The 57,671-nt window shown below is 71.7% G+C and carries 55 protein-coding genes and 1 riboswitch (2 of these 56 only partly in view); of the genes, 46 read left to right on the forward strand and 9 right to left on the reverse strand.

Annotated features, from left to right (window positions below):
• The 3 genes from ACIBI9_RS02525 to ACIBI9_RS02535 all read left to right on the forward strand — a co-directional run.
• On the forward strand, positions 1-150 hold the 3' portion of the coding sequence (locus ACIBI9_RS02525; protein WP_397220157.1) for a cytochrome P450. 1,044 nt of this gene lie to the left of the window's left edge; the window shows 150 of its 1,194 coding nt (coding positions 1,045-1,194); its start codon lies off the left edge, out of view; its stop codon occupies positions 148-150.
• Between the two features lie 6 nt (positions 151-156).
• Entirely contained in the window at positions 157-348 is a 192-nt protein-coding gene (locus ACIBI9_RS02530; RefSeq protein ID WP_185072964.1) for a ferredoxin, read from the forward strand.
• 473 nt (positions 349-821) lie between these two features.
• Positions 822-1,208, forward strand: a complete 387-nt coding sequence (locus ACIBI9_RS02535) for an SAV_6107 family HEPN domain-containing protein (RefSeq protein ID WP_397220158.1) — start codon at positions 822-824, stop codon at positions 1,206-1,208.
• 783 nt (positions 1,209-1,991) lie between these two features.
• Here ACIBI9_RS02535 and ACIBI9_RS02540 read toward each other — a convergent pair.
• The 5 genes from ACIBI9_RS02540 to ACIBI9_RS02560 form a co-directional block, all read right to left on the reverse strand.
• Positions 1,992-2,486 (reverse strand): transcriptional regulator, encoded by a 495-nt coding sequence (locus ACIBI9_RS02540; protein WP_026214021.1) that lies wholly within the window; start codon positions 2,484-2,486, stop codon positions 1,992-1,994.
• A gap of 301 nt (positions 2,487-2,787) precedes the next feature.
• A complete protein-coding gene (locus ACIBI9_RS02545; protein WP_397220159.1) occupies positions 2,788-3,645 on the reverse strand; it encodes a universal stress protein in 858 nt (285 codons plus the stop codon).
• Positions 3,646-5,067: an amino acid permease gene (locus tag ACIBI9_RS02550; protein WP_397220160.1), complete on the reverse strand. Its 1,422-nt coding sequence runs from the start codon at positions 5,065-5,067 to the stop codon at positions 3,646-3,648. It abuts the gene before it with no gap.
• A gap of 10 nt (positions 5,068-5,077) precedes the next feature.
• Positions 5,078-6,013, reverse strand: a complete 936-nt coding sequence (gene arcC / locus ACIBI9_RS02555; RefSeq protein WP_397220161.1) for a carbamate kinase — start codon at positions 6,011-6,013, stop codon at positions 5,078-5,080.
• An 11-nt stretch (positions 6,014-6,024) separates the two neighbouring features.
• Positions 6,025-7,269: an arginine deiminase gene (locus ACIBI9_RS02560; RefSeq protein ID WP_397220162.1), complete on the reverse strand. Its 1,245-nt coding sequence runs from the start codon at positions 7,267-7,269 to the stop codon at positions 6,025-6,027.
• Between the two features lie 206 nt (positions 7,270-7,475).
• Between ACIBI9_RS02560 and pyrR the strand changes: the two genes are divergently transcribed.
• From pyrR to ACIBI9_RS02720, 32 genes are all read left to right on the forward strand, one after another.
• Positions 7,476-8,021, forward strand: a complete 546-nt coding sequence (gene pyrR / locus ACIBI9_RS02565) for a bifunctional pyr operon transcriptional regulator/uracil phosphoribosyltransferase PyrR (protein WP_397220163.1) — start codon at positions 7,476-7,478, stop codon at positions 8,019-8,021.
• The gene (locus ACIBI9_RS02570; RefSeq protein WP_350729083.1) at positions 8,018-8,935 is read left to right on the forward strand and encodes an aspartate carbamoyltransferase catalytic subunit; all 918 of its coding nucleotides are present in this window, start codon (positions 8,018-8,020) and stop codon (positions 8,933-8,935) included. The genes pyrR and ACIBI9_RS02570 overlap by 4 nt, the downstream gene beginning before the upstream one ends.
• Positions 8,932-10,218 carry a dihydroorotase gene (locus ACIBI9_RS02575; protein WP_397220164.1) on the forward strand — a complete coding sequence of 429 codons (1,287 nt, stop codon included), beginning with the start codon at positions 8,932-8,934 and terminating at the stop codon, positions 10,216-10,218. Before ACIBI9_RS02570 ends, ACIBI9_RS02575 begins: the two co-directional genes overlap by 4 nt.
• Positions 10,215-11,321, forward strand: a complete 1,107-nt coding sequence (gene carA / locus ACIBI9_RS02580) for a glutamine-hydrolyzing carbamoyl-phosphate synthase small subunit (RefSeq protein WP_397220165.1) — start codon at positions 10,215-10,217, stop codon at positions 11,319-11,321. The genes ACIBI9_RS02575 and carA overlap by 4 nt, the downstream gene beginning before the upstream one ends.
• Positions 11,308-14,595, forward strand: a complete 3,288-nt coding sequence (gene carB, locus ACIBI9_RS02585) for a carbamoyl-phosphate synthase large subunit (protein ID WP_397220166.1) — start codon at positions 11,308-11,310, stop codon at positions 14,593-14,595. The genes carA and carB overlap by 14 nt, the downstream gene beginning before the upstream one ends.
• 38 nt (positions 14,596-14,633) lie before the next feature.
• A complete protein-coding gene (locus tag ACIBI9_RS02590) occupies positions 14,634-15,485 on the forward strand; it encodes a dihydroorotate dehydrogenase electron transfer subunit (protein WP_397220167.1) in 852 nt (283 codons plus the stop codon).
• On the forward strand, positions 15,475-16,452 hold the full coding sequence (locus ACIBI9_RS02595; RefSeq protein WP_397220168.1) for a dihydroorotate dehydrogenase: 978 nt from the start codon (positions 15,475-15,477) through the stop codon (positions 16,450-16,452). The genes ACIBI9_RS02590 and ACIBI9_RS02595 overlap by 11 nt, the downstream gene beginning before the upstream one ends.
• 49 nt (positions 16,453-16,501) lie before the next feature.
• On the forward strand, positions 16,502-17,197 hold the full coding sequence (gene pyrF, locus ACIBI9_RS02600; RefSeq protein WP_192794306.1) for an orotidine-5'-phosphate decarboxylase: 696 nt from the start codon (positions 16,502-16,504) through the stop codon (positions 17,195-17,197).
• 740 nt (positions 17,198-17,937) lie between these two features.
• On the forward strand, positions 17,938-18,261 hold the full coding sequence (gene mihF / locus ACIBI9_RS02605) for an integration host factor, actinobacterial type (protein WP_020541698.1): 324 nt from the start codon (positions 17,938-17,940) through the stop codon (positions 18,259-18,261).
• Between the two features lie 116 nt (positions 18,262-18,377).
• On the forward strand, positions 18,378-18,971 hold the full coding sequence (gene gmk, locus ACIBI9_RS02610; RefSeq protein WP_397220169.1) for a guanylate kinase: 594 nt from the start codon (positions 18,378-18,380) through the stop codon (positions 18,969-18,971).
• A 5-nt stretch (positions 18,972-18,976) separates the two neighbouring features.
• Positions 18,977-19,246, forward strand: coding sequence for a DNA-directed RNA polymerase subunit omega (gene rpoZ, locus ACIBI9_RS02615; RefSeq protein ID WP_043638590.1), 270 nt, complete (start codon positions 18,977-18,979; stop codon positions 19,244-19,246).
• 8 nt (positions 19,247-19,254) lie between these two features.
• Positions 19,255-20,532, forward strand: coding sequence for a bifunctional phosphopantothenoylcysteine decarboxylase/phosphopantothenate--cysteine ligase CoaBC (coaBC, locus tag ACIBI9_RS02620; RefSeq protein WP_397220170.1), 1,278 nt, complete (start codon positions 19,255-19,257; stop codon positions 20,530-20,532).
• 141 nt (positions 20,533-20,673) lie between these two features.
• The gene (locus tag ACIBI9_RS02625) at positions 20,674-21,036 is read left to right on the forward strand and encodes a hypothetical protein (protein ID WP_397220171.1); all 363 of its coding nucleotides are present in this window, start codon (positions 20,674-20,676) and stop codon (positions 21,034-21,036) included.
• A 128-nt stretch (positions 21,037-21,164) separates the two neighbouring features.
• Positions 21,165-22,352, forward strand: coding sequence for a methionine adenosyltransferase (metK, locus tag ACIBI9_RS02630; RefSeq protein ID WP_397220172.1), 1,188 nt, complete (start codon positions 21,165-21,167; stop codon positions 22,350-22,352).
• Positions 22,353-22,672: 320 nt separating this feature from the next.
• Positions 22,673-24,784 (forward strand): primosomal protein N', encoded by a 2,112-nt coding sequence (locus tag ACIBI9_RS02635; protein ID WP_397220173.1) that lies wholly within the window; start codon positions 22,673-22,675, stop codon positions 24,782-24,784.
• A 50-nt stretch (positions 24,785-24,834) separates the two neighbouring features.
• On the forward strand, positions 24,835-26,268 hold the full coding sequence (locus ACIBI9_RS02640) for a hypothetical protein (RefSeq protein WP_397220174.1): 1,434 nt from the start codon (positions 24,835-24,837) through the stop codon (positions 26,266-26,268).
• 37 nt (positions 26,269-26,305) lie between these two features.
• Entirely contained in the window at positions 26,306-27,640 is a 1,335-nt protein-coding gene (locus ACIBI9_RS02645) for a hypothetical protein (RefSeq protein ID WP_397220175.1), read from the forward strand.
• 28 nt (positions 27,641-27,668) lie between these two features.
• Positions 27,669-28,217: a peptide deformylase gene (gene def, locus ACIBI9_RS02650; RefSeq protein WP_350729109.1), complete on the forward strand. Its 549-nt coding sequence runs from the start codon at positions 27,669-27,671 to the stop codon at positions 28,215-28,217.
• Positions 28,218-28,221: 4 nt separating this feature from the next.
• A complete protein-coding gene (gene fmt / locus ACIBI9_RS02655; RefSeq protein ID WP_397220176.1) occupies positions 28,222-29,148 on the forward strand; it encodes a methionyl-tRNA formyltransferase in 927 nt (308 codons plus the stop codon).
• 41 nt (positions 29,149-29,189) lie between these two features.
• Positions 29,190-30,674, forward strand: a complete 1,485-nt coding sequence (locus ACIBI9_RS02660) for an RsmB/NOP family class I SAM-dependent RNA methyltransferase (protein WP_397220177.1) — start codon at positions 29,190-29,192, stop codon at positions 30,672-30,674.
• Positions 30,675-30,760: 86 nt separating this feature from the next.
• On the forward strand, positions 30,761-31,423 hold the full coding sequence (gene rpe / locus ACIBI9_RS02665; RefSeq protein WP_397220178.1) for a ribulose-phosphate 3-epimerase: 663 nt from the start codon (positions 30,761-30,763) through the stop codon (positions 31,421-31,423).
• A gap of 30 nt (positions 31,424-31,453) precedes the next feature.
• Positions 31,454-32,263 (forward strand): oxygenase MpaB family protein, encoded by an 810-nt coding sequence (locus tag ACIBI9_RS02670; protein ID WP_397220179.1) that lies wholly within the window; start codon positions 31,454-31,456, stop codon positions 32,261-32,263.
• Positions 32,264-32,338: 75 nt separating this feature from the next.
• Positions 32,339-32,469, forward strand: a riboswitch (FMN riboswitch).
• Between the two features lie 109 nt (positions 32,470-32,578).
• On the forward strand, positions 32,579-34,117 hold the full coding sequence (ribD, locus tag ACIBI9_RS02675) for a bifunctional diaminohydroxyphosphoribosylaminopyrimidine deaminase/5-amino-6-(5-phosphoribosylamino)uracil reductase RibD (protein ID WP_397220180.1): 1,539 nt from the start codon (positions 32,579-32,581) through the stop codon (positions 34,115-34,117).
• Entirely contained in the window at positions 34,117-34,707 is a 591-nt protein-coding gene (locus ACIBI9_RS02680) for a riboflavin synthase (RefSeq protein WP_397220181.1), read from the forward strand. Before ribD ends, ACIBI9_RS02680 begins: the two co-directional genes overlap by 1 nt.
• Positions 34,704-35,363, forward strand: a complete 660-nt coding sequence (locus ACIBI9_RS02685; protein ID WP_397220182.1) for a nicotinamide riboside transporter PnuC — start codon at positions 34,704-34,706, stop codon at positions 35,361-35,363. Before ACIBI9_RS02680 ends, ACIBI9_RS02685 begins: the two co-directional genes overlap by 4 nt.
• Positions 35,360-36,577 (forward strand): bifunctional 3,4-dihydroxy-2-butanone-4-phosphate synthase/GTP cyclohydrolase II, encoded by a 1,218-nt coding sequence (locus ACIBI9_RS02690; RefSeq protein ID WP_397220183.1) that lies wholly within the window; start codon positions 35,360-35,362, stop codon positions 36,575-36,577. The genes ACIBI9_RS02685 and ACIBI9_RS02690 overlap by 4 nt, the downstream gene beginning before the upstream one ends.
• Complete coding sequence (gene ribH / locus ACIBI9_RS02695) at positions 36,574-37,041, forward strand: 6,7-dimethyl-8-ribityllumazine synthase (RefSeq protein WP_364832496.1); 468 nt, start codon at positions 36,574-36,576, stop codon at positions 37,039-37,041. Before ACIBI9_RS02690 ends, ribH begins: the two co-directional genes overlap by 4 nt.
• A 19-nt stretch (positions 37,042-37,060) precedes the next feature.
• On the forward strand, positions 37,061-37,513 hold the full coding sequence (locus ACIBI9_RS02700; RefSeq protein ID WP_397220184.1) for a PH domain-containing protein: 453 nt from the start codon (positions 37,061-37,063) through the stop codon (positions 37,511-37,513).
• 95 nt (positions 37,514-37,608) lie between these two features.
• Positions 37,609-38,475, forward strand: a complete 867-nt coding sequence (locus ACIBI9_RS02705) for an AAA family ATPase (protein ID WP_397220185.1) — start codon at positions 37,609-37,611, stop codon at positions 38,473-38,475.
• The gene (locus ACIBI9_RS02710; protein ID WP_397220186.1) at positions 38,468-39,544 is read left to right on the forward strand and encodes a VWA domain-containing protein; all 1,077 of its coding nucleotides are present in this window, start codon (positions 38,468-38,470) and stop codon (positions 39,542-39,544) included. The genes ACIBI9_RS02705 and ACIBI9_RS02710 overlap by 8 nt, the downstream gene beginning before the upstream one ends.
• Complete coding sequence (locus ACIBI9_RS02715) at positions 39,537-40,640, forward strand: XdhC family protein (protein ID WP_397220187.1); 1,104 nt, start codon at positions 39,537-39,539, stop codon at positions 40,638-40,640. Before ACIBI9_RS02710 ends, ACIBI9_RS02715 begins: the two co-directional genes overlap by 8 nt.
• Positions 40,637-41,203, forward strand: coding sequence for an NTP transferase domain-containing protein (locus tag ACIBI9_RS02720; protein ID WP_397220188.1), 567 nt, complete (start codon positions 40,637-40,639; stop codon positions 41,201-41,203). The genes ACIBI9_RS02715 and ACIBI9_RS02720 overlap by 4 nt, the downstream gene beginning before the upstream one ends.
• Here ACIBI9_RS02720 and ACIBI9_RS02725 read toward each other — a convergent pair.
• The gene (locus tag ACIBI9_RS02725) at positions 41,189-42,076 is read right to left on the reverse strand and encodes an endonuclease/exonuclease/phosphatase family protein (protein WP_397220189.1); all 888 of its coding nucleotides are present in this window, start codon (positions 42,074-42,076) and stop codon (positions 41,189-41,191) included. The genes ACIBI9_RS02720 and ACIBI9_RS02725 overlap by 15 nt on opposite strands.
• Before the next feature lie 94 nt (positions 42,077-42,170).
• Between ACIBI9_RS02725 and ACIBI9_RS02730 the strand changes: the two genes are divergently transcribed.
• The 10 genes from ACIBI9_RS02730 (at position 42,171) to ACIBI9_RS02775 (ending at position 52,158) form a co-directional block, all read left to right on the forward strand.
• Positions 42,171-43,211: an LLM class F420-dependent oxidoreductase gene (locus ACIBI9_RS02730; protein WP_397220190.1), complete on the forward strand. Its 1,041-nt coding sequence runs from the start codon at positions 42,171-42,173 to the stop codon at positions 43,209-43,211.
• A 227-nt stretch (positions 43,212-43,438) separates the two neighbouring features.
• A complete protein-coding gene (locus tag ACIBI9_RS02735) occupies positions 43,439-44,728 on the forward strand; it encodes a dicarboxylate/amino acid:cation symporter (protein ID WP_397220191.1) in 1,290 nt (429 codons plus the stop codon).
• Positions 44,729-44,816: 88 nt separating this feature from the next.
• Positions 44,817-46,526, forward strand: a complete 1,710-nt coding sequence (locus ACIBI9_RS02740; protein WP_397220192.1) for a serine/threonine-protein kinase — start codon at positions 44,817-44,819, stop codon at positions 46,524-46,526.
• A gap of 70 nt (positions 46,527-46,596) precedes the next feature.
• Positions 46,597-47,634, forward strand: a complete 1,038-nt coding sequence (locus ACIBI9_RS02745; RefSeq protein WP_397220193.1) for a M24 family metallopeptidase — start codon at positions 46,597-46,599, stop codon at positions 47,632-47,634.
• A gap of 26 nt (positions 47,635-47,660) precedes the next feature.
• Positions 47,661-48,221: an elongation factor P gene (gene efp / locus ACIBI9_RS02750; RefSeq protein ID WP_397220194.1), complete on the forward strand. Its 561-nt coding sequence runs from the start codon at positions 47,661-47,663 to the stop codon at positions 48,219-48,221.
• 1 nt (position 48,222) lies between these two features.
• Complete coding sequence (nusB, locus tag ACIBI9_RS02755; protein WP_080041071.1) at positions 48,223-48,633, forward strand: transcription antitermination factor NusB; 411 nt, start codon at positions 48,223-48,225, stop codon at positions 48,631-48,633.
• Between the two features lie 227 nt (positions 48,634-48,860).
• Complete coding sequence (locus ACIBI9_RS02760; protein WP_397220195.1) at positions 48,861-49,199, forward strand: MmcQ/YjbR family DNA-binding protein; 339 nt, start codon at positions 48,861-48,863, stop codon at positions 49,197-49,199.
• Between the two features lie 313 nt (positions 49,200-49,512).
• Positions 49,513-50,232 (forward strand): methyltransferase domain-containing protein, encoded by a 720-nt coding sequence (locus tag ACIBI9_RS02765; RefSeq protein ID WP_397220196.1) that lies wholly within the window; start codon positions 49,513-49,515, stop codon positions 50,230-50,232.
• Positions 50,233-50,279: 47 nt separating this feature from the next.
• Positions 50,280-51,521 (forward strand): DNA polymerase IV, encoded by a 1,242-nt coding sequence (gene dinB, locus ACIBI9_RS02770; RefSeq protein ID WP_397220197.1) that lies wholly within the window; start codon positions 50,280-50,282, stop codon positions 51,519-51,521.
• 229 nt (positions 51,522-51,750) lie between these two features.
• Positions 51,751-52,158, forward strand: coding sequence for a DUF3040 domain-containing protein (locus ACIBI9_RS02775; protein ID WP_397220198.1), 408 nt, complete (start codon positions 51,751-51,753; stop codon positions 52,156-52,158).
• A 233-nt stretch (positions 52,159-52,391) separates the two neighbouring features.
• Here ACIBI9_RS02775 and ACIBI9_RS02780 read toward each other — a convergent pair whose 3' ends face one another.
• From ACIBI9_RS02780 to ACIBI9_RS02790, 3 genes are read right to left on the reverse strand one after another with little or no spacing between them, the layout of a single operon-like run.
• Positions 52,392-54,821 (reverse strand): transglutaminaseTgpA domain-containing protein, encoded by a 2,430-nt coding sequence (locus tag ACIBI9_RS02780; protein ID WP_397220199.1) that lies wholly within the window; start codon positions 54,819-54,821, stop codon positions 52,392-52,394.
• Positions 54,818-56,080, reverse strand: coding sequence for a DUF58 domain-containing protein (locus ACIBI9_RS02785; protein ID WP_397220200.1), 1,263 nt, complete (start codon positions 56,078-56,080; stop codon positions 54,818-54,820). Before ACIBI9_RS02785 ends, ACIBI9_RS02780 begins: the two co-directional genes overlap by 4 nt.
• Positions 56,081-56,120: 40 nt before the next feature.
• The gene (locus tag ACIBI9_RS02790) at positions 56,121-57,161 is read right to left on the reverse strand and encodes an AAA family ATPase (RefSeq protein ID WP_397220201.1); all 1,041 of its coding nucleotides are present in this window, start codon (positions 57,159-57,161) and stop codon (positions 56,121-56,123) included.
• Between the two features lie 408 nt (positions 57,162-57,569).
• On the opposite strand from ACIBI9_RS02790, the gene mraZ reads away from it, so the two are divergent.
• A protein-coding gene (gene mraZ, locus ACIBI9_RS02795) for a division/cell wall cluster transcriptional repressor MraZ (protein WP_090930667.1) crosses the window boundary here: on the forward strand, positions 57,570-57,671 show its 5' end (the start). 330 nt of this gene lie beyond the right edge of the window; 102 of the gene's 432 nt are visible here — the first part of the coding sequence; the start codon lies at positions 57,570-57,572; the stop codon falls past the right edge of the window.

Raw genomic sequence — 57,671 nt, forward strand, 5'->3', positions numbered from 1 at the left:
CAGCAGCTCGCCCGCATCGAAATGCGCATCGGGTACCCTGCGCTGCTGCGCCGCTTCCCAGGTCTACGCTTGGCCGTAACACCCGAGGAGGTGCCGATGCGCTCGGACATGAGCATCTATGGAGTGCACCGCCTCCCAGTCACTTGGTAGGTCACCATGGAAATCAAGGCAGATACGACGGTGTGCATCGGGGCGGGCATGTGCGCGCTGACGGTGCCGGAAGTGTTCGACCAGAGCGAGGACGAGGGCACGGTGGTGCTCCTGCAGAAGGTGCCTCCCGCGGAGCTGGAGGACGGCGTGCGCCGCGCTGTGACCCTCTGCCCGTCGGGGGCCATCTCGGTCGTCTGACGACCGTCTTGTCGTCCTCCTGAACCACCCGGCCGTCGCCGCAAGCTCCCCGCGGCGACGGCTTTTTCGCGCCTTCCGACTCATGCTCGTCGAACCTGTGTTCGTGGAATCGGTTGACACCGAGCGTGATCGAAATTATGTTCGACGTAGTGACGGTGGGGCTCGCGGCTCAACGTCACCAGGACCTGGTCGCGGGCCGTTCGCTTCCCCAAGCGTTCCCCCGCGGCCAGGCTCCATGGGCGAAGGGCACGTCCTCGTCGTCGGCGGAGACGAGTGGGCGTGTCCTGGCCGGACGGGGAGTGGGGAAGCTCCACGTCCGGCCAGCCCGGTGGAAATGTCGGTGGGGTCTGCAAGTGTTGGCACCACCGGCGGAGACGCCGGCGGCCGCCCACGACTCCAAGGAGGCGCGCAAGATGGCACCACGGCCTAGAGAAACGCCCGGGCCCCGGCTGTCGCCTGCGGTTCGGGCACACTTGACCGATTCTCGTTCCTGCCTGGCGGAGGCGACCGGCGCTCGCACTCCGGCATCCCGATATGTGGCCGCCCACCTGGCAGCTCTTCGAGCGGCGGCGGCGATCCTGGCCGCCCGTCCCCGTCCCATGGAAGGCCGCAGGCGCCGCCTGCGCAGCGCCTGGGAGCTGCTGCCCGAGGCCGAGCCGCGCCTGGCCGAGTGGGCCGCCTACTTCTCGGTGAGCGCCGCAAAGCGCGCCGCCGCTGAGGCGGGCATGGTCAGCCGGGTCAGCGCGGCCGACGCCGACGAGCTCCTGGCCGAGGCGGAGACGTTCGTCTCCACGGTGGAGGACCTGCTCGGCGTGCCGGCCCAGCCCCAGCTGCCGGTCGACGTCCAGCTGGCAGGCTGACCCACCCACACGTCCCGAGCGGACGCTCCCTCCACCGGGCCGACCGCAGTCTCACGCCCGCGTGGGGCGTTCCCGTCGCCGGGCCGACCACGGCCTCGCGCCCGTGTGAGATGTTCCGTCGCCGGGCTGACCCACCCTCATGTCCGGGTGTTCCCGTCGACGGGCTGATCCGGCTCTGGATGCGCCGGGTTCCGAGGCCGCTGCACCGCGCCCGAACGCGGCCCTCGCGCGGCCGAGCGCCGACGTCACGGCCCCGGGTGGATGTCCCCTCGGCGGCCCACCGGCTCTTGCCGCGCCGTAACGCGGCCGAACGCCGACGAGCTCCCGGCCGAAGCGGAGACGCGCGCCTACTCGGCATGCGCCCAACCCAGCCCCGGCGGGCGCCCCTTGAGGGGCTGGCCTCGGTTCTCCCGTCCAGCCCAGCTCCGGTGGGCGCCCCTCGACGGGCTGACCTCAGTCGGCCCGCCCCGCCCTGGCGGCCGGGCGCCGATATGACGGCCCTGGCGGGCACCACCGATCCCGTTCACTCGGTGGTGCTCCAAGCGAGACCCGTGCGCCCAGTAAGCGCTTTCCGGGATGGCAGCCAGCTTGGGATGCGTCCAGGGTGGCGCGGCGCCAGGCCTCATGCCGTGCGGAAAGCGTGGCGGACCAGGGAGGGGCGCTCGATGCCGGGTGGCTCGCCGACCGTGTGGCGGTGGCGAGCCCTCAGGCGGGTGAGGCGGCCTCAGAGCGGGGTGAGACGGCCTCGGAGGGAGGGGGCGACCTCAGGGGAGAGGGACGGCCTCAGAACGACTCGACGGCGCGACGCGCCTCGGCGTCGAGGACGCCCCAGCTGATCAGCTCCTCGGTGAGCTCGCTGGGCGACTTGTCGTAGATCACGGCAAGCGAGCGCAGGTCCTCCTGGCGGATCGACAGCACCTTGCCGTTGTAGTCACCGCGCTGGCTCTGGATCGTGGCGGCGTAGCGGGCGAGTGCCCCCGCCTTCTCCTTCGGCAGCGTGGCCAGGCGCTCCAGGTCGATCACAAGCTTGGGCGTCGGTCCGAGCGGGCTGGGCGCGGCTCCGCCCGGCAGCAGCTCGGATACGGGCACCCCGTAGAAGTCGGCAAGCTCGGCAAGCTTCTGCACGGTCACCGCACGGTCGCCACGCTCGTACGAGCCCACGACCACGGCTTTCCACCTGCCACGCGACTTTTCCTCGACTCCATGCAGGGACAGGCCCTGCTGGGTGCGTATGGCGCGGAGTCGTGCACCCAGCGACTTTGCGTACTCAGACGGCATTTGTGTGGCCCCCGGCTCTCGTATGTATCGCTCTCAGTAGATTGTGCTCCCTTGCGGCGTATGCCCTAGCCACCGGGGGGTCTGGTGCCAAGCTCGGCACCATCGGTAGCCATGGCCCCAGGTTTACCCCAGAACGCCGCGAGGTGTGGTTACGCACAGTGACGGTAAAGGGGCGGACGCCTGAGGTCAAGCTGATTGGAAAAAAGATGCCGAATCCGATCCGGTAGGGATCGCCGCAATCGCCCCTCATGTCCCACTGGTAACAGTACTTCGTCAGAGTTTGACGAGAAATTTCCCTGCCCTAGGTCTGCCGCGTGAGAATCATGACAGGGCAGGTCGCGGCCCGTACGATCTTGATCGAGGTGTCTCCGAGGAAGACCCGCCTGAGTGGCCCGGTGGCGCTGGAAGCGCATATGATCATCTCGCCGGGGAGCCACGAGGTCGTGCCGAGTGCCTGGGCGACGTTGCGGCCCTCCAGCACCTCCACCTCCACGCGTGGCCGTCCGCGGGCCGCCGCCCGCAGGTTGGAGGCCGCCTCGTCGCGCAGGCGGACGAGCATCTCCTCCTCGATCCTGGCGCGCCTGCCGGTGCTGATCACCAGCGTGACCAGCCGCAGGGGCACGTCCAGCGACGCGGCTGCCGCGACCGCGTCCTTGACCGCCGCGTCGCAGCCCGGGCCGCGGCGGTAGGCGACGGTGAGGCGTTCGAAGGCGGCGGGGGGCTTGTCGCCGTAGCCGCGCGGGGCGAGCAGCACGGGAACGGAGGACGAGTGCAGGAGCTGGTCGGCGGTGCTGCCGACGGCGATGCGGCCCTTGCCGCCGCCGGGGGCCGAGCCGATCACCACGACGTCCGCGCCGCGCTTGCGCGCCAGCTCCACCAGCCCGCGCCCGCTGCCCTTGTGGGTGTGGACCACATAGTCGGCGTCGTCGCCGGCCAGCTCGCGCGCCTGCCAGAGCGTCGCGTCGGCCTGCTCCATCAGGTACGCGCGCCACGCGCTCTCCTCGGCCCTGGCCGGTCCTGGCGCGGACCACGCGGGCGGCTGCACGTAGGCCACGGTCAGATGCCCGCGGACCTGTTCCTTGACCAGCGCCGCCAGCGCCAGCCCGTCCCTGCCCCTGGGCTCCGGGATGCAGCCGGCCAGCACGTTCTGGAGCTTCATCTAGGGCACCTCGGCATTCAGCCGCGAATGACCGTAGCCGTACAGGAAGTAGCAGATCAGCCCCACCGCCATCCACAGCGCGAACGCCAGCCAGGTGACCCCGGCCAGGCCCGCCATCACGATGACGCAGAAGACGGCGCCGAGCACCGGCGTGGCGGGGAACAGCGGGGTGCGGAAGCTGCGCGGCAGCTCGGGGCTGCGGTAGCGCAGGACGAGCACGCCGATGTTCACGATGGCGAAGGCGAACAGGGTGCCGATGCTGGTCGCCTCGGCGAGCTGGCCGAGCGGCACCAGGCCGGCCAGCACGGAGATGAACGCGGCGACGATGAGGGTGTTCGCCACGGGGACCTGGTGGCGCATGTCGACCCGCTGGAAGACGCGCGGGATCAGCCCGTCGCGGGACATGGCGAACAGGATGCGGGTCTGGCCGAAGATGACGGTGAGCACGACGCTGGCGATGGCGATGACCGCCCCGAACGAGACGATGAGGCCCGGCCAGGTGGCGCCGACGGCCAGGTCGGCGATGTAGGACAGGCTCGCCTCGGTGTGCTTCGGGTCGAACTGCGTCCACGGCATCGCGCCGACGGCGGCCATCGCGACGAGCACGTAGACGGCCGTCACGATGGCCAGTGACAGGATGATCGCCAGGGGCAGGTCGCGTTTGGGGTTCTTGGCCTCCTCGCCCGCGGTGGAGGCGGCGTCGAAGCCGATGTAGGAGAAGAACACCTGCGAGGCCGCCGCCGTGATGCCGGCGATCCCCAGCGGGGCGAAGGGCGTGAAGTTCTTGGCCTGGAAGGCGGTGAACGCCACCACGCAGAAGAAGAGCAGCACCGCGACCTTGATCATCACGAAGATCGCGTTCGCCGTGGCGCTCTCGGAGGCCCCGTACAGCAGCAGCCACGTGGCGAGCAGGACGATGACGATCGCGGTGACGTTGATCACGCCGCCGTCCTGGCCGGGGGAGCGGGTGATCGCCGCGGGCAGTGTGAAGCCGAACAGGGAGCGCAGGAACGAGTTGAGGTATTCGCCCCAGCCCACGGCCACCGCCGCCACGGACACGGCGTACTCCAGCATGAGGCACCAGCCGCAGATCCACGCCACGAGCTCGCCCAGCGTCGCGTACGCGTAGGAATAGGACGAGCCGGACACCGGGATCGTCCCGGCCAGCTCGGCGTACGACAGGGCCGAGAACAGCGCCGTGATCGCCGCCAGCACGAACGACACCACCACCGCCGGCCCCGCCTTGGGCACCGCCTGCCCCAGGATGACGAAGATGCCGGTGCCGAGCGTGGCGCCCACGCTGAACAGCGTCAGCTGCCAGAGCGACATGGTGCGCCGCAGCTCGCCCCCCTCGCCGTGACCGCCCTCCGCGATGATGCGCTCCGTGGGCTTGGTGCGGAAGAGCCGTTGGGCCAGTGTCACAGGACACCCCCTACAGCGTGCTCGTCAGCGGCCACCTGCCGTTGGGTGTCACGATCGTTCCCGCTGAGCCGTCGAGTATGCGCTCGGCCTCGTCGAGCTTTCCGATCGCGGCCATGTCTCCGGTCGTCTCCACGAACCGGCACACCGCCTCCACCTTCGGCCCCATCGACCCGGCGGGGAACTCCAGGGCGCGCAGCTCGTGCGGCGTGGTGTGGGCGATCTCCGTCTGGTGCGGCGTGCCGAAGCCCCGCATGACGCGCGGCACGTCGGTGAGGATGAGGAACGCGTCGCACTCCAGGGCCTCGGCCAGCATCGAGGCGGTGAGGTCCTTGTCGACCACCGCCTCCACGCCGGTCAGCCGGCCGCGCTCGTCCCGGACGACCGGGATGCCGCCCCCGCCCGCGCACACCACGATGACGCCCTCGCGGATCATCTGGCGGATCAGCCGGGTCTCGACGATGCGGCGCGGGGTCGGCGACGGGACGACGCGCCGCCAGTGCTCGCCGTCGCGCCGGACCGTCCAGCCGTACTCGGCGGCCAGCTTCTCGGCCTCCTCCCGCTCGTAGACCTGGCCGACGAACTTGGTCGGTTGCTCGAACGCGGGGTCGACGGCCGTCACCAGCGTCTGCGTGACCATGGCCTGGACCTGCCTGCCGGGCAGGGCGTTCTGCAGGGCCTGCTGCATCCAGTAGCCGATCATGCCCTGCGTCTGCGCGCCGAGCGTGTCGAACGGGTACGGCCTCGTCAGGTTGGGGTCCGCGGCGCTCTCCAGGGCCAGCAGGCCGACCTGCGGGCCGTTCCCGTGGGTGATGACCAGCTCGTGCCGGTCGGCGAGCCGGGCGAGCGTCCTGACGGCCGCGCGGACGTTGGCCCGCTGGACGTCCGCGTCCGGCGCCTGGCCGCGCTTGAGCACCGCGTTGCCGCCCAGGGCGACGATGACCCGCATCCGGCCCCTCCTCAGACTCCGTCGCGTTCGAGCGGGCAGCTCATGCAGCGGGGGCCGCCGCGCCCCCGGCCGAGCTCGCTGCCCCTGATCGTGATGACCTCGATGCCGTGGTCGCGCAGGTAGGCGTTCGTGGTGGTGTTGCGCTCGTAGGCGACGACCACGCCGGGCTCCAGCGCCAGCCCGTTGCAGCCGTCGTCCCACTGCTCCCGCTCGGCGGCGTGGAGGTCCTGCTTGGGCGTCAGGACCGTGATGGAGGGCAGGTCGATGGCGTGGGCGATGGCCTGGTGCATGTCCTGCGGCGGGTGGTCGGTGACCTTGAGCTCCTTGCGGGTCTCGCCGGGCTCGATCGTGTACGCGGGCAGCATCCCGAGACCCGCGTACTGGGTGAACACGCCCACGTCCAGCATCGTCATCACGGTGTCGAGGTGCATGAACGCCCGCGCCTTCGGCATGTCGAGCGCCACGATCCTGCGCGCGGAGCCCGCCGCGAACAGCCGCTGCGCCAGCATCTCCACTGCCTGCGGCTGGGTGCGCTCGCTCATGCCGACCAGCACCGCGCCCCTGCCGATGACCAGCACGTCGCCGCCCTCGATGGTCGCCGGCGCGGCCGGCTGGCCCGGCATCCAGCAGTGGAAGCCGCCCTGCCCGGGCCGGTTGAAGCCGTCGGCGAACGTCGGGTGGTACATGTAGACGGCCTCCATGTTGACCGTCTCGCGCATGCGGGCCTTCTTCTTCATCGCGTTGATCGACACGCCGTCGTAGATCCAGCAGGACGTGTCGCGGGTGAAGAGGTGGTTGGGCAGCGGCGGCAGGATGAAGTCGTCGTCGCCCATGGTGTGGAAGGTCACGGAGCCGGGGTCGCAGCCCATCTCGAGCAGCTCGCCCTTGGTGATGCCGCCGGTCAGGTAGACCTGCAGCGTCGCGGAGTCCATCCCGTCGAGGATGTTGCGGACGTCGTCGATGGCGCCGGGGCCGAGCCAGCGCTCGTCGATGACGGCGTCGAGGATGTGCTTGCGCGCCTCGGGGATGTCGACGGTCTCCCTGAGCAGGTCGGCCAGCAGGTGGACCTTGATGCCGCGGCCGGTCAGCACCCGCCGGAACTCCTCGTGCTCCTCCATCGCGCGCTGGACCCACAGCACGTCGTCGAAGAGGAACGCGTCCTTGTTGGACGGGGTCAGCCGTCTGAGCGCCAGGTCCGGTCCGTGCAGGAGCACCTGGCGCAGGCGCCCGACCTCGGAATCGACGTGAAAGGCCATCTTCGCTGAATCCCCTCCTGGCGGCTTCCCCGGGCAGTATCAGCGTCTCCCCGGGGAAGCCGGTACGCCATCCGTACCCCGATGAAGCTTCGTGACGCCATGGGAGGCCACTCGCGTTGTTCCTGGTAGCCCCTGGTACTGTGTGTGCCGACCCAGCACCCTTTTAAGACCCGTCCCGTGAGGCGGGAAAGGTGGTGAGATTCGCCATGTCCGATTCCAGGGCTGTCCTAGAGGCCCCGGACATCCACCGGGCCCTTACCCGGATAGCGCACGAGATCCTCGAGCGCACCAAGGGCGCCGACGACGTCGTTCTCCTCGGCATCCCCACCCGCGGCGCCACGCTGGCCCGCAGGCTCGGCGAGCGCATCGAGCAGTTCGAAGGCGTCAAGATCCCCGTCGGCTCCATCGACATCACGATGTACCGCGACGACCTGCGGCTCAAGCCCGCCAGGCCGCTCGGCCGCACCGAGCTGCCGCCGGACGGCATCGACGGCAGGGTCGTCGTGCTCGTGGACGACGTCCTCTATTCCGGCCGCACCGTGCGCGCCGCGCTCGACGCGCTCAACGACCTGGGCCGGCCCACCGCGGTGCAGCTGGCCACGCTGGTCGACCGCGGCCACCGCGAGCTGCCCATCCGCGCCGACTACGTCGGCAAGAACCTCCCGACGGCCAAGAGCGAGAAGGTCAAGGTCTACCTGCAGGAGATCGACGGCCGCGACGCCGTGCTCCTCATGAAGGGGGACGCCAAGTGAACCGCCACCTGATCTCCGCGGGCGACCTCACCAAGGACGACGCCCTCCTCATCCTCGACACCGCCGAGGAGCTGGCGAGAGTCTCGGAACGTTCCATCAAGAAGCTGCCCACGCTGCGCGGGCGCACCGTGGTCAACCTGTTCTTCGAGGACTCCACCCGCACGCGCATCTCGTTCGAGGCGGCCGCCAAGCGGCTGTCCGCCGACGTGATCAACTTCTCGGCCAAGGGGTCGAGCGTGTCCAAGGGCGAGTCGCTCAAGGACACCGCGCTCACCCTCGAGGCCATGGGCGCCGACGCGGTCGTCATCCGCCACGGCGCCTCCGGCGCGCCGCACCGCCTGGCCAACTGGGTGCGCGGCAGCGTCGTCAACGCCGGCGACGGCACCCACGAGCACCCCACGCAGGCGCTGCTCGACGCCTTCTCGATGCGCCGCCGCCTGGGCAGCCTCGAAGGGCGCAAGGTCACGATCGTCGGCGACGTGCTGCACAGCCGGGTCGCCCGCTCCAACGTGCTGCTGCTCGACACGCTCGGCGCCGACGTCACGCTGGTGGCGCCGCCGACCCTGCTGCCCGTCTCCGTCGGCTCCTGGCCGTGCGAGGTCTCCTACGACCTGGACGCGGTGCTGCCGAAGTCGGACGTGGTGATGATGCTGCGGGTGCAGAAGGAGCGGATGAACGCCGCCTACTTCCCCAGCGAGCGGGAGTACTCACGCCGGTACGGCCTGGACCGTGACCGGTTCGCCAAGATGCCCGAGGACGCCATCGTGATGCATCCCGGGCCGATGAACCGGGGCATGGAGATCGCCGCGGAGGTGGCCGACTCGGCGCGCTCCACGATCGTGGAGCAGGTCGCCAACGGCGTGACCATTCGCATGGCGGTGCTGTACCTGCTGCTGGGGGGAGAGAGCGCGTGATTATCCGTAATGTCAGGATTCTGGGCGGGGAGCCCGTCGACATCCGCGTCGCCGACGGGGTGATCGCCGAGATCGGGCCGGGCCTGGAGGGGCCCGAGACCGTCGACGGCGGCGGCGCGATCGCGCTGCCCGGCCTCGTCGACCTGCACACCCACCTGCGCGAGCCCGGCCGCGAGGACGCCGAGACCGTGCAGACCGGCACCCAGTCGGCCGCCCGGGGCGGCTACACCGCCGTGCACGCCATGGCCAACACCTCGCCGGTCGCCGACACCGCGGGGGTCGTCGAGCAGGTGTGGCGGCTCGGGCGCGAGTTCGCGCACTGCGACGTCCACCCCGTCGGCGCCGTCACCGTCGGCCTGGAGGGCAAGCAGCTCGCCGAGCTGGGCGCGATGGCCGACTCGGCCGCCCGCGTGCGGGTCTTCTCCGACGACGGCAAGTGCGTGGACGACGCCGTGCTGATGCGCCGCGCCCTGGAATACGTCAAGGCGTTCGACGGCGTCATCGCCCAGCACGCCCAGGAGCCCAGGCTCACCGCCGGGGCCCAGATGAACGAGGGCGTCATCTCCGGCAGGCTCGGCCTGACCGGCTGGCCCGCGGTCGCCGAGGAGGCGATCATCGCCCGCGACTGCCTCCTGGCCGCCCACGTCGGCTCCAGGCTGCACATCTGCCACGTCTCCACGGCCGGCTCGGTCGAGATCATCCGCTGGGCCAAGTCCAAGGGCTGGAACGTCACCTGCGAGGTCACCCCGCACCACCTCCTGCTCACCGACGACCTGGTCGAGGAGTCCCCGGTGGGCGCGTACAACCCGATCTACAAGGTCAACCCGCCGCTGCGCACCCGCGCCGACGTCGAGGCGCTGCGGGCCGCGCTGGCCGACGGCACGATCGACATCGTCGCCACCGACCACGCCCCCCACCCGGTCGAGGACAAGGAGACCGAGTGGTCGGCCGCGGCCATGGGCATGGTGGGCCTGGAGACGGCGCTCAGCGTGGTCCAGGAGGCCATGGTCGAGACCGGGCTGCTCGACTGGGCGGGCGTCGCCGAGCGCATGTCCGTCGTCCCTGCCCGCATCGGCCGTCTCGGCGGCCAGGGTCAGCCGCTGGAGGCGGGCGCCCCGGCCAACATCACGCTGTACGACCCGTCCGCGCGCACCGAGGTGGATCCGTCCGCATTCGCGTCGAAGAGCAGGAACACCCCCTACGAGGGGATGACGCTGCCCGGCCGGGTGGTGGCCACGTTCCTGCGCGGCAGGGCGACCGTTCTCGAAGGGAAGCTGGTTTGAACACATCGGTGCTCGTCCTGGAAGACGGCCGCGTCTTCCAGGGACGTCCGTACGGCGCCGAGGGCGAGACGTTCGGCGAGATGGTCTTCAACACCGGCATGACCGGCTACCAGGAGACCCTCACGGACCCGTCCTACCATCGGCAGATCGTCGCCATGACGGCGCCCCACATCGGCAACACCGGCGTCAACGACGAGGACCCGGAGTCCAAGCGCGTCTGGGTCGCCGGCTACGTCGTGCGCGAGCCGTCCAGGATCGTCTCCAACTGGCGGGCCAACCGCTCGCTCGACGACTACCTCAAGGAGCAGGGCGTCGTCGGGATCGCCATCTCCGGCACCCGCGCGCTCACCCGCCACCTGCGCGAGCGCGGCGCCATGCGCGCCGGCATCTTCACCGCGCCCACCGTTCCGGTCGAGGAGCTGGTCGAGCGCGTACGCCGGTCGCCCCGCATGGAGGGCGCCGACCTGGCCGCCGAGGTGGCCACCACCGAGCCCTACGTCGTGCCCGCGATCGGTGCGAAGAGGTTCACGGTCGCGGCCGTCGACCTCGGCATCAAGGGCATGACGCCGCACCGGATGGCCGAGCGCGGCTGCGAGGTGCACGTGCTGCCCGCGACGGCCACGTACGAGCAGATCATGGCGGTCGAGCCGGACGGGGTCTTCTTCTCCAACGGGCCCGGCGACCCCGCCACGGCCGACGTGAGCGCGCTGCGGGGGGTCCTGGAGGCCAGGGTCCCGTTCTTCGGGATCTGCTTCGGCAACCAGCTCTTCGGGCGGGCCCTGGGCCTTTCCACCTACAAGCTGCGCTACGGGCACCGGGGCGTCAACCAGCCCGTCCAGGACGTGCGCACCGGCAAGGTCGAGATCTCGGCGCACAACCACGGGTTCGCCGTGCGGGCGCCGCTCGACGGGCCGTTCGAGACCCCGTACGGTCAGGCCGAGGTCAGCCACGTCAACCTCAACGACCGCTGCGTGGAGGGGCTGCGCCTGCTCGACGGGCGGGCCTTCAGCGTCCAGTACCACCCGGAGGCCGCCGCGGGGCCCCACGACGCCGCCTACCTTTTCGACGAGTTCAGTGAGGTCATGAGCCGTGCCCAAGCGTGAGGACATCAGGTCCGTCCTGGTGATCGGCTCGGGGCCGATCGTGATCGGCCAGGCGTGCGAGTTCGACTACTCCGGCACCCAGGCGTGCCGCGTGCTGCGGGCCGAGGGCTTCCGCGTCGTCCTGGTCAACAGCAACCCGGCGACGATCATGACGGACCCCGAGTTCGCCGACGCCACGTACGTCGAGCCGATCACCCCCGAGTTCGTCGAGAAGATCATCGCCAAGGAGCGCCCCGACGCGCTGCTGCCGACCCTGGGCGGGCAGACCGCGCTCAACACCGCGGTCGCGCTGCACGAGTCGGGCGTGCTGGACAAGTACGGCGTCGAGCTGATCGGCGCCGACTTCGACGCGATCCAGGCGGGGGAGAACCGCGAGCGGTTCAAGGAGATCGTCGCCAAGGTCGCCCGCGAGCGCGGGCTCAACGCCGAGTCGGCCAGGTCGGCCATCTGCCACACGATGGAGGAGTGCCTGGCCGCCGCGGGCGAGCTGGGCTACCCGGTCGTGGTCAGGCCGTCGTTCACCATGGGCGGGGCCGGCTCCGGGTTCGCCTACGACGAGGACGACCTGCGCCGCATCGGCGGCGCCGGGCTCGACGCCTCTCCGACCACCGAGGTGCTCCTGGAGGAGTCGATCCTCGGCTGGAAGGAGTACGAGCTGGAGGTCATGCGCGACAAGCACGACAACGTCGTCATCGTCTGCTCCATCGAGAACATCGACCCGATGGGCGTCCACACCGGCGACAGCGTCACCGTCGCGCCCGCGCTGACCCTGACCGACCGCGAATACCAGAACATGCGCGACGTCGCCATCGCCGTCATCCGCGAGGTCGGCGTCGACACCGGCGGCTGCAACATCCAGTTCGCGGTCGACCCGCGCACCGGTCGCATGATCGTCATCGAGATGAACCCGCGCGTGTCGCGCTCCTCGGCGCTGGCCTCCAAGGCCACCGGGTTCCCGATCGCGAAGATCGCGGCCAAGCTGGCCATCGGCTACACCCTCGACGAGATCCCCAACGACATCACCAAGGAGACCCCGGCCTCCTTCGAGCCGACGCTCGACTACATCGTGGTGAAGGTGCCGAGGTTCGCGTTCGAGAAGTTCAGGGGCGCCGACCAGACGCTCACCACGCACATGAAGTCCGTGGGCGAGGCCATGGCCATCGGCCGCTCCTTCCCCGAGGCGCTGCAGAAGGCGCTGCGGTCGCTGGAGAAGAAGGAGTCCTCCTTCACCTGGGCGGGCACGCCCGGCGACAAGGCCGAGCTGCTCGAGCGGTGCCGCACCCCGCACGACGGGCGGCTGCGCACGATGCAGCAGGCCATCAGGGCGGGCGCCACGCCCGAGGAGCTGTTCGAGGCGACCAGCGTCGACCCGTGGTTCGTCGACCAGCTCTTCCTGCTCCACGAGGAGGCCGAGGAGGTCGCCGCCGCCAACGAGCTGACCGCCGAGGTGCTCGAGCGGGCCAAGCGGCACGGGTTCAGCGACGCGCAGATCGGCGAGATCCGCGGCATCGACGAGGCCCGGGTGCGCGACCTGCGCCACGCGCTGGGGCTGCGCCCGGTCTACAACACCGTCGACACCTGCGCCGCCGAGTTCGCCGCGAAGACGCCGTACCTCTACTCGACCTACGACGAGGAGAACGAGGTCCCCTACGGCGAGCGCGAGAAGGTCATCATCCTGGGCTCCGGGCCCAACCGCATCGGGCAGGGCATCGAGTTCGACTACGCGTGCGTGCACGCCTCGTTCGAGCTGTCCAGGGCCGGGTTCGAGACCGTCATGGTCAACTGCAACCCGGAGACCGTCTCGACCGACTACGACACCTCCGACCGGCTCTACTTCGAGCCGCTCACGCTGGAGGACGTGCTGGAGGTCGTCTACGCCGAGCAGCAGACAGGCCCGGTCGCGGGCGTGATCGTGCAGCTCGGCGGCCAGACGCCGCTGGGGCTGGCGCAGGCGCTCAAGGACGCGGGCGTGCCCGTGGTGGGCACCTCGCCGGAGTCGATCCACCTGGCCGAGGAGCGCGGCGCGTTCGGGCGGGTGCTGGCCGAGGCGGGGCTGCCCGCGCCCAAGCACGGCACGGCGCTCACCGTGGCCGAGGCCCGGGAGATCGCCGATGAGATCGGCTACCCCGTGCTCGTCCGGCCGTCCTACGTGCTCGGCGGCGCCGGCATGGCCATCGTCTACGACGACGACACGCTGACGACGTACATGGCGGCCCAGGAGGGCGGCCACCCGGTGCTGGTGGACAAGTTCCTGGACGAGGCCATCGAGATCGACGTCGACGCCCTCTACGACGGGTCGGAGCTCTATCTCGGCGGCGTCATGGAGCACATCGAGGAGGCCGGGATCCACTCCGGCGACTCGGCGTGCGCGCTGCCGCCCATCACGCTCGGCAGCCACGACATCAAGCGCATCCGCGCCGCCACCGAGGCCATCGCCGCCGGGGTGGGCGTGCGCGGCCTGCTGAACGTCCAGTACGCGATGTCGGCCGGCGTCCTCTACGTCCTGGAGGCCAACCCGCGGGCCAGCCGTACCGTGCCGTTCGTGTCCAAGGCCACGGCGGTGCCGCTGGCCAAGGCGGCGGCCCGGGTGATGCTCGGCACGTCGATCGCCTCGCTGCGCGAGGAGGGCATGCTGCCCGCGACCGGCGACGGCGGGACGCTGCCGATGGACGCCTCGATCGCGGTCAAGGAGGCGGTGCTGCCGTTCAACCGGTTCCGGGGCGTGGACACCGTGCTGGGGCCCGAGATGCGCTCCACGGGCGAGGTCATGGGCATCGACGAGTTCTTCGGGATCGCCTACGCCAAGTCCCAGGCGGCCGCCTACGGCGAGCTGCCGACCAAGGGACGCGCGTTCGTGTCCGTGGCCAACCGGGACAAGCGTGCCATGATCTTCCCTGTGAAGGCGCTCGCGGATCTCGGATTCGAGATCCTGGCCACCGAGGGGACCGCCGAGGTGCTGCGCCGCAACGGCGTCCATGCCAAGATCGTGCGAAAGCACAGCGAGGGTCCTGGTCCCGGAGGTGAGCCCACGAGCGTGCAGGCCATTCTCGACGGCGAGGTCGACCTGATCGTCAACACGCCCTTCGGCAGCCCCGGGCAGTCGGGGCCGCGGCTCGACGGCTACGACATCCGCACCGCCGCGGTGCTGCGCGGCATCCCGTGCATCACCACGGTCTCAGGGCTCGCCGCGGCGGCGGCGGGCATCCAGGCGAACGTACGCGGCGACGTCGGCGTACGGTCGCTCCAGGAGCACGCACAGGCACTCCGGGGCTGACCCCGCACGGGAGGTGAAGACGACTGGCCGGCACTCCGGTGCAGGTGACGGGCACGGTGCTGACCACGCGCCGGGTCGACGCCTACCATGCGCTGACGGTGGTGGCGCCCGGCATAGCCGAGCGCTACCGCCCCGGTCACTTCGTCTCCGTCGCGGTCGGCGGCGCCCAGACGTCGATGGTGACGCGCCGCGCGCTGTCCATCCATGACGTCAAGTCCGACTACGGCGGCACGGTCGAGCTGGTCTTCACCGCCCGGGGCCCCGGCACGGCCTGGCTGGCCGAGCGGCGCGCCCGCGACACGCTCGACCTGGTCGGGCCGCTCGGCCGGCCCTTTCCGCTGCCGCGCGACCCGGTGCACTGCGTGCTGGTCGGCTCCGAGTACGGCTCCGCGTTGCTGTTCCCGCTCGCCGACGCGCTGCTGGCGCGGGGCTGCCGGGTCGACTTCGTGCTGGGCGGCACCGGGGCCGAGCGGGTGTTCGGGGCCATGCGGGCCCGCCGGATCGCCCAGACCACCACGCTGACCACCGAGGACGGCTCGCTCGGGCTTCGTGGCAAGGTCACCGACGCGCTACCCTCGGTGATCACCGACACGCGGGCCGACGCGGTCTACGCCTGCGCGCCGATGGAGACGCTGCGGGCCGTGACGGCGGTGGGGATGGAGTTCGACATCCCGGTGCAGGTGGCCGTCGAGGAGTCGATGGCCTGCGGCATCGGGGTGTGCATGACGTGCGTGCTGCCCGTCATCGGGGACGACGGGGTGACCAGGATGGTGCGGGCGTGCGCGGAAGGGCCGGTGTTCCGGGGGGAGCGGGTGCGCTTCGAGGACGTGGGAACGATCCCGTTCGACGCGCTCGGTGCCCCCGGAGGCGGTGCGCGACATGTCAGTTGATATGCGGACATTTCTGGCGCATGTGGAGCTCGCGAACCCGATCACCACGGCCGCCGGATGCGCCTCGTCCGGGCGGGAGCTGGCCCAGTTCTTCGACCTGCACCGGCTCGGGGCGCTGACCACCCGCTCGATCACCATGGCCCCGCGCGCCGGGCGGCCCACGCCGCGCATGGCCGAGACGCCCTCGGGCATGCTCAACGCCGTCGGCCTGCAGGGGCCCGGCATCGACGCGTTCCTGGAGCGCGAGCTGCCCTGGCTCGCGCAGCGGGGCATCAAGACCATCGTCTCGATCGGCGGCGGCACCGTCGCCGAATACTCCGAGCTGGCCCGCAGGCTCGCCGACGCGCCCGGGGTCACCGCGCTGGAGGTCAACCTCTCCTGCCCGAACATCGAGGACCGCGGCCGCGTCTTCGCCCGCGAGGGCAGCGCCGCGGCCGAGGTGATCGCCTCGGTCCGCTCCATCATGCGCTACGACGTGCCGGTCGTGGCCAAGCTGGCCCCCGACGTGGCCGACATCGTGTCGGTCGCGCGGGCCTGCGTGGACGCGGGGGCCGACGCGCTGTCCATGATCAACAACCCGCTGGGCATGGCCATCGACACCGAGGCGCTGCGGCCCTCGCTCGCCGCCGTGACCGGAGGGCTGTCGGGGCCCGCGATACTGCCGCTCGCCGTACGGTGCGTGTGGCAGGTCCACGCCGCCCTGCCCGGGGTGCCCCTCATCGGCATCGGCGGCGTGATGAGCGGCAGGGACGCCTTCCAGCTGGTCCTGGCGGGCGCCTGCGTGGTCGGAGTGGGTACGGCGCTGTTCCACGACCCCTACGCCTGCCTGCGCATCGAACGCGAGCTGGAGGACCTTCTGAGGGCCCGCGGCTTCCAGCGCCTGGCCGACGCCGTCGGCCTCGCCCACCGTCCGCCGGGGAGCGCCCCCCGCCACCTGCTCGTCGACTCCGAAGAGAGCACACCATGATCATCAGTCGCCGTATCGAGGAGAGTTCGTCTTGACTCCCGCCCCGCTCCTGACCCCCGCGCCCATCGCCGTCGCCCTGGACGCCCCGGACCTGGAGACCGCCGCCCAGTGGGCGGCCCTGGTGACGCCGCACGTCAGCACGGTCAAGGTGGGCCTGGAGCTCTACCTGCGCTACGGCCCCGACGTGATCGCCTCGGTGCGGGGGGCCAGCGGCGTGCAGGTGTTCCTCGACCTCAAGCTCCACGACATCCCCAACACCGTCGCCGGCGCCTCCCGCGCCGTCTCCCGGCTGCGCCCGGCCATCCTCACCGTGCACGCCGCCGGGGGCCCCGCCATGATCCGCGCCGCCGTGGAGGCCGCGGACCCGCAGACCAAGATCGCCGCGGTGACGATCCTGACCTCGCTGTCGGAGGCCGACCTGGCGCGCATCGGGCTCGTGGGGCCCGCCGACGACGCCGTGCGCCGCCTGGCCGCCCTGTCGGTGGAGTCGGGCGCCAAGGGGCTGGTGTGCTCGCCCAACGAGGTCTCCGCGGTGCGGGCGGAGGTGGGGGAGGGGATCACGCTCATCACGCCGGGGGTGCGGCCCGCGGGGGCCGACACGCAGGACCAGGCGCGGGTCGCCACGCCCGAACAGGCCCTCGCCGACGGCGCCGACCTCCTCGTCATCGGCCGCCCCATCACCGCCTCCCCCGACCCGGGCGCAGCCGCCGCCGCCATCGCCTCCTCCCTCCGGCGCGCGTCATGATCTCCCTCTGACCCGCCGTCTCTCTTCCCATCGCTCTTTCGCGGCCGCCCGTGGACTGCGCGCCGCTCAAGCCGCCTATCCTTTACGGCTGCGCACGGTGGGCCGCACGCGCCGACGTCCGTTGCCGTCTGTCATGGCCGGTCGTGAAGGCTCACGGGCCGGTCGCCGTGACGACGCGCACTCTTGACCGGCTCCATGGCGAATCGCCGGCCCATCGCGCCCGCATCCTACGGCGCCTGCCGTTCCGCCCCCGAGCGATCGTCCCGGCCGGGTAGTCGATCATCCTTCGGCGGCGGGGCCGATTGCGCGACGCGGGCCGTGCGTCGGGCGGTGGGTGATCCGCGGGCTCGGATCGGGGTGGTGGGTCCCTTGGCGCGGAGTGAGCGGCGGGGGTTGTGGATCATGCCGTGCCAGGGTGCCTCGCAAGATCGTAATGCATGCGCGGGGGCCTGCGCACGCGATCTTCGGAATGGGTTTCGGCCCTGGTCTGGGCAGTATTTCGGACATCGGCGGATGACTGGAATGCGATCATCGTTGCGTTTCGCGACACCGTCGCGGGCCGACGCGCGAACCGGGAAGTGAGGGCGATTTGATCAGCACAATGTGATTTTACGCTCACGCAGAGTGATGAAGTGGATTTTGTGAGGAGAGAAACGGCGCTTGACGTTGCTTAGGGGGCGATGACCAGCTAGTTTCCCTTCCCGTCCGAGTACATCGACAGAAATTCGAGGTGACCCGGCGTGGCTCTTCCTCCACTGACCCCCGAGCAGCGCGCCGCAGCCCTGGAGAAGGCTGCCAAGGCCCGTAAAGAGCGTGCCGAGGTCAAGAACCGGCTCAAGCATGGCGCGGTTTCTCTGGCTGAGGTGCTCAAGGATGGGCAGACCGACGACGTCATCGGCAAGATGAAGGTGTCGGCTCTGTTGGAATCGCTCCCCGGCGTCGGCAAGGTCCGCGCCAAGCAGCTCATGGAGCGGCTTGCCATCGCCGAGTCCCGCCGCGTGCGGGGTCTCGGCGCGAACCAGAGGGCCTCCCTCGAGCGCGAGTTCGGTGGCAACGAGAGCTAATCTCTGTTCCACAAGAAAGCGCAGGTTCAACGGGGGGTAGGAAAGTGACCGACAGGTCCTGGTCCGGCGAAGTCAGTGCCTACGAGGCATTCGGGCCGGGAACGGAGGTCGGATTCTTGCCCTTGAGTGAACGGCGGCTGACGGTCCTTTCAGGGCCGTCGGGCGTCGGCAAGTCCACGGTCGTCGCCGAGCTCCGGCGGGCACACCCCGCGGTGTGGCTGTCGGTCTCGGTGACCACCAGGAGGCCCCGTCCCGGTGAGGTCAACGGGGTCCACTACTACTTCGTCGACGGCGAGGAGTTCGACCGGCTGGTGACGGCCGGGGAGCTGCTCGAGTGGGCGGAGTTCGCGGGAAACCGCTACGGCACGCCGCGCGAGCCGGTGCTGAAGAAGCTCGCCGACGGGGTCCCCACCCTGCTCGAGATCGACCTCGAAGGCGCCAGGCAGGTGCGCAGGAGCATGCCCGAGGCCCTGTTGGTGTTCCTGGCCCCGCCCACCTGGGAGGAACTGGAGAAGCGGCTGCGTGGCCGCGGCACCGAGCCCGAGGACGTCATCGCGCGCCGCCTGGAGGCGGGGCGGGTGGAGATGGCCGCGGAGCAGGAGTTCGACTTGACACTCGTGAACACAAGCGTCCAAGACGTGTGCCTCCGGCTGATAGCCTTGATGACTGACCCTCAGGGGGTCACGACAACCACCAACCGAGAGGTCTGACAATCGTGGCAGGCACCACCCCGGCCGCGGAGGGCATCACCAACCCGCCGATCGACGCGCTGCTCGACATCGTCGACAGCAAGTACTCCCTGGTGATCATGGGCGCCAAGCGCGCTCGCCAGATCAACGCTTACTACTCCCAGCTCGGCGAGGGCCTGCTGGAATACGTCGGCCCGCTGGTCGAGACGCACGCGCAGGAGAAGCCGCTGTCCATCGCGCTGCGCGAGGTCTCCGAGGGCCTGCTCAACGCCGAGCCCATCGAAGGCGCGGTCTGACGCCTTCGATGAAGGTCGTCCTGGGCGTCAGCGGCGGCATCGCCGCGTACAAGGCTTGCGAGCTGCTGCGCCTGTTCACCGAGTCGGGGCACGAGGTGCGGGTCGTGCCGACCCGCGAGGCGCTGAAGTTCGTGGGCGCGCCCACCTGGGCCGCCCTGTCCGGCAACCCCGTGTCCGCCGAGGTCTGGGACGACGTTCACGAGGTGCCCCACGTGCGGATCGGCAAGCAGGCCGATCTCGTCGTGGTGGCGCCCGCGACCGCCGACGTGCTCGCCAGGGCGGCCCACGGGCTGGCCGGCGACCTGCTCACCAACACGCTGCTGACGGCCACCTGCCCGGTCGTGTTCGCGCCCGCGATGCACACCGAGATGTGGCAGCACCCCGCCACCCGCGCCAACGTCGAGACGCTGCGCGAGCGGGGCGCCGTCGTGATCGACCCCGCCGTCGGTCGCCTCACCGGCGCCGACACCGGCCCCGGGCGCCTGCCCGACCCCGCCGAGATCTTCGAGGTCTGCCTGCGGGTGCTGCGTGGCCGGCCCCGTGACCTGGCCGGGCGCAAGGTCGTCGTCTCCGCCGGAGGCACGCGGGAGGCGATCGACCCGGTCCGCTACCTCGGCAACCGCTCGTCGGGACGGCAGGGCTACGCGCTGGCGCGCACGGCGGCCGCCCGGGGGGCCGAGGTGACCTTGGTGGCGGCCAACGTCGCGCTGCCCGACCCCGCCGGGGCCAAGGTCGTGCGGGTGGAGTCGGCGTACGAGCTGCGCGAGGCGGTGCTCGCCGCCGCGGGCGACGCCGACGCGGTGGTCATGGCCGCCGCGGTGGCCGACTTCCGGCCCGCCACGCGGCACGAGGCGAAGATCAAGAAGACGGACGGCGAGCCGGAGCCGATCTTCCTGGCCAAGAATCCCGACATCCTCGCCGAGCTCGGCACCCTCCGCCGCGAGGCCCAAGCCGCGGAGGCGCGGTCCGGAGGCGCGGCGCGACCCCTCGCGGGCCCGGAGCCGGGTGACGTCATGCGGCGCCGGGAGCGCGGGGCGTACCCGGAGGTGATCGTCGGGTTCGCCGCCGAGACGCACGACGTGCTCGCCAACGGCCAGGCCAAGCTCGCCCGCAAGGGTTGCGACCTGCTGGTCGTCAACCAGGTGGGGGAGGGGCTGGCGTTCGGCACGCCCGACAACGCGGCCACCGTGCTGGTGGCGGGCGGCGACCCGGTCGAGGTGCCGTTCGGGCCCAAGGAGGCCCTCGCCGACGTCGTGTGGGACCTCGTGGCGGCCCGCCTCCCCTAGCGTGGCCCCGGACTTCCGGAACGTGCGTATCGGGGTTTGGTACCCCGCGTTGGACCGTTCGAATCGTGCAAGAGCGATTACCCGATCACCTATTGCTACACCCCTATACGCCTGCGGATACTTGGGGCGAAGGGGGATGGAATGCCGGTGGGTTCTGCTGTCAGAGACCGTTGTAGAACATTGCTCGGCGACCAGGGGGAGATCCGCTATGTCTTTCCGGCGGTGTCCGCGGGACCGGCGGGGACGGGGAACTTCCTGATCGTGGTCACCGCTTCCTCCATATCGGTGCTGGCCACCAGGACGCTCAGGAGCGATCGGCCGGTCGCGGTGTTCGCGGAGTTCCCGCGGCACACCAGGCTCGGCCCCATCCTGCCTGGACCGGTCATCGAGCTGGACTCGATCGTGTTCGAGTTCGATGAGGAGTACGCCGCGGTGGTGGCGGCCGCCGACGCGGAGATCTTCGCGCCGGAGACCCTGCCGCCCGACCCCCTGCCCGAGCTGTGACGGAATCCGGATCGCGGACGGTTTCGCGCCCCGGCGCCGGGTGGGGCTAGACTTCGGCGAGGCCCAGGCATGCCCATGCGTCCCGGGCCTTAAATCCGTCAGCAGCCGCTGCATGAGGAGCCACTGAGTTGTCACGTCGCCTGTTCACCTCCGAGTCGGTCACCGAAGGCCACCCGGACAAGATCGCTGACCAGATCAGTGACGCGATTCTCGACGCCATGCTCAAGGACGACCCCAAGAGCCGGGTCGCGGTCGAGACGCTGATCACTACCGGCCAGGTCCATGTCGCAGGCGAGGTCACCACCGAGACCTACGTCGACATCCCGGCCCTCATCCGGGAGAAGATCCTCGAGATCGGCTACGACGCCTCCCACAAGGGCTTCGACGGCGCTTCCTGTGGCGTGTCGGTGTCCATCGGCGCCCAGTCCCCCGACATCGCCCAGGGCGTCAACGACGCCTACGAGAGCCGGGTCGACCAGGCCGAGGACGAGCTGGACCGCCAGGGCGCGGGCGACCAGGGGCTCATGTTCGGCTATGCCTGCCGCGAGACCCCCGAGCTGATGCCGCTGCCGATCACCCTGGCCCACCGGCTGGCGCAGCGGCTGTCGGAGGTGCGCAAGAGCGGCACGGTGCCCTACCTCCGTCCCGACGGCAAGACGCAGGTGACGATCGAGTACGACGGCGACACGCCCGTCCGCCTCGACACCGTGGTGGTCTCCACGCAGCACGCGGCGGAGATCGACCTGAAGGAGATGCTGACGCCGGACATCAAGGAGCACGTGGTCGACCCCGTGCTGGCCGGCCTCGACCTCGACACCGAGGGCTACCGCCTGCTGGTCAACCCGACCGGCCGCTTCGAGATCGGCGGCCCCATGGGCGACGCCGGCCTGACCGGCCGCAAGATCATCATCGACACCTACGGCGGCATGGCCCGCCACGGTGGCGGCGCCTTCTCCGGCAAGGACCCGTCCAAGGTCGACCGCTCGGCGGCCTACGCCATGCGCTGGGTGGCCAAGAACGTCGTCGCCGCCGGCCTGGCCGACCGGTGCGAGGTCCAGGTCGCGTACGCGATCGGCAAGGCGCAGCCGGTGGGTCTGTTCGTGGAGTGCTTCGGCACCGAGAAGCTGCCGGTCGAGAAGATCCAGGACGCCGTCCTCCAGGTCTTCGACCTGCGCCCGGCCGCCATCATCCGCGACCTCGACCTGCTGCGCCCGATCTACTCGGAGACCGCCGCCTACGGCCACTTCGGCCGTGAGGGCTTCTCCTGGGAGTCCACGGACCGCGCCGAGGCCCTGCGCACCGCCGCCGGCCTCTGACCCACGCCGGCTGAGCTCAAGGGGCGCTGCCTTGGTGTGCGGCGCCCCTGGGCGTGCCCTGCGCGCCCCGAGCCGGTGAAGTTCCGACGCGCGGCACTCGCGGCCGCCGTCCCGCCGTTGAGGTCTGGCGACGCACGGCCCGCCAGGCGACGGCACAGCCGCCGCGCCGTATGGGCTCCGGCGGAGCATCCCTGAGGTCCGGGCCCGGTCCACCTGGGCGGACGCGCCTGTCGGCGTGCCCGCAACCGCCTGGGCCGCGTGGCCCCGGCAACAGCTCCGCTCTCGCTCGGTCACGGCGAACGGTCTGGTAGACGTAATGCGTGACCGACTCCGACGACGCCCTTCTGCCGCTCGACGCCGTGCGGCCCCCAGCGTCGTCGAAGGACACCAAAGGGGCCCCCGCGCCCGCCCCTGAACGCCCTGTGGCGAGGGTCGTGGTGGACAGCCCGCTGCCGCACCTCGACCGCCCCTTCGACTACCTGGTGCCCGACTCCATGCATGAGACGGCCGAGCCGGGCGTGCGGGTGCGGGTGCGGTTCGCGGGCAAGCTGGTCGACGGGTTCCTGCTGGAACGGGCGGACGAGAGCGAGCACGACGGCAGGCTCACGCCGCTCGAACGCGTGGTGTCCCCAGAGCGCGTGCTCACCCCGGAGATCGCCGGGCTGGCCAGGGCGGTCGCCGACCGTTACGCGGGCACCCTGACCGACGTGCTCCGCCTGGCCGTCCCGCCCCGCCACGCCAAGGCCGAGTCGGAGGAGCCCGCCAAGCAGGACCTGCCGCCCGCGGAGCCGTCCCAGACCGAAAGCGCATGGGACGCGTACCCGACCGGTCCCTCCTTCCTCGGCGCGCTGCGCGACGGGCGCGCGCCCCGGGCCGTGTGGTCCGCCCTGCCGGGCGCCAGGGGATGGGCGGGGGCGACGGCCGAGGCGGTGCGGGCGACGCTGGACGGCGGCAGGGGAGCGGTCGTCGTGGTGCCCGACGGGAAGGACGTCGCGCTGGCCGACGGCGAGTTCGCCCGGGTGCTGGGGCCGGGCAGGCACGTGGCGCTCACCGCCGACCTGGGCCCGGCCGAGCGCTACCGCCGGTGGCTGAAGGTGCTGAGAGGCCAGGTGCGGGCCGTCGTCGGCACCAGGGCCGCCATGTTCGCCCCCGTCGCCGATCTCGGCCTGGTGGCCATCTGGGACGACGGAGACGACCTCCACGCCGAGCGCCTGGCGCCGTATCCGCACGCCCGCGAGGTTCTGGGCCTGCGCGCCCACAGGAGCGGCGCCGCGATGCTCATCGGCGGATACGCGCGCACCGCCGAGGCCACCCAGCTCGTCGCCTCCGGCTGGGCCAGGCCGATCGTGGCCGCCCGCACGACGATCAGGGGCCTCGCGCCCCGGGTGCGCCCCGCGGGTGAGGACGCCGAGCTGGCCAAGGACCAGGCGGCCCGCCAGGCCAGGCTGCCCAGCCTCGCCTGGCGGGCCCTGCGCCACGGCCTGGAGAGCGGGCCCGTGCTGGTGCAGGTGCCCAGACGCGGCTACCTGCCCGCCCTGGCCTGCCGGCACTGCCGCGTTCCCGCCCGTTGCGCCCTGCCCCCCACGCGGCGGGCGGCGTTGCCGCCGGACCCGCACGCCGGTACGGCCTTCCCGATCCCGGAGGCGCCCGCGGAGCCCGGCCACCTGTGCCACGGGCCGCTCGCCCTCCGAGGCGGCCACGCGGCCCCCTACTGCCGTTGGTGCGGCCGGGTGGACGCCGACTGGCGCTGCTCGTCCTGCGGCAGCCCCAGGCTCCGCGCCGTGGTCACCGGCGCCAGGCGCACCGCGGAGGAACTCGGCAGGGCCTTCCCCTCCGTGCAGGTGCGCACGTCGGGTCGCGACGGCGTCCTGGCCACCGTTCCCGCCACCCGCGCGCTGGTCGTCGCCACCCCGGGCGCCGAGCCCGTGGCGGAGGGCGGCTACGCGGCGGCCGTGCTGCTCGACGGCTGGGCGCTCCTGGGCAGGGCCGACCTGAGGGCGGCCGAGGAGGCGGTGCGCAGGTGGATGAACGCCGCCGCCCTGCTCCGTCCCGCCGCCGAGCTGGTGGTGCTCGGCGACGCCGCGCTGCCCGCCGTTCAGGCCCTGCTGAGGTGGGACCCCGTCACCCACGCCGAGCGCGAGCTGGGCGACCGCGCCGAGCTGGGCTTCCCGCCGGCGGTGCGGATGGCCACGCTCACCGGCGCGGCGAGCGCGGTCAGGCAGATGGTCGACGAGGTGCGCCTGCCGCCCGACGCCGAGGTGCTCGGCCCCGTCCCCGTGGACGAGGCCGGCCAGGAACGCGCCATGATCCGGGTACCGAGATCCGGCGGGGCCGCCCTGGCCGCGGCGCTCAAAGGGGCCAGTGGGGTTCGTGCGGCGCGTAAGACGCCCGATGTCGTGAAGGTGAGTGTCGACCCGCTCGACCTGATTTAGACCATTTCCCCGATTCGCTCATCTGGAGGCCAGCCGTTAGCGTGCCCCATGTGTCGATCGAATGGGTGAACCAGGCCATCGACGACCTGCGCGCTTGGGGACACGCGCGGGAAGTCGAGGTGGACGCAGACGAGGTCCGCCTGCTCTGCGACTACGCCAGCGACTACCTCAACGTCAACGAACTGGGTGACTTCACCCCAGAGACCTTCGACGAACTGCTGCTGTCCATCTACCCGCGCAAGGTCATCGCCCCGCCGGAGAGCGCTCCGGAGACCGTGGCCGCCGCCCGCACCTTCGTCGACTACCTCAGCGAGGCGGGCGCGATTCCGGAGCCGACGGCGGTGCTCATGCGCGACAGGCTCGACGACATCGCGCCGCGCATGCCCGAGGCACTCGCCGACCCCGCGAACTTCGGCATGGCCAAGAGCCTGTTCAGCTCCATCGGTCCCGAGTCGCTCGAGCAGGCGATCGCCATCCCCTCCGGCGAGGTGCCCGACCTGGGCGAGGCGCCCTGCGACTGCCCCGGGTGCACGCCGCTGCCCGCCGCCAGGCTCGCCGCGCGGGAGGACCTCGTCGCGGCGCTGGAGGGCGTGCCCCTGCTGGCCGAGGACCCGCTGCCCGACACCGGCGACCCGCTGGAGGGCTGGGCGGCGCGGGTCGCCGACCTGGTCGAGCAGGACGAGGGCTACTACGACCTGTTCGACATGCTCTACCGGCTCCAGGTGCGGGTGCCCGTCACCGTCATCGGCGACTACCTCGACGAGCTCGCCGAGGACGGCGAGGCCGACCTGGCCGGCACGCTCGACCGGCTGTCGTGGTGCGGCATGATCCAGGTCACTGACGACGCCGCGGAGCTCACCCCGCTGGCCGTCTGGGGGCTGCGCGAGCACTACCTGGCGCTCGACCTCGACGCGCCCGAGGCACCCGACCTGGCCGAGGCCGACGCGCTCGGGCTCATCGAAGGGCTGCTCGAAGGCGTGCCCGCCGAGCTCGCCGAGCAGGACATCAGCGGGTGGCTGAGCGGCCGGGCGTCCGGCGAGGCCGCCGCCGAGCTGCTGGCCGCCGCCTCCGGCGCGCCCGCCGTGGCCCGCGGCATCGCGATCACCATCGTCGACCGGCTGGGCGCGGAGGCCGAGCCCCAGGTCCGCGACTACCTCGACGACCAGGAGCTGCGCCCGCACGTCATCCACTGGCTGGCGGCCAGAAGGCTGCCCGCGCCCCAGCTCACCCAGGAGGAGCTGCTCTGGGTCAGCGTCGACATGCTGGCGCTCGCGATGCCCGCGGCCGAGGAGGATCCCGAGATCTTCGCCGAGAACATGGCCGCCTCGGGTCCGCCCGCCCATATGATCGAGGAGATGTGGCGGGTCGACCACCCCGACGTCGTCGAGGTCCTGGAGCTGCTGGGACGCTCCATCCCCGACGGCACGGTCGCGAAGGCGGCACGCAAGGCCGCCTTCAAAGCCCGGTCCCGCGCCATCCGTTGAGTACGCCCATGTGACTCCTGTGCAGTAAGTTTCGTGGGTGGCAAACAACGTCTTCGACCTCGCCGAGCTGCGCAAGCTGATCGATGAGCAGGCCGCCGTGCCCCCACGGCCTCCTGAGGAGACTCCCGTGGAGAACGAAGCGCTGACGTTCCCGCCGGTCCTGCTCGCGCCGGAGGCCGAGCTGGCCGCGGCGGTGCCCAGGGTGCCGCTCGTCGCCGACGCCATCAGGCTCACCACGTGGACGGGCACCCGCCAGGTCAGCCCGGAGGGGCACCTGAGCTCCGAGGAGGCCGAGGCCGCCGCCAGGGAGCTCGGCCTGCCCGCCTCGCGGCTGCGCCTGATCTGGATCGTCGCCGTCAACACCGGGCTGCTGCAGATCCTCGGCGGCCGCGTCTCGCGAGGGCCGCTGTCGATGCAGCTCACGGTGGAGGCCACGCTGGAGTTCTGGGACGGCGTCGTCATGGACGTGCTCGACCGCGCCGACGACGGCCTGACGGGCTCCGCCGTGGTCGACGGCCACCTGGCCGAGATGCTCGCCACGATCTACTCCGTGCGCTCCGGCGTCGCGACCGCCAACCTCGCCAGGGGCATCCTCCAGTCCCACGAGGTCGCCTGCGCGCCCGGCCCCGTCGAGATGCGCCGGCTGGCCGCCGCGCTGCCCGCCGAGCTGCTGGAGGCGCTGTCGCTGCTGACGTACTGCGGGCTCGTCGAGCAGACCGCCGCCGGCCGCACCGCGCTCACCCCACTCGGCGTCTGGGCCATCCGCCGCGACCTGCTGCGCGAGGGCCACGACGCGCCGACCGCGGCCGAGGTGGAGGTGTTCGCCGACCTGTCGGCGGCCGAGCTGGTGGAGGCGCTGGTCAAGGGCTCGGCCACGCAGAGCGCCGTCGCCGGGTGGCTGGAGCGCCGCGAGCCGGAGTCCGCGGCCCGCGACCTGATCGAGATCGCCGCCTCCGGTACGGCGGGGCAGCGCGGCGCGGTCGGCGCCATCCTCGAGGAGCTGGGCCCGGAGGCCGAGGGGCCCGTCAGGCAGGCGCTCGGCCATCCGCTGATGCGCCGCTACGCCGCCTCCTGGCTGCACATCCGCGACCTCGACGCGCCCACGCTCAGCCCCGAGGACCACACCTGGATCGCGGTCGACTCCCTGGCCGCCCTCATGCACCTGTCAGGCCCGGCCGCGGGCCGGCTCGACACGCCCGAGCCGGGTGAGGATCTGATCAAGCTGGTCGGCGAGATGACCGCGGTGGACCACCCCGACACGATCGCCGTGCTCGACATGCTCGCCTCCGCCCACGACGACCAGGCCGTGGTCAAGGCCGCGCGCAAGGCGGCGATGAAGGCGCGCTCCCTGGAGAGCACTAAACTGGGTTGATCCACAGACGAGAAACGGAGTAACCCCCTTGGCGATCCAGTCGATCCGGCTGTTCGGAGACCCGGTGCTGCGCACCCCGGCGGCCCCGGTCGTCGACTTCGACAAGGAGCTCCGCAAGCTGGTCAAAGACCTCACCGACACGATGATGGACGCGCCGGGCGCCGGCCTGGCGGCCCCGCAGATCGGGGTCGGGTTGCGGGTGTTCACCTACTACGTGGACGAGCAGCTCGGCCACGTGATCAACCCCGACCTCGACCTGTCCTCCGAGCTGGACGAGGAGGGCGAGGAGGGCTGCCTGTCCTTCCCCGGCCTGTCCTACCCGACGCCGCGCGCCATCCGCGCCGTGGCCAAGGGCTTCAACATGCACGGCGAGCCCGTCACGCTGGAGGGCACCGACCTGATGGCCCGCTGCTTCCAGCACGAGACCGACCACCTCGACGGCATCCTGTTCATCGACCGCATGGACCCCAAGCAGCGCAAGCTGGCCATGAAGGCCGTGCGCGAGGCCGAGTGGAGCGGCCTGTCCGCCCCTGTGATCAAGGTCTCGCCGCACGCCACCGGCGGAAGGGCGCTCTGAGAGCATGCGTCTCGTCTTCGCGGGCACGCCGGAGACGGCGCTGCCGTCGCTGCGCACCCTGATCGACTCGCCGCGCCACGAGGTCGTCGCGGTCGTCACCCGCCCCGACGCCCAGTCAGGGCGCGGGCGCAAGGTCCACCCCTCGCCGGTGGCCGAGCTCGCGGAGGAGGCGGGCATCGAGGTGCTCCGCCCGGCCAAGGCCGGCGACCCGGAGTTCCTCGACCGGCTGCGCGCCCTGGAGCCCGACTGCTGCCCGGTGGTCGCGTACGGGGCCCTGCTGCCGCAGTCGGCGCTGGACATCCCCCGCCAAGGGTGGATCAACCTGCACTTCTCGATCCTGCCCGCCTGGCGCGGGGCCGCTCCCGTGCAGCACTCGATCCTGCACGGCGACGAGATCGGCGGGGCCACGACGTTCCAGATCGTCAAGGAGCTGGACGCCGGGCCCGTCTACGGCGTGGTGACCGAGGCGATCCACCCCGACGACACGAGCGGGTCGCTGCTGGAGCGGCTGTCGGTGTCGGGGGCGGGGCTGCTGGCCGCCACCCTCGACGGCGTCGAGGACGGCACCCTGGAGGCCCGGGCGCAGCCCGCCGAAGGGGTCACCATCGCCCCCAAGATCACTGTGGTCGACGCCCGGATCGACTGGACCAAGCCCGCCATGCACGTCGACCGCCGCATCCGGGCCTGCACGCCGGCGCCCGGGGCGTGGAGCGAGTTCCGGGGGCAGCGGGTGAAGCTCGGGCCCGCGCGGATCGTGCCCGGCGAGCGGCTGGCCGAGGGCGAGATCGCCGTTTCCAAGGCGAGGGTGCTGGTCGGGACGGCCACCGACGCGGTGGAGCTGGGTGAGGTGCAGCCGCAGGGCAAGCGGGTGATGGGGGCCGTGGAGTGGGCTCGCGGGGTTCGCCCAGAGGGCAAAGAGATCTTCAAGTGACCCGGGGTGCCGGCGCGCGGCGTGAGGGAAAGTCTGAGGGGATGAGGACGACGGGGGGCCAGGGCACCGGAGGCAGGGGCGGCGGCGACCGTGCACGGAGGCCGCCGAGACCGGCGCGCGACCATGCCCGCAACGCGGCCTTCGACGTCGTGCGCGCGGTCGACGAGCGCGACGCGTACGCCAACCTGCTGCTGCCGCGGCTCCTGCGTGACCGCGGCATCAGGGGCCGCGACGCCGCGCTGGCGACCGAGCTCGCCTACGGGACGCTGCGCGGGCTCGGCACCTACGACGCCGTCATCGAGATGTGCAGCGACCGCGTGCCCGACCCGGACGTGCGCGACGCGCTGCGGCTGGGCGCGCACCAGCTGCTGCGCATGCGAGTCCCGCCGCACGCGGCCGTCGGCACCACCGTCGACCTCGTACGTCTGCGCATCGGCCAGGGCGCGGCCAAGTTCGTCAACGCGGTGCTCCGCAAGATCGGTTCCAGGACGCTCGAGGAATGGGTGCCCATCGTCGCGCCCGACCCGGCCGACGACCCGGTCGGCCATCTGGCGATCGCCTACGGCCACCCCCGCTGGATCGTCTCCGCCTTCCGCGACGCGCTCGGCGGGCCCGACGAGATGCCCGACCTGCTCGACGCCGACAACGCCCGCCCCCTGGTCACGCTGGTGGCGCGGCCGGGGCGCAGCTCGGTGGAGGAGCTCGAGACCGTGGGCGCCCTGCCCGGCCGCTATTCGCCGTACGCGGCCTACCTGCGCGAGGGCGATCCCGGCCAGATCGAGGCCGTGGCCGAGACCCGCGCCGCCGTCCAGGACGAGGCCAGCCAGCTGGTGGCGCTCGCCCTGACCCGCGTTCCCCTGGAGGGGGACGGGGACGAGCTGTGGCTCGACATGTGCGCGGGCCCGGGCGGCAAGGCGGGCCTGCTCGACGCCATCGCCACCCACGGGGACCTCGCGGGGCTGAGCAAGGAGGCCAGGGACCGCGCCCACGCCCCGGCCGCCGGCACCGGTCCGATGGCTTTCCCCGGGGGCGCCCGGCTGGTGGCGGCCGACGTGCAGCAGCATCGGGCGCGGCTGGTCTGGCAGACGACCAGGGACGCGGCCGTGCTCACGGTGGACGGCATCGAGCCCGCGTGGCGGCCCGGGGTGTTCGACCGCGTGATGCTCGACGCCCCCTGCACCGGTCTGGGAGCGCTGCGGCGGCGGCCGGAGGCACGCTGGAGGCGGGATCCGCACGGGATCGCGGACCTGGGCAAGCTGCAGCGCCGGCTGCTCGGCACCGCGCTGGACGCCGTGCGTCCCGGCGGCGTCGTCGCGTACGTCACCTGCTCCCCGCACCTGGCCGAGACCCGGGTCGTGGTCGGGGACGTGGTGGCCCGCCGGGGCGACGTCGAGCAGCTCGACGCCCGCGCCTACCTGCCCGAGGTCGACGACCTGGGCGACGGCCCGCACGCCCAGTTCTGGCCGCACCGGCACGGCACCGACGCCATGTTCCTGGCCCTGCTCCGCAAGCGTCCCCAGGCGTGACCCGATCGGCCTCGCGGTCCTGGTGGGCGCCTGCCTGCCGGACTGATGGGAGCCGGGCGCGGGCCGTTCACTAGACTTGGGCAATCATGGCCGTACAGATCTCGCCCAGCATCCTCGCCGCCGACTTCGCCAGACTCGCCGACGAGGCCGCCGCCGTGCCCAATGCCGACTGGCTGCACGTCGACGTCATGGACTACCACTTCGTGCCCAACCTCACCATCGGGTTGCCCGTGGTCGAGGCGTTGCGCAAGGCGACCTCGACGCCGCTCGACTGCCACCTCATGATCGACGACCCCGACCGCTGGGCGCCGCAGTACGCGGAGGCGGGGGCGGGCAGCGTGACCATCCACGCCGAGGCGGCCAAGGGCCCGATCAGGACGCTGCGCGAGATCCGCTCGCTCGGCGCCAGGGCCGGTCTCGCGCTCAACCCGGCCACGCCCGTCGAGCCGTACGAAGACCTGCTGGGCGAGGTCGACATGCTGCTGCTGATGACCGTGGAGCCGGGCTTCGGCGGGCAGAAGTTCCTCGACGGGGTGCTGTCCAAGGTCCGGCGGGCGCGGCACCTGATCGAGCGGCACGGCGGGCGGGTCTGGCTGCAGGTCGACGGGGGAGTCGACGCGGGCACGATCGAGCGGTGCGCGGACGCGGGCGCCGACGTGTTCGTGGCGGGCAGCGCCGTCTACGGCGCCTCCGACCCGAGTGCCGCCGTCGACGCTCTCCGGGCCGCCGCCACCCTTAAAAGCGCATAAATCACCCACCACCTGGGTAACCATTCACTTATGGGCGACCATGGGATCTTCGGGCCCCGCTCGGTGACGTGGCGGGTGATGGGCGAGCCGATCCTGCTGGTGGGCGGCATCCGCGCGCTGCTGATGCAGGGTCTGCATCCGCGGGCGATGCGCGGTGTGCTGCAGAACTCCGCGCTCATGGATCCCCATGAGGCCTGGTCGCGGTTCGTACGGACCACCGAGTTCGTACGCGTGCGCACGTACGGGACCGATGCCGAGGTCGAACGGGCGGGACGGCGCGTGCGCAAGATCCACGCCAACCTGACCGCCTACGACCCCGACACCGGCACCACCTTCCACCTCGACGAGCCCGACGCCCTGCGCTGGGTCCACGTCGGCGAGGTCGACTCCTACCTGTCGGTGGCCCGGCGGGCCGGGGTGCGGCTGACGGACGCCGAGGCCGACGCGTTCGTCGCGGAGTGGCGGCGGGCGGCCGAGGTGGTGGGGCTGAAGGCGGAGGAGGTTCCGGGGTCGGTGGCCGAGCTGCACGACTACATCGACGCCGCGCGGCCGGGGCTGCGGTTCGTCCCCGAGGCGGCCCACCCGCTCCGCCTGTCGCTGAACGCCCCGCTCCCGCGCAGGCTGACGCCGCTCAGGCCCGCGCTGCCCGCGTTGACGCTGCTGTCGTTCGCCACGCTGCCGCGCTGGGCGAGACGGCTGTACGGGCTGCCGGCCACGCCGGTCGGCGACCTGTGGGCCACGGCGACCCTGCGCACCCTGCAGACCGGGATCGGGCTGGTCCCGGGGGACGTCCTCTACAGCCCCGCCGCCCGGCGGGCGCGCCGGCTCATGGCCGCTTGACCTAGCGCTTGGTCAAATATGCCGGGGCGGTCGCGTACGGCAATTCGGGCATGGCACACTGGTAGCCAAGAGAGCTAGCGTGCTCCGGGGTCGGTGTAATTCCGAACCGGCGGTTAAAGTCCGCGACCCGGCCGATGCCATCGGCCGGTTGACCCGGTGAAATTCCGGGACCGACGGTTAAAGTCCGGATGGGAGGAAGCGCGCGAGGTGTCCGGTGTCCCAGCCGGGCGCCTGCCCTGACGCACAGCAGCATCAGGGCCAAAATTCCCCGGGGCCCGCCGTGGCTTGGAGCTACTGGCGAGTAGGAGACCCCGGGTGGAGATACCCGCGCAGGACGCCGCGCACATGGCGCGCGCCGTCGAACTGGCCGGGCACGGACACGGCACCACCAGCCCCAACCCCGTCGTGGGCTGCGTCGTGCTCGACGCCGACGGCCAGGTGGCGGGCGAGGGCTTCCACGTGTACGCGGGCGGACCGCACGCCGAGGTCGTGGCGCTGGCGCAGGCGGGGGAGCGGGCGCGGGGCGGCACCGCGTACGTGACGCTCGAGCCCTGCGACCACACCGGCCGGACGGGGCCGTGCAGCTTGGCGCTGCTGGCGGCGGGGGTCGCGCGGGTGGTGATCGCGGTGCCGGACCCCAACCCCAAGGCGGCCGGCGGCGCGGCGCGGCTGCGGGCGCACGGGGTCTCGGTGACGTCCGGGGTGCTGACGGCCGAGGCGGAGCGGGTCAACGAGGAGTGGCTGACGTACGCGCGGCTCGGGCGCTCGCACGTGACCTGGAAGTTCGCGGCCACGCTCGACGGGCGGTCGGCGGCCGAGGACGGGACCAGCCAGTGGATCACCTCGCCCGAGGCCAGGGCCGACGTGCACCGGCTGCGGGCCGCCGCTGACGCGATCGTCGCCGGGATCGGCACCGTCCTCGCCGACGACCCCCACCTCACGGCCCGCCCCGGCACCGTCCTCGCCGGCGACCCCCACCTCACGGCCCGCCCCGGCGCCACGAGCGACATCGGCTCGGCCGGTCGCACGGCGCTGCCGCCCACCTCCGATGGCACGCCCACTTCCGATGGCACGGCCACTTCCGCTGCGGCGGCACGTCGGGCTGGGGGTGCTGCCGGTGGCGTGGAGGGTCGCCAGAGCGCCGGTGCGGGTGTCGGCAACGGCGCGACCGCTCCCGGCGGCGACGGCCAGGAGGCGGGCGCAGGCGTAACCGGCGACTCGCAGGCGCGCGTCGGTGCGGTGGTTCCCGCAGCGGCAGGGCGTCCCAGCGGCGGAGCGGGCGGTATGCGTCCGGTCGAGGGCGCCGCCGCTGCGGGGGAGGGACCCCGGAGTGCGGGCGTGGGCCTCCGTGGTGGTGCGGGGAGCCCAGGGAGCATCGGTGGCGCGGGTGATGGGCCGGGAGTGGGTGGGCGGCGGCCGGTGCGGGTCGTGGTCGATACGCGGGGCAGGACGCCGCAGGACGCCCGGGTGCTCGACGACAGCGCCCCCACGCTCGTCGCCATAGCCGAGGACACCGACACCGGGCTCAAGAACGACCTCCTCCGCCTCCCCCGCGACGGCCACGGTCTCGACCTCGAAGCCCTCCTCAGGGAGCTGGCCGCGCGCGAGGTCGTCAGCGTGTTCCTGGAGGGCGGCCCCACGCTGGCCGGGGAGTTCCTGCGGCGGGGCCTGGTGGATCGCGTGGTCGCGTACCTGGCCCCCGCGCTGCTCGGCTCCGGGCGGGCCGCGCTCGGTGCGGCCGGGGTGGGGACGATCGGCGAGATGCACCGCCTGACTTTTGACGAAATTTCCCCTATAGGGCCGGATGTGCGGCTGATCGCCCGGCCCGCCACCCAACCAGGCAGGGAGCAGTGATGTTCACCGGAATCATTGAGGAAAAGGGCGAAGTGGTGGCCATCGACCAGGCCGGCGGCGGGGCCGTGCTGTCGGTGCGCGGCCCCGTCGTCACCTCCGACGCCAAGCACGGCGACTCGATCGCCGTCAACGGCGTGTGCCTCACCGTCGTCGAGGTCGAGGACGACGTGTTCACCGTGGACGTGATGAGGGAGTCGCTCGACCGCAGCTCCCTCGGCGGGCTCGCGCAGGGCTCCCCCGTGAACCTGGAGCGCGCCGTACGCGCCGACCAGCGCCTCGGCGGCCACATCGTGCAGGGCCACGTGGACGGCACCGCCGTGCTGCTGTCCAGGGAACCCGGCGAGAGCTGGGACGACCTGCGGTTCTCGCTCCCCGAGGCGCTGAGCCCGTACGTGGCGGAGAAGGGCTCGATCGCGATCGACGGAATCAGCCTGACGGTGACCACGGTTGACGACGACAGCTTCGGTGTGAGCCTCATCCCCACCACGCTCAAGCTCACGACCATGGGCGAGCGCCAGGTAGGCGACATCGTGAACATCGAGGTCGACGTGATCGCTAAGTATGTGGAAAGGCTGGTGGTCAGGCAGTGAACTGGGCCGACGCCGGATTCAACGTATTCGGCACCCATGTGCTCTGGACGGACCTGATCGGCAACATCGCCGCTCTGTCGACGGTCCTGCTCGCCATGCGCAAGTCGATGTGGACCTGGCCGGTGCAGTTCGCCGGTTCGGTGCTGTTGTTCGTCGCCTCGATCAACGCGCACATCACCGGGAACGCGCTCAAGCAGGCCCTGTTCGCGGGCCTGGCGGTCTACGGCTGGTGGGCGTGGCGGCGCGGCACGCAGGACGGTAGGCAACTGCGCGTCCGCCCCGCCGTGTGGTGGGAGCGGTCGCTGCTGATCGGCGTGATGCTGCTGGGCACGGCCCTGGTCGGGCTGCTGTTCTTCTTCACCGGTCTGTCGTGGGGCGCGCAGGTGCCGCTGCCGAAGGGCGCCTTCCTGGTGGCCGCCGACGCCTACATCTTCGTCGGCAGCGCGATGGCCACCTGGGCGCAGGGCCGGGCGCTGGTGGACTTCTGGATCGTGTGGGTGGCCGTCGACCTGGTGGGCGTGCCGCTGGCGTTCAGCTCGGGGCTGGTGGTCTCCGGGTGGGTGTACGGGATCTTCTTCGTGCTGGTGGTGATCGGGTTCGTGAAGTGGCTGCGTGAATACCGGACGGCCGAGGTCGGCGTGGCGGTGGCGCGATGAGCGACATCAAGCTGGACCCCATCGAGCGGGCCATCGACGACATCCGCAACGGCCGGCCCGTCGTCGTGGTCGACGACGAGAATAGGGAGAACGAGGGCGACCTCATCTTCGCCGCGGCCAAGGCCACGGCCGATCTGTGCACGTTCACGATCAGGCACACCAGCGGGATGATCTGCGTGGCCATGGAGGGCAAGGAGCTCGACCGGCTCGGGCTGCCCCTCATGGTGGTGCACAACAAGGAGCGCATGCGCACGGCGTACACGATCACCGTGGACGCCCGCGACGGCGTCACCACGGGCATCTCCGCGGCCGACCGGGCCCAGACCATCCGTACGCTCGCCGACTCCGCGACCGAGCCCAACGAGCTGGTGCGCCCCGGGCACATCTTCCCGCTGCGCTACCACGAGGGCGGCGTGCTGGCCAGGCGCGGCCACACCGAGGCGGCCGTTGACCTGGCCAGGCTCGCCGGCCTGTCGGCCGCGGGCGCGCTGGCCGAGGTGGTCAACGACGACGGCACCATGGCCAGGCTGCCCGAGCTGCGCCGCTTCGCCGACGAGCACGACCTGGCGCTGGTCTCCATCGAGCAGCTCGTCGACTTCCGCCGCCGGGCCGAGAGCATGGTCACGCGGGTGGCAGAGACGCGGCTGCCGAACGCGTACGGGATGTGGCGGGTCTACGGCTACGCCAGCGCGCTCGACGGCGGCGAGCACGTCGCGCTCGTCTTCGGCGACCTGTCCGACGGCGAGAACATCCTGGTCCGGGCCCACTCCGAGTGCCTGACGGGCGACGTGTTCGGCTCGCTGCGCTGCGACTGCGGGGTGCAGCTCGGCAACGCCATGTCGGCCATCGCCCAGGAGGGCCGCGGCGTGATCGTCTACCTGCGCGGCCACGAGGGCCGGGGCATCGGCCTGCTGGCCAAGCTCAAGGCGTACAACCTGCAGGACAACGGCAGCGACACCGTCGACGCCAACGTGGAGCTGGGGCTGCCGGTGGACGCGCGGGAGTTCTCCAACGCGGGGCAGATCCTGGCCGACCTCGGCGTCAGGTCGGTGCGGCTGCTCACCAACAACCCGGCCAAGCTCAAGGGCATGGACGGGTACGGCATCAAGGTCCTCGGCCGCGAGCCCCTCCCCGTGGCCATGAACCCGCACAACGAGCGTTACCTCACGGCCAAGCGCGACCGCCTCGGCCATCACATCTCGGAGGCATCATGAGCGGCGAAGGACGGCCGGGGGTTGCGGCGCCCGACGCCTCGGGGCTGAGCGTGGGGGTGGTGGCGGCCAGCTGGCACGCCAAGATCACCGATCAGCTGGTGGCGCGGGCCCTGCAGGCCTGCGACGACAGCGGCGCCACGGCGACCGTGGTGCGGGTGCCGGGCTCGCTGGAGATCCCCGTGGTCGCCCAGGCGCTGGCCCGCCGCTGCGACGCGGTGGTGGCGCTGGGCGCGGTCATCAAGGGCGAGACCGCCCATTTCGACTACGTCTGCGACTCGGTGACCGCGGGCCTGACCCGGATCTCGCTGGACGAGGAGACGCCCGTCGGCAACGGCGTCCTCACGTGCGAGACCCTGGATCAGGCCCTCGACCGTTCGGGCCTGCCGGGGAGCAAGGAGGACAAGGGATACGAGTCGGCCATCGCCGCGCTCGAGACCGCCCTCCTCCTGCGGGACCTCCACTAACCTGCGGTAGGTTTCCTTCGTGCCCGAGCCGATCACTCCACCGCCCCTGCCCGTCACCTGGCGTCCCCGCAGACCGCGGATCGTCGCCTACAGCTCCGCCGCCGTGATCGTGCTCGGGTCGGTGCTGATGGCGGTCTTCATCGCCCAGCCGTTCAAGCTGCCCGACCGGCTGGCGATCGTGGCGTTCGGGTGCGCGGTGGCGTTCGTGCTCCACCTGCTGGGGCGGGTGCGGGTGGAGGCGGACGACGAGGGCCTCACGATCGTCAACGCCGCCCGCACCCACCGCTACTCGTGGCCGGAGATCCTGGAGGTCACGCTGCTGGTGGGCGACCCCTGGCCGAAGATCGACACCTCCGACGGGCGCACCATCGGGGCCATGGGCATCCAGGGCTCGGAGAAGCTTCGCGCCCGCCGGGCCACGGCCGAGCTGGAGGCCCTGATCCGGGAGCGCGGCGAGGCTCGCGAGAAGTAGCCGGTCGATGACCTGGGGTCATCGCCGGCGGACGAATATCGCCGGGCCGGGTGTCGACGTAGCCTGAAGGAGTGCTGCGGCGGACAATCAAGGCAATGGACATCGAGTCGCCGGACAAGCTCATCGAGCTCCTCGACCGGCACGCCTACCTGGCCGACGAAGGGCTGGCCACGGCCGCCTTCCTGGCGCTGAGGATGGGCCGGCCGCTCTTCCTCGAAGGGGAGGCGGGGGTCGGCAAGACCGAGCTCGCCAAGACGCTGGCGACGCTGCTCAAGGCGCCGCTCATCAGGCTCCAGTGCTACGAGGGGCTGGACGCCGCCCAGGCGCTGTACGACTGGGACTTCGCGCGCCAGCTGCTCCACCTGAAGGCCGCGGAGGCCGCGGGCGTCACCGACGTGGGCCGGCTGGAGGGGGAGATCTACGACAGGCGGTTCCTGATCGCGCGGCCCCTGCTCAAGGCCATCGAGACGCAGCCGAGCGTGCTGCTGGTGGACGAGATCGACCGGGCCGACGACGAGTTCGAGGCGTTCCTGCTCGAAGTGCTCTCCGACTTCACGATCTCCATCCCCGAGCTCGGGACCGTCAAGGCCACGACGCCGCCGGTGGTCGTGGTGACCTCCAACAGGACGCGCGAGGTGCACGACGCGCTCAAGCGGCGCTGCCTCTACCACTGGCTCGAGCACCCCAGCTTCGACCGCGAGGTCGCCATCCTGCTGCGCCGGCTGCCCGACTGCACCGAGACGCTGGCCGTGCAGGTGGCGCGGGCGGCCGAGCGGCTGCGGCAGGCGGACCTGGTCAAGCCGCCGGGCGTGGCCGAGACGCTCGACTGGACCGAGGCGCTGCTGACGCTGGGGGCCAAGGAGCTCGATCCCGCCCTGGCCGCGGCCACCCTGGGGGCGGCCCTGAAATACCGGGAGGACGTCTCGAACGTGCTCGGAAACGGGCTGCTGCCCCATGGATGAGCTGGTCGCCACCATGACCGCGTTCGCCAGGACGCTGCGGGCGGCCGGGGTCGCCGCCGATCACGAGCGGACGCAGAACCTGCTCAGGGCGCTCGACCACCTCGACGTGGCCGACTCCGGCGAGGTCTACTGGGCCGGGCGGCTCACGCTCTGCGCCACGCCTGACGACCTGCCCCGCTACGACCGGTGCTTCGCCGCGTACTTCGGCGGGGCACGGGCGAGCGTGTCCCGTACGAGCACGACCAGCGTCACCAGGCACCTGGCGGCCGAGCCGCACGGCGAGGCGGACGGCGGCGACGACGGGACGGCGTCGCCCGCGACGGCGAGCCGGGCCGAGGTGCTTCGGCACCGCGACGTGGCCAGGCTGACCGAGGCCGAGCGGGCCGAGGTGCACCGGATGCTGGCCATGCTGAGGTGCGGGCGCGAACGGCGGCGCTCGCGCCGCTTCGAGGGCGCCCACCGGGGCGTGCTCGACCCGCGCCGCACCATCCGCGACGCGCTCAGGAAGGGCGACATCGCCCGGCTCCGGCGCAAGAGGCACACCACCCGGCCGCGCACGGTCGTCCTGTTCGTGGACGTCAGCGGCTCGATGGCCCCGTACGCCGAGACCCTGCTGCGCTTCGCCCACGCGCTCGTCAGGAGCGAACCCCGGGCCACCAAGGTCTATTCGGTCGGCACCAGGCTCACCCCCGTCACCGCCGAGCTGCGCCACCGCGACCCCGGCACCGCCCTGAACGAGGTCTCCAAGGCCATCCCCGACTGGAGCGGCGGGACCCGGCTGGGCGACGAGCTCAAGGAGTACCTGTCCCGCTACAGCGCGCGCGGGGCGATCGCCGTGATCGCCTCGGACGGGTGGGAACGCGGCGACCCGGCCCTGCTGGGGACGCAGATGGCCAGGCTGGCCAGGCAGGCGCACCGGGTGATCTGGGTCAACCCGCACAAGGGGTACGAGGACTACCAGCCTCTCACGGGCGGCATGCGGGCCGCCCTGCCGTACGTGGACGACCTGGTGGCCGGGCACAGCCTGGCCGCATACGAGCGACTCAGCGAAAGGCTGGCCCATGCGTGACGTGCTGCCGGAGATCATGAGGTGGTGGAGGTCGGGGCTCAAGTTCGGGCTGGCGACCGTGGTGAGCACGTTCAGCAGCGCGCCCAGGCCGCCGGGCGCGGCCATGGCGGTGCGCGGCGACGAGGTGGTCGGCAGCGTGTCCGGCGGGTGCGTCGAGGGCGCGGTGTTCGAGCTGGCCGCCGACGTCGACGAGCCCGTCCTGCAGCGGTACGGCGTGAGCGACGACGACGCGTTCGCGGTCGGGCTCACCTGCGGCGGCATCATCGACATCCTCGTCGAGCCGATCTCGATCGAGACCTTCCCCGAACTCGGGGAGATCGCGATGTCCGTGGACGCGCACGAGCCGGTGGCCGTCGCCACCATCGTCTCCGGCCCCGGGCGGATCGGCGCCCGCCGGGTCATCTGGCCGGACCGCTCGTCCGGCACGCTCGGGCTCGACCGGCTGGACGAGGCCGTGGACGACGACGCGCGCGGCATGCTCGCCCAGGGCCTGACCGGCATCAGGCACTACGGCGGCGAGGGGGAGCGGCGCCTGGACGACCTGGCGGTGTTCGTGCAGTCGTTCGCGCCGCCGCCGCGCATGCTGGTGTTCGGGGCGATCGACTTCGCGGCGGCGGTGGCCAGGGTGGGCAAGTTCCTCGGCTATCACGTCACGGTCTGCGACGCCCGCCCGATCTTCGCCACCGCCAAGCGCTTCCCCGACGCCGACGAGGTCGTGGTCAAGTGGCCCCACGACTACCTGTCCTCCGTGCAGGTGGACGAGCGCACGGTGATCTGCGTGCTCACCCACGACCCCAAGTTCGACGTGCCGCTGCTGGAGGTGGCCCTGCGCACCGACGCCGGGTACGTGGGCGCCATGGGCTCGCGCCGCACCCACGAGGACCGGCTCGAACGGCTGCGCGAGGCCGGGCTCGCCGACGCCGAGCTGGCCAGGCTGCGCTCGCCCATCGGGCTCGACCTCGGCGCGCGCACCCCCGAAGAGACGGCCGTGTCGATCGCCGCCGAGCTGATCCAGCTCCGCTGGGGCGGCTCGGGCCGCCCGCTGTCCAGCACCGAGGGCCGCATCCACCACGAGATCCACGACGGGGGCTCATGAAGAGCGCGAAGGTGGCCGGGCTGCTGCTGGCCGCGGGAGAGGGCGCCCGGCTGGGCACGCCCAAGGCGCTGGTCGAGTACGCGGGCGAGCGCCTGGTCGACCGCGGCGTGCGGCTGCTGGAGGAGGGCGGCTGCCACCCCGTCGTGGTCGTGCTCGGCGCGGCCACCGTGCAGGTGCGCGGCGCGGTGACCGTGCGCAACCCGGACTGGGCCTCCGGCATGGGCTCGTCCCTGCGGGTCGGGCTCGCCGCGCTGCCGCGGGAGGCCGAGTCCGTGGTGATCGCGCTGGTCGACCAGCCGTTCATCGGCCCGGGCGCGGTACGCGCGCTGATCGCCTCGGGCGCCGGGCTGGCGGTCGCCACCTACGGGGGGAAGCGCAGGAACCCGGTGCTGATCGCCCGCGAGCACTTCGCCGAGGTGGCGGAGCTGGCCGTGGGGGACGTGGGGGCGCGGCCGTTCATGAAGGCGCACCCCGAGCTGGTCACCGAGGTGCCGTGCGACGAGCACGGGGACCCTGCCGACATCGACACGCCCCAGGACCTGCGGCTGCTAGAGCCGCAGTGAGGCGATGGCGGCGCGGTGGTCGCTGCCGGTCGCGGGGGCGACGCCCGCCTTGGTCGCCGTCATGCCCTTGAACAGGATGTGGTCGGGCCGGGTGATCGGGAACTCGGACGGCCAGGTGAACCCGAACCCGTCGCCCGCCACGGTCTGCGCGTCGCTCAGCGGCGGGGTCAGCCCCCGCATGCCCCGGTCGGTGGTGGCGGTGTTGAGGTCGCCGAGCAGCAGGATGCGCTTGCTCGGGTCGGCGTCGATGAGCTTGCGCGCGTGCGCGAGAGAGACGTCGCGCGAGGCGGTCTCCCCGGGGCGGGCCGAGGCCAGGTGCATGACGTAGACGGTCACCTTGCCCTTGGGGGTGGCGACCACCGCGCGCAGCGCCCGCGGCCAGCCCAGGCCGACGTCGAGCGGCTTGGTCTCGCTGATCGGGTAGCGGCTCCACAGGCCGACCGTGCTGACCGGATAGTGGTACTTGAACATCTTGTTGAGCTGCTTGGCCGCGGGGCCGCCGCTGGTCAGCTCCTGGGCGGCCAGCAGGTCGAGGTCCTTGGCGATCATGCGGACGGCCTCGCCCGAGGCGTTGTTGGTCACGCCCACGTTGACCGTGCCGACGGCCAGGTCGCTCGGGCCGCCCGGCGGCGTGCGCAGCAGCGTGGAGCCGAACATCGCCGCCCACACCACCCCGGGCACCAGCGCCGCGACCAGGGCCATCCTGGAGCGTGCCAGCGCGGCGGCCACCAGCAGCAGCGGGACGGACACCCCCAGCCAGGGCAGCAGGCTCTCCATCACCGGCGTGAACCCGCCGAGCGCAGGAATCAGCCGGTGTCCGGCCATGGCCACGGCGACCACGGCGGACACGACGACGACGAGCCGACTCAGCACCTGATCCAGGCTAGTGGCTCCCTGCCCGCCGCGCCGACGCGATAGCCTGTTCGCGTCGCAACGGAATATCATTCGGTTTCATCGGGAGCCCGGCATGCGCATCGGTATGGCACTCAACTACTCGGGCGGCTTCAAGGAGACGGTGGCCGAGCTGGCGGACTACGAGAAGGCCGGTCTCGACATCGTGTTCGTGGCCGAGGCCTACAGCTTCGACGCCGTCAGCCAGATGGGGTACATCGCGGCCAGGACCGAGCGGCTGGAGATCGCCTCCGGCATCCTGCCGATCTACTCCCGCACGCCGACGCTGCTGGCCATGACGGCCGCGGGCCTGGACTACGTCTCCGACGGACGCTTCACGCTCGGCCTCGGCGCGTCGGGGCCGCAGGTGATCGAGGGCTTCCACGGGGTGCCGTACACGGCGCCGCTCGGGCGTACCAGGGAGGTCGTCGAGATCTGCCGCCAGGTGTGGCGGCGCGAGCGCCTGGTGCACGAGGGCAAGCACTACACGCTGCCGCTCCCGCCCGACCAGGGCACGGGCCTGGGCAAGCCGCTGAAGCTCATCAACCACCCGGTACGGCCCCGCATCCCGATCGTGATCGCCGCCATCGGGCCCAAGAACGTCGAGCTCGCCGCCGAGCTGGCCGAGGGCTGGGAGCCGATCTTCTACGTGCCCGAGAAGGCCGCCGACGTGTGGGGCGCGTCGCTGGCCGCCGGCAAGGCGAAGCGCGACCCTGAGCTGGGCGAACTGGACGTGATCGCGCAGGCGTCCCTGGCGATCGGCGACGACGTGTCCGGGCTGCTGGAGTTCGGGCGGCCGATGGCGGCCCTCTACATCGGCGGCATGGGCGCCAAGGGCCGCAACTTCTACAACGACCTGGCCAGGCGCTACGGCTACGAGAAGGAGGCCGAGCGGATCCAGGACCTCTACCTCGAAGGCAAGAAGGAGGAGGCGGCCGCCCTGGTGCCCGGCGAGCTGCTGGAGAGCATGTCGCTGATCGGCAGCGAGGGGTTCGTGCGCGACCGCGTCCAGGCGATGAAGGAGTCGGGGGTGACCACGCTGAACGTGGCGCCGCTCGGCCGGACGCACGAGGACCGGGTGCGGCTGATTGAGACGATCAAGGACATTGTGGGGTGAGTCACACCCCTTAATGGAATATGCCCCTTTTTGCGGGTGTTGTGGGAGCTCGTGAGGTTTTCCCTGGTGTTCGTGTGGCTCGTCGAGCGGCTGCACATCGATCTGTGCCGGTTGCACGGATCGCTCTGTCGCTGACCGCGTCAGCCTCGATCACCCAAATCCTCACCTGGCATGCCTGCTCGCGTGGCGGGCCGGCATGCCGTGTTCCTCGGGAGCTTCCCCAACCCATGAAGAGATTCTCCTTCTCCCTGCAACTCCTGGTCGGCCTCGCGGCCGGCATCGCGCTGGGCTTCGTCGCCAAGATCTGGGACGTGGCCTGGCTGGCCGAGACGCTGACCCGGATCGGGCAGATCTTCGTCCAGCTGCTCAAGCTCGCCGTGCCGCCCCTGGTCTTCACCGCCGTGCTGGTCAGCGTGGCCAACCTGCGCAACGTCAACGGCGCCGCCCGGCTCGCGTCCAAGACGCTGCTGTGGTTCCTCGTCACCGCGTTCGTCTCCGTGGCGCTCGCGATCGGCCTCGGCCTGCTCATCAACCCCGGCCAGGGCGTCACGCTCGACACCGCCGCCGCCAAGGCCGTGGATCTTGAAGGCGCGGGCACCTGGCTCGACTTCGTCACCGGCATCGTGCCCACCAACATCGTCACCGCCTTCACCGAGGTGAAGGTCCTCCAGATCGTCTTCCTGGGGGTCGTGCTCGGCGCGGCGGCCCTGGCGGTCGGCGAGAAGGCCGAACCGTTCCTGAACCTCGCCCGCTCCGTCCTGGAACTCGTCCAGAAGGCGCTGTGGTGGGTCCTGCGCCTGGCTCCCATCGGCACCGCGGGCCTGATCGGCAAGGCCGTGTCCACGTACGGGTGGGACCTGCTGGCGCCGCTGGCCAAGTTCAGCGCCGGGGTGTACATCGGCTGCTTCATCGTGCTGCTGGCCGTCTATCCGGCGGTGCTGGCCGTGTGGGGCAGGGTCAACCCCGTCCAGTTCTTCCGCAACGCGTGGCCCGCGATCGAGCTGGCCTTCGTCTCCCGCTCGTCCGTCGGCACGCTGCCGCTGACGCAGCGGGTCACCGTCGAGCGCAACGGCGTGGACCGCGACTACGCCTCCTTCGCGGTGCCGTTCGGCGCCACCACCAAGATGGACGGGTGCGCCTCGGTCTACCCGGCGCTGGCCGCGATCTTCGTGGCCCAGGTGTTCGGCGTGCCCCTCGGGTTCGGCGACTACCTGCTGATCGCGTTCGTGTCGGTGGTCGGCTCGGCCGCCACGGCGGGCCTGACCGGCGCGACCGTCATGCTGACGCTCACGCTCAGCACGCTGGGGCTGCCCCTTGAGGGCGTCGGCCTGCTGCTGGCCATCGACCCGATCCTCGACATGATCCGCACCGCCACCAACGTCGCGGGACAGCTCGTCGTCCCCGTCCTGGTGGCGCGCTCGGAGGGCCGGCTGGACGAGGCCGTCTTCAACGCGGCGCCGCAGCCGCTCGACGAGGCCGCGCCGGTGGGGCGCGTGCCGCAGCCCGTGGCGGCCTGACCTCGCCGCCCAGCCGATGATGGGGCGGCAGGGTCTGCGGGGCCCTATGGTGGTCGGAAATCCTGATGTTCGAGTAATTGGCGGGGATATGTCCGACGCGACGCCGTCCTTGGTCGCTGACCGGTATCGGCTTGACGAGCGCATCAGCAGCGGGCCGATGGGTGAGGTGTGGCGAGGGTACGACACGCGGGCCGACTGGGTCGTGGCCGTGAAGGTGCTCGGCGCCCGGGTGGCGGGGGCCGCGACCCGGGAGGTGCTCAGGCAGCACGCCCAGGCCGTGGCCCGGGTGATCCATCCGAACGTGGCCATGGTGCTGGACGTCGGCGACCATGACGGGGCGCCGTTCCTGGTGATGGAGTTCCTCACCGGCCCCAGCCTGGGCGAGGAGCTGGCGGCGCGCGGTCCCCTGCCGATCGTCGAGGTGTGCGACCTGATCGGGCAGGCCGCGGCCGGGCTCGACGCCGCCCACCGGGCGGGCGTCGTGCACGGGAACGTCGCCCCGCACAGCTTCCGGCTGGCCGGGAGCGGGGTGCTCAAGGTCGTCGGGTTCGGGATGGACGACCGGGTGCCGGGGGACCCGCGGTACGTGGCGCCCGAGCGGGCTCCGGGGCAGGAGGCCGCGGCCACCGGTGACCTGTACGCGCTGGGGTGCGTCTGCTACGAGCTCCTGTGCGGCCGCCCGCCCTTCGGCGGCAAGGAGGACGACTCCGGTGCTTCGGGGCGGGGTGCGGCCGCTCCGCCGAGCGTGCTCCGGGCCGAGGTGTCCCCGGAGCTGGATCGGCTCGTGCTGGCCATGATCGCCGAGGAGCCCGCGAAGCGGCCCGGCAGCGGTGAGGCGATCCGGCGGGCGCTGGCCGCCATCGCGCGGCCGCGCGCCAACCCGGCCGCACCGCCCGCCGCGGCACCCGTGCCGCCCGGGCCTGGGCAGGCTTCCCCCGCGTCGCCTCCGCCCGGGCAGCCTTTCCTCGTGCCGCCTCCCGCTGGGCAACCTTCCCCTGGGTCACCTCCTCCTGGGGCGCCTCCGGTCGGGTCGCCTCCGGCCGGGCCGGCCATGCCCGTGACGGGCGTCTCCCTCCGGGACGGCGGAGTGCCGCCCGGCGGCCAGGGCCGCGCGCCGGGGACCGGGCCGTTCGGAGGGGACGGGTCGGGCGCGACCGAGGTCTTCCAGGCCCCGGGGCACGGCGGAAGCCCGAGAGCCGGTGACACCGCCGTCTACCAGGCGGGCGACCTCGAGCCCGCCCCCGCGTCGAACCGCAAGCTCATCCTCCAGCTCGGCGCCGCCGTGGTGGCCATCGCGGTGGTGACCGTCGTCATGGTGATGTGGGCCGGCACGAGGAAGGAGGAGCCGCTGACCGCCTCCACCCCGACCCCCGCGCCGACCACGGAACTGACCACGCTGCCGACCACGCTCCCCACCCAGGAGCCCACGCCGGACGCGACGCCCGGCCTGGTGAACACCCTGGGGCCCGAGCCGACCTCGCCGCGCGAGACGGCCGAGCCCAAGGCCACCCTGGGCGACGCGATCCCGCCTGGCGGCTACCGCAAGTGGCTGTCGGAGTTCGACGAGGCGCTGATGGCCCAGCAGGCCATGGGAGCGATCGACCCCAAGGTCGCGGGCAAGGCCCGCGACAAGATCAGGAAGGCGGCCAGGAGCTTCGAGCAGGGCCGCGTCGAGGCGGGGATCGACCAGGTCGCCGGCGTCTACCACGACCTGAGGCGGGCGCAGGAGAAGGGCGACATGGAAAGGTCCGGGCCGGCGGCGCAGGTGCTGAACGACTGGCGGCTGCCCGACAACTAGGAGCTCCAGGCGGGCTCGGCCAGGTGGCGGGCGATAGTGACGTCAGGGGTGGAACACGTACATTGGCGCAATGAGCGTCGACTACGTGGCACGCCGGGCCCGCCTCGCCGAGTTGCTGCCCGCGCGTGAGGTCCCCGCCCTGCTCGTCACCTCGCCGGTGAACGTCCGCTACCTCACCGGGCTGGTCAGCTCGAACGCCGCCGTGCTGGTCAGGGCCGACGGCACGGCGCTGCTGGCCACCGACAACCGCTACATCGAGGTGGCCCGCACGCTGGACGTGCCGTCGGTCGAGGCGTACGACGTGGAGAGCGCGCTGGCGGAGCCCGGGATCGGGATCGAGGCGGCGTGGATGAGCGTGGCCACGTACCGGCGCCTGGGTGAGGGGCTGGTGCCGCTGGAGCCGGTGGTGGAGCTGCTGCGGGCGGTCAAGGACGACGGCGAGCTGGAGCTCCTCCGTACGGCCTGCGAGATCACTGACCAGGCATTTGCCGATATTTCCGGGAAAATCGTCCCGGGGATCACCGAGCGCGACCTCGCCCGCCTCCTCGACAACCGCATGACCGAGCTGGGCGCCGACAAGCCCGCGTTCGACACGATCGTGGCCGCCGGCGAGAACGGCGCGATCCCGCACCACGCCCCCTCCGGCAGGGAGCTGCGCGCCGGCGACCTGGTCACCATCGACTTCGGCGCCCGCTACCAGGGCTACCACGCCGACATGACCAGGACGGTCTGCCTCGGCCCGCCGACGGACTGGCAGCGCGAGATCTACGACCTGGTCGCCGAGGCGCAGCGGGCCGGCAGGCACGCGCTCGCGCCGGGCGCGGGGGCCAGGGAGGTGGACGCGGCGGCCCGTACCGTCATCGAGGACGCGGGGTACGGGAGCCGCTTCCGGCACGGGCTGGGACACGGCGTCGGCCTGGAGATCCACGAGGAGCCGTTCCTCGGCCCTTCGCGGACCGGTAGACTAGAGGATCGAGTTCCGATCACCGTCGAGCCTGGGGTCTATCTCCCGGGCCGGGGCGGGGTTCGCATCGAGGACACCCTGGTGACACGTGAGGGCGGGCCGGAACTTTTCACGAAGACGACCAAGGAGCTGCTCGTCCTTTAGAGCGGCCGCACGCGGGAGAAGAACGAGTGGCGACGACCAACGACCTCAAGAACGGCATGGTGCTGAAGCTCGAGGGCGGTGAGCTCTGGGCCGTGGTCGAGTTCCAGCACGTCAAGCCGGGCAAGGGTGGCGCGTTCGTGCGCACCAAGCTCAAGAACGTCCTCTCCGGCAAGGTCGTCGACAAGACCTTCAACGCCGGCGTGAAGGTCGACGTGGCCAACGTCGACAAGCGCGAGATGCAGTACTCGTACAAGGACGGCGACGACTTCGTCTTCATGGACACCGAGACCTACGACATGGTCAACGTGCCCAACGGCACCGTCGGCACCGCCGCCAACTACATGCTGGAGAACACTCTGGCCACGGTCGCGTTCAACGAGGGCTCGGCCCTCTACGTCGACCTGCCCGCCGCGGTCGAGCTGACCATCGCCAACACCGAGCCCGGCCTGCAGGGCGACCGCTCCACCGGCGGCACCAAGCCCGCCACGCTGGAGACCGGCGCCGAGATCAAGGTGCCGCTGTTCATCACCACCGGCGAGAAGGTCAAGGTCGACACCCGCAGCGGCGAATACCTCGGCCGGGCCTGAGGTGTCGGCACGCGGCAAAGCACGCCGGCGGGCGCTTGACATCCTCTTCGAGGCCGAGCTGCGCGGCGAGGATCCGCTGAAGATCCTCGCCGAACGCGTGGAGCGGCAGGAGCCCCCGGTGAACGAATACACCTCGACCATCGTCGAGGGCGTCGCCAGACACCACGCGCGCATCGACGAGCTGATCACCACGTACGCCGAGGGCTGGACCCTCGACCGGATGCCCGCCGTCGACCGCAACCTGCTGCGCGGGGGCACGTACGAGCTGCTCTGGATGCCCGGCGTGCCCGAGGGCGTGGTGATCAGCGAGTGGGTGCACCTGGCGGGTGAGCTGTCCACCGACGAGTCGCCGCAGTTCGTGAACGGGCTGCTGGCCCGCTTCAAGCAGCTCAAGCCAAGCCTCACCCTTTAGACACCGTCAAAAGCCGGAGTTCGGGGTACGTTCCAAATAAGTTCGGCGTACGTTCCGAACTAACGCCTGCCTGCACGGCTCGCGAAGACGAAGGACGTGTACTTCCACACGGCCAGGCGCCTTCGCGCGAAAACTGGCCGTGTGGCCAGAGAGCGTGCGGACAAGTGGCGCGTCACCAGCCGCGACGCGCCCCTTTCCGTTTCCCCGGCGGTGCGTATCGTGTGGGCATGGTGACCGAGGACGACGTACGCCGGCTCGCGCTCGCGCTGCCCGAGACCGTCGAGAAGACCATGTACGGCACGCCCGCCTTCTACGTCCGCGGCAAGTGGTTCGCCCGGGTGCGGGAGGAGGGCGACGTGCTGGTGCTGCCGGTGGGCTCCGAGGAGGAGAAGGCGGGGCTCATCGCGGCCCAGCCGGCCGCCTTCTTCACGACGCCGCACTACGACGGGTATGCCGGCGTGCTGGTGCGGTTCGGGGCCGTGGACGCCGAGGAGATGGGCGAGTTGCTGACCGACGCGTGGCGGCTGCGCGCGCCCAAACGGCTGGCCGCCACGTTCGACGCCTGACCGCGCCGCCTGACTGCGCCGCCTGGTCGTCGACGGCGACGCGCCCGGGGCGGAGGTCCGCCCGGCCGGGCCGTTGGCGGTTCACCCGGGCGGCATCGGTGACCGGGATCGGGGCGGTGTCCGTGACCCGGATCGGGGCGGTGCGGGTGACGGCGAGCGGGGGACCGGCGCACGGCGTAGGCTGGGGCCCGTCCGCGGAGAAGCGCAGTTCACGAAGTGCGCGATCGCGAGGGGCCCGGAGCGCGGGCCCGTCGCGAGGGGAGAGGGAGGCGAGCCGACGTTGCGTGCTGAAGGCGTCACGAGGACCCCGGCGGTGCGGACCGCCGTCGTCTGGGACGCGTTGCGGTCCGCGCTGGCCGAACGGACGGCGGCGACCGGCCGAGAGGGGCTCGACATCGTCGATGCCGGGGGTGGCACCGGCGGGTTCGCCGTGCCGCTGGCGGCGCTGGGTCACGCCGTGACCGTCGTCGACCCGAGCCCCGACTCGCTGGCCGCGCTCGAGCGCCGTGCCAAGGAGAAGGGCGTGGGCGTGCGGGCCCTGCAGGGCGACGCCGCCGACCTGGGCGAGCTGCTCAGCCGCGACAGCGCCGACCTGGTGCTCTGCCACAGCGTGCTCGAATACGTCGAAGACCCGATCAGCGCGCTGACCGCCGTCGCGGGCGTGCTGCGCAGGGGCGGCGCGGTGAGCGTGCTGACCGCCAATCCCGTCGGCAGCGCCATCCACCGGGCGCTCGCGGGCCAGTTCGACGAGGCGCGGGCGGTGCTCGACGACCCGCGGGGCACCTGGGGCGACCGCGACCCCACCCCGAGGCGCTTCGCCGCCGAGACGCTCACCGAGCTGCTGACCGCGACCGGGTTCGCCGTCGGCGCCGTCCACGGCGTGCGGGTCTTCGCCGACCTGGTCCCGAGCAGGCTGGTTGACGGCGAGCCCGGCGCCGCCGAGGCACTCGTCGCCCTTGAGCAGGTCGCCGCCACCCACCCCGTGCTGCGGGACATCGCGACCCAGCTGCACGTGCTCGCGCACAGGTCCTGAGGCGCCGGCACTGGGTATAGAACGCATGTTCGGATAGAATCGACGGCGTGTCTCGCAAGCAGATCACCGGCATCGGCCCCGCTCCACGCACCGGGGCCGACGACAGCGGCTGCCCGATCCTGCACGTCGACATGGATGCCTTCTTCGCCAGCGTCGAGCTGCTCGAGCGTCCCGAGCTGCGCGGCCGCCCGGTGATCGTGGGCTCGCCCGCGGGGCGCGGCGTCGTGCTCAGCGCCACGTACGAGGCCAGGGCCCAAGGCGTGCACTCCGCGATGCCGATGAGCAGGGCGCGCCGGCTCTGCCCGCAGGCCACGATCATCCCGCCCAGCCACGGCAAATACTCCGAGGTCTCCAAGGGCGTCATGGAGATCTTCCACACGATCACCCCGCTGGTCGAGCCCATCGCGTCCGACGAGGCGTTCCTCGACGTCGGGGGTGCCAGGCGCCGGCTCGGCCCGCCCGCCGCCATCGCCGCGATGATCAGGGAGCAGGTCCTCGACCGCTACGGCATCACGTGCTCGGTCGGCGTGGCGAGCAGCAAGTTCGTGGCCAAGCTGGCCAGCAAGCAGTGCAAGCCCGACGGGCTGCTGGTGGTGCCCGCCGACCAGGTCGTCGACTTCCTCCACCCACTGCCGGTCTCGGCGCTGTGGGGCGTCGGCGAGCGCACCGAGCAGTCTCTCGTACGCCTCGGCATCCGCACGGTCGGCGACCTGGCCAGGGTGCCGCCCGCCACCCTCCAGCGCGAGCTCGGCCAGGCCGTGGGCGGCCACCTGGCGGCGCTGGCCTGGGGCCGCGACGAGCGGCCGGTGAGCGCCCACGTGCCCGACAAGAGCATCGGCAACGAGGAGACGTTCGCGGCCGACGTGGACGATCCCGAGGTGATCAAGCGGGAGCTGCTGCGTCTTTCCGAGCGGGTGGCCGCCAGGATGCGTAAGGGCGGACACGTGGGAAGGACTGTAAGTGTGAAGCTCCGCCGTGCTGATTTCACGACGATCAACCGCTCGCGCACCCTGCGCGAGGCGACCGACGTGGCCCAGGTGATTTATGCCACAGCCTGCGAGCTGTACGAGGCGGCCGGCCTCCAGCGCGTGCGGCTGCGCCTGGTCGGGGTCAGGATGGAAAACCTGCGGCCCGCGGGCGAGGCCACCCACCAGCTCGGCATCGGGGAGCGGGAGACCGGCTGGCGCGAGGCCGAGCAGGCCATGGACAAGGCGATCCGGCGATTCGGTCCGGATGCGGTGGTCCCAGCATCGCTCGTACGTGGCAAGCTTGATGATGTAGAGAGATGACGCCGATGTCCGGATTTTTATGGGGCCTCAGTGTCGCGATTTTGGGGGAAGGGGGGCGAGATGGGCCACAATGGAGCCATGACGACACCTCCGGTTTGGTCTGCGTTGGACGTTTGCTTTCGCCTACGTCTACAGCCTCGTATTCTGGGGATAACCGACCGCGAGGTTCGGACACCCCGTGTCGTCCGTTGCCGTCTTCCCCGTCCTGGGGCTGTCCTTGGGAGGCGCCGTGCCGCTCTCTGAGCACGAGCAGCGCTTGCTCGACCAGATCGAGCAGGCCCTCTACGCCGAGGACCCGAAGTGGGCCAACACCGTAAGGATCAGTGACCCGCGCAGCCATTACAAGCGTCGTCTGATCAAGGCCTCCATCGGCTTTGCTCTCGGCGTCGTCATCATGATGGTCGGCGTGGTGATGAGTGGCAGTGCCCTGATCCCTCTCGGCGTCGGCGGTTTCGTGGTCATGCTCGCCGCGTGTCTGTGGGGCCTGTCCAGTTGGAAACGCATGAACGGGTTCGGTGACTCCGCGCCCGCCTCGGGCTCGGCCCCTCCTCCGGGCAAGCAGCCGCGCCGGGCTCGCCGGGGCACGTTCATGGAGCGCATGGAAGAGCGCTGGCGCCGCCGTAACGATGAGCGCTGACCGCTGACCTGCGGAGCCGTCCGGACTCGCGTCCGGGCGGCCCTCGTGTGGGAGGCGGCCCTTCCGGGTCCCGCCATGCGCCCACCCCGGCGCGTGAAGGCGCAACCGACGGTCGTCCGTCCCCCGGCGAGCTCGGCCAGGTCCGAAGGTGTGCCCGGCCAGGCGGTGACGCCCTCCGAAGACGAAACCGGCCGTCCCCCTCGACGAGGGGGACGGCCGGACGCGTCGGTCGGTCAGGAGCCCTTCTGGGCGGACGTCCTTCGCAGCCTGATGTTCTCCAGCAGGTCGAACCCGTCGAGCAGGCGCTCGCCCAGCCCCCGCAGCCGCCGCAGCGTGGACGGCGGCAGCAGCACCGCCCGCAGCCGGCGCCCGCGTGACACCGTGGCCGCCAGCGCCTGGCGTACCTTGCGCAGGTCCTTGCGCAACGGCCCGATCTGCCCGGGATCCCTGGCGAACAGCACCCGCTCCACCGCGGACGCGATGGCCGTGATGGCCGCCGCCGAGTCCGCGTCGAACTCGTACTGCTGGGTCAGCCGCCGTGCCAGCGCCCGCGGGGTCTCGCTGAGCTGGCGGGCCATGCCGTAGTCGTACAGCACGTCGTCCAGCTCCGCCCAGGCGGCGGCGACCGACGGGTGGCGGCCGGCCGACTTCGCCGCGATCGTGGCCGTCAGCTCGTCGGACGGCTCCGAGACCTTCCAGCCCAGGGTGCGTACCCGCCGGTTCCTGGTGATCAGCCGCAGGCCCGCGGGGATCAGCAGCACCAGCAGCAGCGCCCCCGCGCCGATGCCGATCTGGCCGATCAGCGGCATCGAGTCGTCCGTCGGCAGCCCGCCGGTGGCGACCACGCCCTCGCGGTCAAGCTCGCGGGGGTTGCGCCGGGCCTGCGGGTCGACCGGCTCGTCAGCGGACGAACTGGTCGAACCCGGCGTCGGCGTCGACGCCTCCCCGGTCGCCTCCGGCCTGGGCTGCGTGTACTCGGGCACCCGCGCGCTGCCCTGGCCGGCCGAGCCCGAGGGAGTGGGCTCGAACGGCAGCCAGCCCACGCCCTCGAAATACAGCTCGGGCCAGGAGTGGGAGTCGTTCGTGCCGACCTGCCACCGGTCGCCGACCTTCGTGCCGCCGGTGTAGCCGATCGCCACCCGCGACGGGATGCCCACCAGCCTGGCCAGCACCGCCATCGAGGCGGCGAACTGCTCGCAGTAGCCCGCTCGGTCGCGCAGCAGGAAGTCCCGCAGCGCCGAGTTGCTGTGCCCCTGCGTGCTCAGGTTGTAGGTGAAGTCGCCGCCGGTGAAGAACTGCTGCAGCTTCACCGCCGCCTCGTACTCCGTCTTGGCGTTCGCGGTCAGCCTGGTCGCCAGCTCGGCGATCTCGGGCGGGAGGTTGTCCGGCAGCCTCAGGAAGCGGGGATCGACGCTGGGCCGGGTCCCGCTGAGCGAGTCCAGCAGGTCCGGCGTGGGCTCCGGCTCGCTCGTGTTCACCTCGTACTCGACGCCTGCGGCCTCGTCACGGGTGGAGAAGACCATGAGCGTGGCCACGTCCGCCCGCCAGTCGCCGTCGATCTGGATCTGTCGCGGCGGGTACGGCAGCGGCAGGAACTGCAGCTTCTCGATCTCGTCGCTGATCCGGATGTTCGTGTTCACGGCCTTGACCTTCGGCTCGGAGCCGAGGCCGGGCGGCGCCGGGAGGGGACCGTTGTCCGTCCTGTTCTGCGGGGCCCCCTTGGGCTCCGTCATGCCGAACTGCTGGCCGTCGAACGTGTCGAGCGCGAAGATCCGCAGATAGCGGGGTTTGTCGTCGTTGTTGGAGTAGGTGAGGACCACGCGCCGTTCCGGCAGCTCCAGCTGGCCCTTCAGGTTCGCGATGGGGTTGGGGATGCTGATCGAGTTGCCCCGGCCCGAGCCGCTGCCGCCCACGCCGAACGTGAAGAACGACACCGGCTCCATGGCCGGCAGCAGCGCGGGCACCAGCACCGCCAGCACGATCGCGGCGAACCCGATGCGCTTGCCCGACAGCCGCAGCCCGCTGGTGTCCGCCGAGGTGCGGGCCTCGGGCCGGGAGGACGTGGCGCGGGTCGTCCGCCGTACCAGCACCGCCCTGCCCCAGTGGCCGACCCGCTCGCGCCCGTCGGCGATCAGCAGGCCGATGAACCCGAGCGCGGCCAGGATGAACGCCGGCCAGCTGATCGGGTCGGGCAGGATCGTCGCCGGAACGGTGGCCAGCGCCAGCAGCGGCAGCCCGGCCAGCGCCGCCTTGCGCAGCCGCGCGGCCAGCAGGTCCACGGCGATCGCGATCAGCGCCACGCCGCCGGCGGTCAGCAGCGTGATGCCGGTGGTCTCCGGCACGGGAGCGGCGAAGCGCTGGATGTCGGCCCAGCCGACCCCCAGCAGCCTGCCCAGCTCCATCACCGACCCGCGGGTCGGCACCACCAGCGCCCACGCCTTGGCGGAGGCGAACGCCGCGGTCAGGTAGACCCACACCGCGAGCACCGCGACCAGCGGCGCCGCCCACGCGGGCAGCGACAGGCGGCTGCTCAGCAGGCCCGCGGCCATCACGGCGAGCACGGCGCCCAGCGACGTCCAGAACCAGGAACCGCCCTGGAAGAGCGGGTAGAGCAGGAACGCCGCGGCGAACGCGGCCACGCCGGAGGCGACGGTCAGCCTCATGCCGCACCTCCCGCCGGGTTGACCGCGTACCTGCCGCGGTTGGCGGCGTTCTGCCAGACGGAGGCGATCGAGGTGCCCGCGGGCAGGCGCACGATGCGCCAGCCGTACCCGGCCAGGACCGTCTGCACGGCCTGGTGGTTCTCCGCGGCCACGCGGTCCCCGCCGTCCCACGTGCTCACGTCGAGCATCACTGCCACCGCGGTGATGCCGCTGTGCCTCAGCCTGGCCAGCTCTCTCGCCTCCTCCGGGTCGAGGTCGCCGAGCACGGCCACGATCAGCCCGTCGCCCCCGCCCTGGCGAAGGGCCGAGACGCCCATCTCCAGGGAGCGGGCCGGGCTGTGCCGCACCACCGCGAGGGTGTCGAGCAGCGACCAGCTCAGTCCGGTGTCGGTCAGGTGCTCGGCGCCCTGGTCGGTCACCAGCCGCAGGCCGAGCCCCTCGTGGGCGAGGTGCACGCCGATCGAGGCCGCGGCCGAGACCGCCACCTCGAACGACGATCGCGGGCCCTCGCCCCGGTGCGCGTACCTGCGGGTGTCCAGCAGGAGCGCGCCGCGGCTCTGCCACTGCTGCTCCTCGCGGCGCACCATCAGCTCGCCGCGGCGGGCCGTCGAGCGCCAGTGCACCCGGCGCAGGTCGTCGCCCTGCCGGTATTCGCGTGGCGCCACGTCGTCGTCGCCGGCCGCGGCCACGCTCCTGGTACGGCTGTCGCCGCCGCCCGTCCACTCACCCGACAGCCGTACGTGGGGCAGCGCCGCCACGTGCGGCGTCACCACGAGCGTGTCGCTGATCGTGAACGAGCGGGTCAGCTCGACGAGCCCGAACGGGTCGGCGATGCGGACCGACAGCGGGCCGATCGTGTAACGGCCGCGCAGGTCCGAGCGCACCCGGTAGTCGATCTCCCGCACGCCCCGCGACTCGACCCGGTCCAGCACGAACCGGGGCCGCACGCCCAGCGCGTAAGGAACGGTGTCCTCGATGAGCAGCAGGCCGGTCGGCAGCCTGGTGACGTTCTCCAGCCGCAGGGTCACGGTGGCCTCGCCGCCGACCTCGGCCCTCGGCGGGTCGAGGCGCCTGGCGCAGCTCAGCCGGTAGCGCGTGCGCGCCACCACCATGGCCGCCAGCAGCGGCAGCGCCGTCACCAGGACGCCGATCCTGAACAGGTCGTTCTCGCCCAGAATGACGGCCATCAGCAGCGCCGCGATGCCGGAGGCGAGGAACGACCTGCCCCTGGAGGTCAGCGCCCGAAGTCCGGCTCTCACCGCGCCTCGCTCAGCCAGTGCCGTCTACGCTGCGGATCCATTAGCGGCCTCTGGTCTCCGGCACCGGCACGCGCCTGACCAGATCGGTCACCACCTGCTCGGGCAGGCGGCGCTGGCCCTGGGCCTCGACGCTGGGCAGCAGCCGGTGCGCCAGCACGGGGATGGCCAGGTCCTGCAGGTCGTCGGGGATGACGTAGTCGCGCCCGGCCAGCGCGGCGTGCGCCCTGGCGGCCCGCACGAGCTGCAGCGTGGACCGGGGCGAGGCGCCCAGTCGCAGGTCGGGGGAGTGACGGGTGGCCACGACGAGGTCGATGGCGTACTTCTTGACCGCCTGCGAGACGTAGACGCCGCGTACGGCCTCGATGAGGGCGCGCACCTCGGCCGTCGTCGCCACCGGCTGCAGCTTGTCCAGCGGCGAGGTCTCGCCGTGCACGTCGAGCATCTCCAGCTCGGCCTGCGGCTCGGGGTAGCCCATCGCGATGCGCGCGGTGAAGCGGTCGCGCTGCGCCTCGGGAAGGGGATAGGTGCCTTCCATTTCGATGGGGTTCTGGGTGGCGATCACCATGAACGGCGCGTCCAGCTGGTACGTCTCGCCGTCCACCGTCACCTGCTGCTCTTCCATGCATTCCAGCAGCGCGGACTGCGTCTTCGGAGAGGCGCGGTTGATCTCGTCGCCGACCACGATGTTCGCGAACACCGGGCCGGGCTTGAACTCGAACTCCCGGGTCTGCTGGTTGTACGCGCTGACCCCGGTGATGTCACTGGGCAGCAGGTCGGGAGTGAACTGCACGCGGCGCACCGGACAGTCGATGGAGCGCGCCAGCGCCTTGGCCAGCATGGTCTTGCCGACCCCTGGCACGTCCTCGATCAGGAGGTGGCCCTCCGCGAGCAGGACGGTGAGCGTGATGCGGACGGCGTCGCCCTTGCCCTCGATCACCGATTCGATGGCGTTCCGAATCCGGTGCGCGGTGGAGACCAGCTCGTCGAGCTGGGGAGGGACATCATGGGTTACTGCCACCGGGCCTCCATGAGAGAAGTGCGACGGCTGTCCCGTAGGGTGCCTTTGCGGGAGCCATGCCATTCCTTTTCCATTGTGTGTACGACCCTACGACGCTGTGGGTTCTCGGGCGACATTTGTGGATATTCCAGGGAACCCCGGTGATGTTCCTGTTCTTGTCGCATAGCAGTACGAATCCCGTGACACGACACCCCACCGTGCGCTCCACTTTCCTCCACCGAGGGCTTCCCGAAGGAGCCGAGCCCCTATTACCGCGGTCTTTTGAACCCTCGACACGCCCATGAGGGTTGACCGCCCGGTCACCCCGCTCCACCCCACTCCATCGCTCTGACCTGCGGTAACGCAACGGAAACCGATGATGAAGACGGTTCGAATCAGTTGACGGTGGGGAGAAGTGGAGTATGGTGGTGCGCAGTGGAGGGCCCGGTGCGCCAGCGCTGAGCGCTTCACGAGGCACGGGAGGTGGGTCCGGTGTTCCTCGGCACCCATCAACCGCGTCTGGACGACAAGGGACGGCTGTTCCTGCCGGCTAAGTACCGTGAGGAGCTGGCGGAGGGTCTTGTGATCACCAAA

The organism is Nonomuraea sp. NPDC050451 (genome assembly GCF_044458585.1).

Coding starts and splice junctions, on each gene's coding strand:
- ACIBI9_RS02530 (WP_185072964.1), top strand. CDS start 157: ATGGAAATCAAGGCAGATACGACGGTGTGCATCGGGGCGGGCATGTGC.
- ACIBI9_RS02540 (WP_026214021.1), bottom strand. CDS start 2,486: ATGCCGTCTGAGTACGCAAAGTCGCTGGGTGCACGACTCCGCGCCATA.
- ACIBI9_RS02545 (WP_397220159.1), bottom strand. CDS start 3,645: ATGAAGCTCCAGAACGTGCTGGCCGGCTGCATCCCGGAGCCCAGGGGC.
- arcC (WP_397220161.1), bottom strand. CDS start 6,013: ATGCGGGTCATCGTCGCCCTGGGCGGCAACGCGGTGCTCAAGCGCGGC.
- ACIBI9_RS02560 (WP_397220162.1), bottom strand. CDS start 7,269: ATGGCCTTTCACGTCGATTCCGAGGTCGGGCGCCTGCGCCAGGTGCTC.
- pyrR (WP_397220163.1), top strand. CDS start 7,476: ATGTCCGATTCCAGGGCTGTCCTAGAGGCCCCGGACATCCACCGGGCC.
- ACIBI9_RS02595 (WP_397220168.1), top strand. CDS start 15,475: ATGTCAGTTGATATGCGGACATTTCTGGCGCATGTGGAGCTCGCGAAC.
- coaBC (WP_397220170.1), top strand. CDS start 19,255: ATGAAGGTCGTCCTGGGCGTCAGCGGCGGCATCGCCGCGTACAAGGCT.
- ACIBI9_RS02625 (WP_397220171.1), top strand. CDS start 20,674: ATGCCGGTGGGTTCTGCTGTCAGAGACCGTTGTAGAACATTGCTCGGC.
- fmt (WP_397220176.1), top strand. CDS start 28,222: ATGCGTCTCGTCTTCGCGGGCACGCCGGAGACGGCGCTGCCGTCGCTG.
- ACIBI9_RS02660 (WP_397220177.1), top strand. CDS start 29,190: ATGAGGACGACGGGGGGCCAGGGCACCGGAGGCAGGGGCGGCGGCGAC.
- rpe (WP_397220178.1), top strand. CDS start 30,761: ATGGCCGTACAGATCTCGCCCAGCATCCTCGCCGCCGACTTCGCCAGA.
- ACIBI9_RS02670 (WP_397220179.1), top strand. CDS start 31,454: ATGGGCGACCATGGGATCTTCGGGCCCCGCTCGGTGACGTGGCGGGTG.
- ACIBI9_RS02680 (WP_397220181.1), top strand. CDS start 34,117: ATGTTCACCGGAATCATTGAGGAAAAGGGCGAAGTGGTGGCCATCGAC.
- ACIBI9_RS02690 (WP_397220183.1), top strand. CDS start 35,360: ATGAGCGACATCAAGCTGGACCCCATCGAGCGGGCCATCGACGACATC.
- ribH (WP_364832496.1), top strand. CDS start 36,574: ATGAGCGGCGAAGGACGGCCGGGGGTTGCGGCGCCCGACGCCTCGGGG.
- ACIBI9_RS02705 (WP_397220185.1), top strand. CDS start 37,609: ATGGACATCGAGTCGCCGGACAAGCTCATCGAGCTCCTCGACCGGCAC.
- ACIBI9_RS02710 (WP_397220186.1), top strand. CDS start 38,468: ATGGATGAGCTGGTCGCCACCATGACCGCGTTCGCCAGGACGCTGCGG.
- ACIBI9_RS02715 (WP_397220187.1), top strand. CDS start 39,537: ATGCGTGACGTGCTGCCGGAGATCATGAGGTGGTGGAGGTCGGGGCTC.
- ACIBI9_RS02720 (WP_397220188.1), top strand. CDS start 40,637: ATGAAGAGCGCGAAGGTGGCCGGGCTGCTGCTGGCCGCGGGAGAGGGC.
- ACIBI9_RS02730 (WP_397220190.1), top strand. CDS start 42,171: ATGCGCATCGGTATGGCACTCAACTACTCGGGCGGCTTCAAGGAGACG.
- ACIBI9_RS02735 (WP_397220191.1), top strand. CDS start 43,439: ATGAAGAGATTCTCCTTCTCCCTGCAACTCCTGGTCGGCCTCGCGGCC.
- ACIBI9_RS02740 (WP_397220192.1), top strand. CDS start 44,817: ATGTCCGACGCGACGCCGTCCTTGGTCGCTGACCGGTATCGGCTTGAC.
- ACIBI9_RS02745 (WP_397220193.1), top strand. CDS start 46,597: ATGAGCGTCGACTACGTGGCACGCCGGGCCCGCCTCGCCGAGTTGCTG.
- ACIBI9_RS02760 (WP_397220195.1), top strand. CDS start 48,861: ATGGTGACCGAGGACGACGTACGCCGGCTCGCGCTCGCGCTGCCCGAG.
- ACIBI9_RS02780 (WP_397220199.1), bottom strand. CDS start 54,821: ATGAGGCTGACCGTCGCCTCCGGCGTGGCCGCGTTCGCCGCGGCGTTC.
- ACIBI9_RS02790 (WP_397220201.1), bottom strand. CDS start 57,161: ATGGCATGGCTCCCGCAAAGGCACCCTACGGGACAGCCGTCGCACTTC.